The following is a 57237-nucleotide window of genomic DNA, read 5'->3' as shown; positions in this document are numbered from 1 at the left end:
CGTTTGTGGGGGTGGATCGGCAAATCATGTTGCTGGATGGCGATGGCGTACATCTGCAAAGCGCAGAAGGGCATTGGCAGCACGCGCTGACGAACCGCTGGGAGCCGTTTGCGTTCTCCGGCGAAGAGCCGGTGGACTGCCGCATGCTGGGCGGTGTTTCCACCGACTTCAACCTGATGCTGCGCCGGGGTGAGTGGACCGGGAACCTGAAGGTGCTGCGCGATGTCCCGCCGCCCGCTGAAGGGGCTGCAGCGGGCCTGTGCATGGTGCTGCAGGGCGCCTGGCGATGCGAGGACTGCGATACCCACCAAGTGCGGATGCTGGCAGCGGGGCAGGGCCTGTGGTGGGTGAACGAAGGGGGCGAAGCAGCGCCGTCGATCACCCCTGTGCGCCGCACCGAAAGCGGTGGGTCTGCCGATGATGCACCCGTGCTGGCCTGGGTGGCCTTGCGCAGGGGCTCTGCACCATAATTTGGGTCAAATGGGCTGCAAGTGCTAGTGGAATATGCTCCATTAGCTATATAAAAAATAGCAAATCAATCCATGAATACAGCAGCAGGTAGCAACAAGCAGGGCGTTGTCCCGCCAGCATCTTCCGCACCCAGTGCCGATGGCGTGTGGACCAACCTGCGGCCCGTGGCCGCGTTGTGGGCGACGGATGTGCCGGTGCCTGAGGGCACGCTGGCGTGTGTGGTGGTGCAGGGCGGCGCCGTCCAGTGGGTGGGCCCGCAGGCCCAGGTGCCAGCAGCCTTTGCGGCCTTGCCTCGCATTGACGGCAGGGGCGCCGTCACCACCCCCGGCCTGGTCGATTGCCACACCCACCTGGTGTACGGAGGGCAGCGCGCCAACGAGTTCGCGATGCGGCTGGCGGGTGCCACGTATGAAGAGGTGGCCAGGGCGGGCGGGGGCATCGTGTCGTCGGTGCGCGCCACGCGCGAGGCCAGCGAAGACGAGCTTTTTGCCCTGGCCGCGCCGCGCCTGCAGGCGCTGCTGGATGAGGGCGTGTGTGCCATCGAGATCAAGTCCGGCTACGGACTGGCGCTGGAGCACGAACGCAAGCAGCTGCGCGTGGCCCGCCGCTTGGGCGAGGCCTTTGGCGTCACGGTGCGCACCACCTTCCTCGGCGCGCATGCGCTGCCGCCCGAATACGCCGGGCGCAGCCAGGACTACACCGACCTCGTCTGCAACGACATGCTGCCCGCACTGGCCGCCGAAGGCCTGGTGGATGCTGTGGATGTGTTCTGCGAACGCATCGCCTTCACGCTGGCCGAGACCGAGCAGGTCTTCCAGGCCGCGCGCAAGCTCGGCATCCCCGTCAAGCTGCATGCGGAGCAACTGTCAGACATGGGCGGCTCGGCACTCGCTGCGCGCTACGGTGCGCTGTCGTGTGACCACATCGAGCACCTGTCGGCCGACGGCATCGCTGCGATGAAAGCCGCAGGCACCGTGGCCGTGCTGCTGCCTGGCGCCTACTACACACTGCGCGACACGCACCTGCCGCCCATCGCGGCATTGCGCGCAGCGGGTGTGCCCATGGCTGTCTCCACCGACCACAACCCGGGTACCTCGCCCGCGCTCAGCCTGCTGCTCATGGCCAACATGGCCTGCACGCTGTTCCGCCTGACGGTGCCCGAGGCGCTGGCCGGCATCACCACCCACGCCGCGCGCGCGCTGGGACTGCAAGACACGCACGGTCTCATCGCATCTGGCAGACCGGCCAACTTTGTGCTGTGGCCCGTGGGCGAGGCGGCCGAACTGGCCTACTGGCTGGGCCAAAAGCCTGCCTGCACCATCGTGCGGCAAGGGCGCATTCACGGAGTCATGCCATGACGCAACAACTGTTCGCCGCCGATGCACTGCTGCCCACGGGCTGGGCGCGCAACGTGCTGATCACATGGGATGGGGCAGGGCGCATCACTGCCGTCACGCCCAACGCCCAGTCAAATGGTGCCGCCATGGCCCCGGGCCCCGTGCTGCCCGGCATGCCCAATCTGCACTCGCACGCCTTCCAGCGCGCGTTTGTGGGCCTGACCGAATACCGGGGCGAAAGCCAGGACAGCTTCTGGAGCTGGCGCAACCTGATGTACCGCTTTGCGGCACGCATTACGCCCGAGTCGCTGGAGGCCATTGCAACCTGGCTGTACGTGGAGATGCTGGAGGCGGGCTACACCAGCGTGTGCGAGTTCCACTACGTGCACCACGACCAGGACGGCACGCCCTATGCCGATGACGCCACGCTCTCGCTGGCCCTGCTGCGTGCGGCGCAGAATGCGGGCATCGGCATCACGCTGCTGCCGGTGCTGTACCAGACGAGTGGTTTTGGTGCCAAGCCACCGCGTGCGGACCAGGCCCGCTTCATTCGCAGCACGGACAACATGCTCTCATTGCTGGAGCGCCTTGCACCCGCTGCAAAAGCGCAAGCGGCCGTTTTGGGGCTGGCGCCGCACTCGCTGCGCGCGGTGCCGCCTAGCAGTCTGGAGGTTGCGGTGCAGGGCCTCACGGCGCTCAACGCGCAGGCGCCCATTCACATCCACATTGCCGAGCAGACGCAGGAAGTGGATGACTGCGTGGCCTGGAGCGGCCAGCGCCCGGTGCAGTGGCTGCTGGAGAACGCCCCCGTGGACGAGCGCTGGTGTCTGGTGCACGCCACGCACATGACACCGCAGGAGTACCAGGACGCAGCGCGCACGGGCGCCGTGGCGGGCATCTGCCCCACCACCGAAGCCAACCTGGGCGATGGCATCTTCGACATGCCGCTGTGGCTGCAGCACGGCGGGCGCTGGGGCGTGGGCTCGGACAGCCATGCCTGCGTGAATGCGGCAGAGGAATTGCTGATGCTGGAATACGGCCAGCGCCTGTCGCTGCGCCAGCGCAATGTGCTGGCCACCGCTGCGCAACCCGAGGTGGCCACGGCCATGGCCTTGCAGGCCGTGCAGGGCGGGGCGCAGGCCGCAGGCCGCGCCATTGGTGGCCTCGCCGTGGGCCAGCAGGCCGACCTGGTGGCGCTGGATGCGCAGCACGTGGCGCTGCACGATTTGCCTGCGCACAGCATGTTGTCGGCCCATGTGTTTGGCAGCCACCGCACCTCGGCCATCGACAGCGTGTGGGTGGCGGGGCAGCGGCGCATCGCCAGCGGCCGGCACACGCTGCATGACGCCGCGGCCCATGCGTTCGTGGCCGCGCGCTCGGCCACCATTGCACCCGATTGACGCGTCCGATTGAATTCCTACCCCTGAGCTTGTGATGACAGATACCTCTCCACCTCCTTTTGTCCTTTACCCCGGCACCGCGCCGCTGCTGGTGTCGATGCCCCATGCGGGCACCTACGTGCCGCCAGCGCTGGCTGCGCGCTTCACCGATGAGGCCCGCCAGGTGCCCGACACCGACTGGCACATGGAGCGCCTCTATGCGTTCGCCAAGGACCTGGGCGCGTCCATCCTCGTGGCCACGCACTCGCGCTATGTGGTCGATCTGAACCGCCCGCCCGATGGGACCAGCCTCTACCCTGGCCAAAGCGTCACCGGCCTGTGCCCGGTCGATACGTTTGACGACACGCCCATCTATGCCCGGGGCGACGTGCCCGATGATGCCGAGGTGGCCGCGCGCCGCGACGCCGTCTGGGTGCCGTACCACGCGCAACTGCGTGCCGAGCTGGACCGCATCCGTGCGCAGCATGGTGTGGCGGTGCTGTGGGACGCCCACTCCATCCGCTCGGTGCTGCCGCGCTTCTTTGAAGGCAAGCTGACCGACCTGAACCTGGGGACGGCCAATGGCGAAAGCTGCGATCCGGCGCTGGCGCAGGAGCTGTTGTCCATCGCCAAAGAGGCCCAGGGCTACACCGCAGTGCTCAACGGTCGCTTCAAGGGCGGGCACATCACGCGCCACTATGGGCAGCCCGCGCAGAACATCCACGCGGTGCAGCTGGAGATGACGCAGTGCAGCTACATGCAAGAAGCCTTGCCGTTTGACTATCTGCCCGATGTGGCTGCAGGCGTGCAGCCGCACCTGCGCCGCATGCTGCAGGCCACGCTGGCCTTTGCGGCAGCGCAATCAGTTTGAAATGGGCACCCCGCGGCGGGAGGGATCGGTGCTAGTATGAACTGGTCGGTCCACCATGGACCGCCGTCAGGGCCCGCATTTACGCAAGGGCCCGTTGTAGCGGGAGGAGCCGCGCCCCATGGACCCCACCGCTTACTACTACATGCCCCTGTTCAAGCCCGGCGCGTTTGTGCAATGGAACCACCAGCGCGAAACCGTGAGCCATGTGGTGGTGCGCCGAAACTCTCTCATGGTGTATCTGGTGGGGCATGAATCCCCCGTGCACCCTGAAGCGCTGCACCTGGCACCCACCGCCTTCCGGCTCACGCGCGCGCCAGACCGTTTGTGAGCGCGGCGCCCCGGCCGAAGGGCTACTGGGCTGACGGGCTGAAGGTCAGCCGCCAGTGCACTGCGCCATCGCCTCGCCCAGCTGGATGGGGCGCGTGGGCGACCACTGCGGGTTGAACTGCAGCGGCCCCTGTGGGAACAGCATCACCACGGTGGAGCCGAGCAAGAAGCGGCCCATTTCCTCACCTTGCTGCAGGCTCACCTGGCCCTTGGCGTAGTCCCACTGCCGCAGCGTGCCAGTGCGCGGCGGGTTCACCTGCCCATGCCACACGGTGGCCATGCTGCCCACGATGGTGGCGCCCACGAGTACCAGCACGAACGGACCCTGGGCCGATTCAAAGAAGCACACCACGCGCTCATTGCGCGCGAACAGGCCGGGCACGCCGCGTGCCGTGGTGGGATTGACCGAAAACAGGTCGCCCGGCACATGCACCATGCGCGTGAGCTCGCCCGCGCAAGGCATGTGGATGCGGTGGTAGTCGCGCGGGCTCAGGTACAGCGTGGCGAAGTGGCCGTTGTCAAAACGGGCTGCGGCGGCCGCATCGCCACCCACCAGGGCGGTGGTGGAGTAGGTGTGCCCCTTGGCCTGGAAAACCTGGTCCTTGGCGATGGGGCCAAACTGGCTGATCGCACCGTCCACAGGGCAGATCAAATCGGCCTGGGCCAGCGGGCGGGCGCCGGGCTTCAGCGCCCGCGTGAAGAAGTCATTGAACGACGTGTAGCTGGCAATGTCGGGGTTGGCCGCCTCGGCCATGTTGACGTTGTAGCGGCCCACAAACCAGCGGATCACCGAGGTCGTGAGGCCGCCAAGGCGGGCCGATGCGAACTTGCCAGCCAGGGTGGTCAGTGCCTGCTTAGGCAGGAGGTATTGCGGCAGAACTGCCAGGCGATCAGACACGGGCGAACCCCTCAAAGACGAAAGCGGACGATTCTATCGGCGGGGCGCCATCGCCCGCACAGGGTCATACCCCGAGGTACTGCTCCAGCAGCAGGGGCTGCGCATGCAGTGCGTCCGAGCTGCCGTCAAACACCACCTGGCCCTTGACCAGGATGACGTTGCGGTCGGTGATCTGCGTGACGTGCTTCCAGTTCTTGTCCACGATCACGCTGCTGATGCCGCTGTCCTTGATCAGGCTGCAGATGCGCCAGATCTCGCGTGCGATCAGCGGCGCCAGGCCCTCGGTGGCTTCATCGAGGATGAGCACGTCGGGGTTGGTCATCAGCGCGCGGCCAATGGTGAGCATTTGCTGCTCGCCACCGCTGAGCTGCTGGCCGCCGTGGCCCAGGCGCTCCTTCAGGCGCGGGAAGGTCTCCAGCACGCGCTCGTAGGTCCAGTCGCGCTGGCCGCGTGTACCGGCGCGGGCGGCCATCTGCAGGTTCTCGACCACGCTCAGGTTGCCGAAGATCCCACGGCCCTCGGGCACGTAGGCAATGCCCAGCCGGGCCACTTCGTAGGGAGGCTTGCCAGTCATGTCGCGGCCCGCCACGGCCACACTGCCTGAGCGGGGCTTGACCAGGCCCATCAGCGACTTGAGCAGGGTGCTCTTGCCCATGCCGTTGCGGCCCATGAGGCCGATGGTCTCGCCCCGGCCCACGGTGAAATCAATGCCGTGCAGGATGTGGCTGCTGCCGTAGAAGGTGTGGATGCCCTTGGCATCGATCCATGGAGTGGTCATCTCAGTGGTCCTCCCCCAGGTAGGCGGCCTGCACGGTGGCATCGGCACGCACCTCGGGCGGTGTGCCATGCGCAATCACCTCGCCGTTGACCATCACCGTCAGGCGGTCGGCCAGCGCAAACACGGCATCCATGTCGTGCTCGACCAGCATCATGGCGTGCGCAGGCTTGAGTCGCTGCAGCAGCTCCACCATGCGTTCGGCCTCGGCCACGCCCATGCCGGCCAGGGGCTCGTCGAGCAGCAGCACCTGCGGCTCGGTGGCCAGGGTCATGGCAATTTCGAGCTGGCGCTGCTCGCCGTGGCTCATGGCTCCCGCGATGGCCGTGCGCCGGTCTTTGAGGCCTGACAGCTCGATAGCGCTTTCAAGACGTGCGCTGGTTGCTCTGTTTTTGATAGTGTCCGAGCGGGTGTCCTGGCACCAGCGCAACGGGTTCCAGGGCTGCTGTGCATCGCGCGACTGGGCCGCCAGGCGCACGTTTTCGTGCACAGTGAGCGGCAGGAAGATGTTGGTCTTCTGGTAGCTGCGGCCCAGGCCCTGGCGCGAGATGCGTTCGGGTGCCCAGCCGGTCACATTGGTGCCGCCCAGCAGCACCTGGCCCGAGGTGGGGGTCAGGTCGCCCGAGAGCAGGTTGGTCAGGGTGGACTTGCCAGCGCCATTGGGACCGATCACCGCATGGATCTTGCCCCGCCAAAGGTCTACCGAGACACCATTGACGGCAGCCAGGCCGCCGAAGCGTTTGGTGACCTTCTGTGCAGACAACAGGACTTCAGCCATGGTGCGATCCCTCCGAAGCCTTGGCTGCGCTCCGCTGCGCAAACATGCCCAGCAGCCCGCGCGGCGCGGCTACCACCACCAGCACGATGAAGCCTCCCATCAGAAGCTGCCAGTGTTTGCTGATGTCCTTGAACACGTGCAGCAGGTACTCGAAGGCAAACGCACCCACGATGGCGCCTGCAAAGTTACCCATGCCGCCCAGAATGACCATCATGATGGCGTGCGCGCTCATGTGAAATCCCATGAGCTCAGGATTCACATAGCCGGTCTGCGCGCCCCACAGGTAACCCGCCAGGCCTGCTAGCGCCCCGGCGATGGTGAAGGCGGTGAGTTTGTAGCCCCGTGTGCCAAAGCCCATGGCGCGCATGCGGTGCTCGTTGATTCGGATGCCCGCCAGCGCGCGGCCCAGCGGGCTCCACAGCAGGCGGCGCAGCAGCACGTACACCAGCACCACCAGCGCCAGCGTGAAGTAGTAGAAGGTCTTGCGTCCCTCCAGATCGAACGGCAGCCAGCCGAAGAGCGACGCATCGGGCCGGAAGTTGATGTACAGCCCGTCCGAGCCACCCAGCACCTTGTTGTCGAAGAACAGGTAGAAGACCATCTGCGCAAAAGCCATGGTGACCATGATGAAGTAGATGCCGTGGGTGCGCACCACAAAGAACCCGATCACCAGTGCCACCAGGCCGGACACAGCCACGGCCAGCGGCAGCGACCACCACAGGCTGACCGGCATGTCTGCAGGGGTGAGAAAGGCCAGGGCGTAGCCCGCCACGCCAAAGTACGCAGCATGGCCCAGTGATACCAGTCCGGTCACGCCCTGCAGCAGATCCAGGCTCATTGCAAAGATGGCCATGATCATCATGCGGGTGACCATCTGTACGTAAAAGTCGCTGCCCACCACAGGGAACAGCAGCAACGCAGCCAGCCCCAGTGCCAGGGCGAACTGCACGCTGCGCGGCAGCACTTCGATATTGGCGCGCGGGGTGCTCATGAGCGGCCGCCGGGCCGCCCCAAGGCAGCGAAGGCCCCCTCGGGGGGCAGCGAGATACACGAAGTGACGAGCGTGGGGGGAGTCATTGTTTAAACAGGCCTTCGGGTTTCCACAGCAGCACCGCCGCCATCAGCATATAGACCAGCATGCCCGCTGCCTGTGGCAGCAACACCTTGCCAAACGTATCGACAAAGCCCACCAGCAGCGCCGCAATCAGCGCACCCCGTACCGAGCCGATGCCGCCGATCACCACCACCACAAAACACATGATGAGCACCGATGAGCCCATGTTGGGATACACGCTGGATACGGGTGCAGCCACCATGCCCGCGACCGCCGCCAAGCCCACACCGAGCGCAAACACGATGGCATGGATCAGCTTGATGTTCACGCCCAGCGACTCGGCCATGTCGCGGTTGAAGGCTCCGGCGCGGATCTTCATGCCCAGGCGGGTCTTGGAGATCAGCAGGTACAGCGCCACCGCCAGTGCAATGCACACGCCCGAGATGAACAGCCGATAGACCGGGTAGGAGAGGGTGTCGGTGAGCGGAATCGACCAGTCCAGCACCTTGGGGATGGGCACGCCATGCACATCGTCGCCCCACAGGATGGAGCGCAGTTCCTCGAAGATGTAGATGAGGCCAAAAGTCAGCAGCACCTGGTCCAGGTGGTCGCGGTGGTAGAAGTGGCGGAACAGCAGCCATTCGAGCGTTAGCCCGAAGACCACCGACAGCAGCGCGCCGCCTACGATGGCGAGTGTCAGGCTGCCGAAATGCCCCGACAGCGAATACGCGAGGTAAGCCCCCAGCATGTAAAAGCTGCCGTGCGCCAGGTTCACCACGCCCATGATCCCGAAGATCAGCGTGAGCCCGGCCGCCAGCATGAACAGCAGCAGGCCGTATTGCACGCTGTTGAGCAACTGGATCAGGAAGGTGGCGAAGTCCATGAATGTGGTGATGTTGGCGGCCTGCCGATGTGGCTGGCAGCCACTGGTGAAAGGGACTTTGTGCGGGCGATGTACCCGTGGAGTTGGTAACTGGCGCGGCCCCATGGAGGGCAGCCGAGCAAGGGCTGCCCTGCAGCGAGGGCTGCATCCCCCTGCCCGCTGCGCGCAGCGCTGCGAGAACGGGGGGAAGGCGCGCGGCTCAGGGGGTTATCCCATCCTGCAACCGGCGCCGCTGTCGGCCAGCGCCTTGGCGGCTACGCCGATCACCTTGTTTTCCTTGTTCTCGACACGGCGCAGGTAGATGTCCTGCACGGGGTTGTGCGACTTGCTCATCGTCCACTTGCCGCGTGGGCTGTCGATGACTGCGCTTTCCATCGCCTTGATGACGGCCGGTTTGGCAGAAAGGTCGCCCTTGACCGCGTTGGCGCCCTGCACCAGCAGCAGGCCGGTGTCGTAGCCTTGCACGGCATACACGTCGGGTTGGCTGCGAAAGGCCTTGGCGTATTCCAAGCGGAACTGCTTGTTGCGCGGCGTGTCCAGCGAATCGCTGTAGTGCATGGTGGTGATGATGCCGTCGGCCGCGGGGCCTGCAGCGTCCAGCACACCCTCGGTGAGGAAGCCCGAGCCGTACAGCGGAATCTTGTCCTTGAGGCCGGCCGCCGCATAGTCCTTGATGAACTTGGCCGCGCCGCCACCGGCGAAGAAGCAGGCCACGGCATCAGGCTTGAGGGCCGCGATCTCGGTCAGAAGCGCCTGGAATTCGACGTTGGGGAAGGGCAGGCCCAGCTCCTTGACGATGGTGCCGCCGGCCTTGGTGTAGCTTTCCTTGAAGCCCTCAAACGCCTCGTCACCAGCAGCGTACTTCCAGGTGATCCATACGGCCTTCTTGTGGCCCTTTTCGACCATGGCCTTGCCCAGCGCCAGGGTGGGTTGGGAGTTGCTGAATGAAGTGCGGAATACATTGGGCGCGCACAGCGCGCGGGTGGCGGCGTGCACGCCCGCATTGGGGATGAGGTTGAGCACACCGGTGTCGCGCGCCACCTTCTGGATGCCCATCTGCACGCCCGAGTGCACAGTGCCAATCAGCACATCCACCTTGTCACGCTGGACCAGCTTGCTGGCGTTTTCCACGCCCTTGCTGGGCTCGGACTCGTCATCGACCTTGAACCATTCGATCTCGCGGCCGCCGAGCTTGCCGCCTTGCTGGTCGATGGCCAGGCGCACGCCGTTTTCGATGGCCACGCCCAGCTGGGCAAAGGTGCCGGTGTAGGGCAACATGAACCCCACGCGCACCTTGCCGCTTTGAGCACGCACGATGGAGGGCAGCAGCAGGCCCGTGGATGCTGCGCCAACGAGGGCGGCACTGCGGCTGATGACGAGGCGGCGGGTGGTCATGGGGCTTGTCTCCTTTGTTTAGGCTTAAAGTAATTTACTGCAAGCGTTCGGTGGTGAATACCTATGGGTTACCCGTACCGGTGCTGGCGTGCGGTTCCGCGTGCATCGGGCGTGGCTTCCGTGGGTTCCCTGTCTTCGCTGCTAGAGGCCTGACGAATCCGCGTGACGTGGCTGCGAACGTTGATGGCTGCCGCTGCCAGAGGGTAACTTTGAAACATGAATTAAAATGCATGTATTGAATTTTTGTGCAGTATAGATCGTGTTTTTTGGGTTCGGGTGGCCGATTTGAGCCTGCGTTCTAGGTAGTTTCCAGCAGGGAGGCGGTAGCGGCACCGACCGGTGCCCGGAGTTGTTCCGACGGACCGATGACCTCTCGCGCTCCTGCAGCATGGCCCTGCCTGCACAATCGTGGACTGATCATCAGACCCGTCGCATATGGCGAGATGGCCCGGCGGAGTGATAGTGTTGTTGACTGCACGGAGCCGGCCACCATCCAGTCTGCGCCGAGTTGATGCGGCTTGCGGTTGCATCCGCATTTTTATTCTGTATGCCTCCTTCTTCCCCCTCCGACCTTTCTCCTTCTGTACCGTCCCGGCCGCCATTGGTGGCGCGCCTGGCCGAATGGCTGCGGCATTTCTGGCCCGCCCCGCTGGGTATTGATGGCAAAGAACGCCTTCGCTTTGTGGTGGGCGCGGTGATCGGTGTGCTGCTCACGGCATGGCTCAGCCGCTGGTGGGCCCAGGGGAATGGCACTGGGCCGTGGATGGTGGCTTCTCTGGGAGCCAGTGCCGTACTGGTGTTTGGCATGCCCTCCAGCCCGCTGGCGCAGCCCTGGCCTGTGTTAGGTGGCAGCACCTTGTCAGCGCTGGTGGGGGCGGTCTGCTCTGCGTTGATTCCGGACAAGGCCCTGGCGGGTGCGGTGGCAGTGGGGCTGGCCATCGCGCTCATGGTGCCATTGCGTTGTCTGCATCCTCCGGGTGGGGCCATGGCGTTGTACGTGGTGTTGACCTCTGGCGATGGGTGGCACCTTGCGGCATTCCCGGTGTTGTTCAACGTCGTACTCCTGTTGATCGCCGCCGTGGTCTACAACGGTTTGACAGGCCGTCGCTACCCGCATCCTCAGCGTGTCACGCCGCGGGTGGCAACAAGCCAGGGCGCTTTCACTGCGTCGGATGTCGATGCGGCGCTGGCCCATTACAACCAGGTGCTCGACGTGAGCCGGGCAGATTTAGAGGGGTTGTTGCACCTGGCGGGCCGTGCTGCTTTCCAGAGAACCCTGGGAGAGTTGCGCTGCGCGGACATCATGTCCAGTCCGCCTCACGCTGTGGAGGCCGGCGTGTCGCTGAAGGAGGCGTGGGCTCTGATGCGTTTGCAGCAAATCAAGGCGCTGCCGGTGGTGGATGCGCAGCGCCAGGTGATTGGTATCGTGACGGTGGCCGACTTCATGCGGCTGGCCAACCTGGACACCCATGAAGGGCTTGGGCAGCGGTTGCGCACACTGGTCATGGGGCGTGGTGGGCAACCCCAGGCAGTGGGCGAGATCATGTCCCACCCTGTCCAGGTGGCGCGCTCGGCCCAGCATGCGATGGACCTCGTGCCGCTCTTCTCGCAGGGCGGACACCATCACATTCCCATCGTGGATGATGTAGATCACCTCGTTGGCATCATCACCCAGACCGACCTCGTGCGCACCCTGGCCTCGGCGGTGCAAGGCCGATAGCGGATGGTTTTCGAGGATCTGGCTGGGAGCGCTGCGCCCGCGCCACAGGGCAGACCGGGTGTCCCATAGGCAAAACACGGCTTGTCGCGGTACAATTGACAGGCTCTGCACAGCGCTGACGCCTGTTCATTGAAGCCGTCTCCCGGCCCTCTGCCTGATCTGCGCCCTGGGTGCAGCGACTCCCACCGCCCGCCATGCACCGTGTGTCGAGTTTCGACAACGCTGCAGCTGCCGTGGTGAATGCAATAAAACCGCTCAGGCGCCGACCACAGAACATTTGCTTTGAAGAGATAGAGAAACACATGGCCAAAGAAGAACTCATTGAAATGCAGGGCTCCGTCACGGAAGTCTTGCCCGACTCGCGATTTCGCGTCACGCTGGACAACGGCCACCAACTGATTGCCTACACCGGCGGCAAGATGCGCAAGCACCACATCCGTATCCTGGCTGGTGACAAAGTGTCCCTGGAGATGTCGCCTTACGACCTGACCAAGGGCCGCATCACGTTCCGCCACCTCGCCGGTCGCGGTCCTGGCCCTTCCTCCGGCCGCTGATCTTTCCGTTTTCGGTCCGTGGCAGACCGAGGCGGTTTTATAGTTTTTTCTGGTTCGTCTCTTGCCACGTCGCGTTCGCGCGACCGCTCCCTCCTGCGATCTCTTCGCCCTGCTACTTTCTAAAAAAAGTCAAAAAAGCAGGCGATGAGCCAAAAACAGGGGAATTGGCGGGTTAGAATACGAGCTGTCGGAGCGTAGCGCAGCCTGGTAGCGCATCTGCTTTGGGAGCAGAGGGTCGCGAGTTCGAATCCCGCCGCTCCGACCAATGTTTGAAGGCCTTGCAGCAAATGCTGCAGGGCCTTTTTTCTTGCCCCGCCTGGTGCCTTTCAACGCAGAGGCGATCGGGGTCTCGGGGGCGAGCGGAAATGGGCTATTCACGCCTTCGTTTCCAGCAGGCTCGCGGAATCTACGTACCATTGTGGCCATCGCCGGTTGGCTCCCATTCGCACCGCCCCTGCCGTTTACCGCGCACGGTGCTTGCTGGTATCTCCATGACCTTCTCTGTGCTCTCTAAAGCCGCTGCCGTACCGTTGCCCCAGTCCGAAGCGCTTGCCCTGCCTGCAGTGCAGCGATACGACGCGGTCGATGCTCTGAGGGGAGTCGCCATGGTGTGGATGACGGTGTTCCACTTCTGTTTTGATCTGAGCCACTTCGGCTTGTGGTCACAGAACTTTCGTGTGGATCCGTTCTGGACCACGCAGCGCACCTTCATCGTGAGTCTTTTCCTGTTTTGCGCGGGACTGGGCCAGGCCATTGCGTTGCATCAGGGACAGGGCTGGCACCGGTTTGGGCGCCGCTGGGTGCAGATCGCCGGGTGTGCGCTGCTGGTGTCCGCGGGGTCGTTTGTGATGTTTCCGGCCAGCTTCATCTATTTCGGTGTGCTGCATGGCATGGCGGTGATGTTGCTCATTGCGCGCTGTACGGCAGGGTGGGGGCGCTGGCTGTGGCTGGCTGGACTGGTGGCGGTGGCCTTGCCGTGGGCTGCGCAGCAGCTTCTGGCGGGGGTATGGGCCGATGCCGCACCCTGGTTCAATGGGCGAGCCCTGAATTGGCTGGGGTTGGTGTCCCGCAAGCCGTTCACGGAGGACTATGTGCCCGTGTTGCCATGGTTGGGTGTGCTCTGGTGGGGGCTCGCTGCAGGTCAATGGGCCATGCGCGCGCGCAGGGGCTGGTTGCAATGGCAGCTACCCGTGGTGGTGCGGCCTCTGGCGACACTGGGGCGATGGAGCCTGAGCTACTACATGCTCCACCAACCGGTGATGATCGGCCTGCTGACGGCTGTGGTGTGGCTGATGGGGCGTACCTGAGCCTCGTCGATCTGTCGGGTCTTGCTAAACAGGCCGAGCCATAAAAAAACGCGACCGAGGTCGCGTTTTTTTATAGCCATGACGGCTGGGGGGCGGGTGGCTTATTCCACCTTGGCCTTGGCGCGCAGGTCTTCCTGGAACTTGGCCAGCTTTTGCTGCTGCAGTTGCTGCGCCACTTGGGGCTTGACTTCTTCGAGCTTGGGCAGCTCTGCCTGGCGCACATCGTCCAGGCGGATGATGTGCCAGCCAAACTGGCTCTTCACGGGCGTTTCGGTCATCTTGCCCTTTTCGAGCTTGACCAGCGCTTCGGTGAACTCGCTCACGTAGCTCGATGGGTTGGCCCAGTCGAGGTCGCCGCCCTTGGCGCCGGAGCCTGGGTCCTTGGATTGCTTCTTGGCGATGTCTTCAAACTTGGCGCCCTTCTTGATGGACGCGATGATGGCCTTGGCGTCGGCTTCCTTTTCCACCAGGATGTGGCGGGCCTTGTATTCCTTGCCGCTGTTGGCTGCCACGAACTTGTCGTATTCGGCCTGGATTTCAGCGTCGGTGACGGGGTTCGTCTTCTGGAAGTCGGCGAACAGTTCGCGGATCAGGATGGCCTGGCGTGCCAGGTCCAGCTGGGCCTTGTAGTCTGCCGAGGTTTCCAGGCCGCGCTTCTGAGCTTCCTGCATGAAGATTTCACGGGCAATGACTTCTTCCTTGATCTGGCCTTCGATGTCGGGCGTCACGGGGCGGCCCGAGCGTTCGACCTGCTGCTTGAGCGCCTCGACGCGCTCCTTGGGAACTGCCTTGCCGTTAACAATGGCGACATTCTGGGCGGAAACGGGCAGGGCCAACGTGCCCAGCACGGCAGCGGCGACGAGGCCGGACAGGAGCTGTTTCTTCATGCGGAATCCAAAAAATGAGGGGTTGTTTGCCGACTGAAATCCGGCAGATGTTGACTTGAGGCCGGCTCAGAGAACTTCAATGGCGAGGGCGTGAACGCCTTGGTCAATAAATTCTTGCAGCGCATCATACACAAGGCGGTGTTGGGCCACGCGGGAGCGTCCTGTAAAGAAAGGTGACGAAATTCGCACCCGAAAATGGGTGCCGAATCCCGTGCCGTTGGCGCCCGCATGGCCTGCGTGGGCGGCGCTTTCGTCCAGCACCTCCAGGTGGCTGGGGGTGAGGCGGTCGGCCAGTGTCTGGTGCATCTGGTCTGCGATGGAGTTCATGGGCTTCACACTCGTTCAGGTGGTGGGCTCGTCGCCCTTGAGGTGGGGCGCAATGTAGATGCCCTGGGCCACCAGGAAGACCAGCGGAAACGCATAGCCCCACACCTTGAAGTCCACCCAGGCTTCGGTGCTGAAGTTCATCACCACGTACGCGTTGATGGCGGACATGAAGGCGCAGTAGATGATCCAGGCCACGTTCAGCCGCTGCCAGACGGCGTCGGGCAAGTCCAGCTGGCTGCCCAGCAGCATCTTGAGGAAATTCTTTTTGAGCGCCCAGAGCGCCACCGCCAGGGCCACCGACATAGCGCCATAGAGCACTGTGGGTTTCCATTTGATGAACCGGTCGTCCTGCAGGACCAGCGTGAGCGTGCCAAACAGCAGGATCAGCACCAGGGTGACCTTGTGCATGGTCTGCAGGCGCCGGTCGATGGCGTAGATGATGGCCATCTGCAAGGCCGTGGCCGCCATGAGCACGGCGGTGCCTACGTAGATGCCGTAGAACTTGTAGGCCCCGAAGAACAGCAGGATGGGGAAAAAGTCGATCAGAATTTTCATGGAGTCAGCAAGGAGTCCCGGGCTTCAGCGGTCGCCGGACTCGAAGTCCAGCGAGGCCGAGTTCATGCAATACCGCAACCCGGTGGGTGCCGGGCCATCTTCAAACACATGGCCCAGGTGCGCCCCGCATTGTGCACACACCGTTTCGGTGCGGACCATGCCATGGCTGCGGTCCACGATTTCGGTGATGGCGCCGGGGATGGCTTCGGAAAAGCTGGGCCAGCCGCAGCCCGCGTCAAACTTGGTGACCGAGTCAAACAGCTTGGCGCCGCAGCAGACGCAGTGGTAGCTGCCGTCGGCCCAGTGGGCTTCGTACTTGCCGGTGAAAGGGCGCTCGGTGGCGGCATGGCGCGTGACCTGGAAGGCCACGGGTTCTGCGCCTTTTTCGCGCAGTACGGCTTGCCATTCGGCGTCAGTCTTCTGGATGGGATGGGTCATGATGAACAGCTGATCTCGATGGAAGACGCCCAGTCGGGCGGGAAGGCGGCGTAGGCGTCGTGCCCGGGGTGCTCGTCAAACGGGCGCTCCAGCAGCCGCTGCAGGGTTTGGAGTTCGCCAAAGTCGCCAAGTTTCGCCGCACGGATGGCCTGTTCTCCCAGGTGGTTGCGCAGCACGAACTTGGGATTGGTTTTGAGCATCAAATCGGCTTGATGCGCTACATCCATATGCCTCGAATGCTCTGAATATAGTAGCAACCATTGGTCAAGGCCTGCGCGGTCCGCAAACAGGTCGCGCACGGGCTCCATGTCTTGGGTGCCCACGGCCTGCGACAGGCGGCGCCAGAAGATGGGGTAGTCCACCCGGTTCTGGGCCAGCAGCAGCAAGATGCTGTCGATGAGCGCGCCATCGCCGTCGCTGGCCTCCCGCAGCCCCAGCTTGGCGCGCATGCGGGCCATGAAGGCCTCGGGGAAAACCGTCTTGTAAGACTCCAGGGCCTGCTTGGCCAGTTCCTGGTCGCCGATCAGGGGCAGCAGCGCCTGCGCCAGGCAAAACAGGTTCCAGTACGCCACATTGGGCTGGCGGTTGTAGGCGTAACGGCCTTGCGAGTCGCTGTGGTTGCACACGTGGCCGGGCACAAACGCGTCGAGAAACTGGAACGGCCCGTAGTCAATCGTCAGGCCCAGGATGCTCATGTTGTCGGTGTTCATCACGCCATGGCAAAAGCCGACCGCCTGCCATTGCGCCATGAGGCGTGCGGTGCGCTCGCTCACGGCCTGCAGCAGGGCGGCGTACGGGTTGCCAGCCAGGTCGGTGCTGTCCCGGCATTCGGGGTAGTAGCGGCCAATGACGTAGTCGGCCAGCGTTTGCAGCGCGGCCTCCTGGCCGTTGGCAGCAAAGTGCTCGAAATGACCAAAACGCACAAAGCTGCGTGCCACGCGGGTGACGACGGCAGCGGTCTCGATTTCTTCGCGGCGGACGTGCGCGGGAGAGCCGGTGATGCACAGCGCGCGCGATGTCGGCACACCCAGTCCGTGCATGGCTTCGCTGCACAAAAACTCCCGGATGCTGGAGCGCAATACCGCACGGCCATCGCCCATGCGAGAGTAGGGCGTGCGGCCTGCACCCTTGAGCTGGACCTCCCACCCCGTAGCCGTCTCTCCGAGCAAGATGGCGCGCCCATCGCCCAGCTGACCGGCCCAGACGCCAAACTGGTGTCCGCTGTACACGCTGGCCAGGGGGCGCGAGCCTGCCAGCAGGCGGTTGCCGGTGAAGGCCTGCAGGGCCTCATCGCTGCGCAAGGCGGTTTCATCCAGCCCGAGCAGTTGCGCCACGGCGGGGCTGGTGCCTACCCAATGGGGCGTGGGCAGAGGGGTGGGGCGCAGTTCGGTGAAAAAGTCGGTGCCCAGCGCGGCAAAGCGGTGGTCCCAGGCGAGGCCGAGGTCGGTGTGGGCGTCGCTGTCGGCAGTCAGGGTCATGGGCTGGATTGTCTCGCAGGCCGGATGCCCCGGCGCCCACAGGGCCATGGCAGGGCGGGGATAGCCTGCACCGCGACCGCTACAACAACGCTGCCGCCGTCAGGCAGGCCGGGCCTGACGCAGGCTGCAGCAGCTGCTGGCGGTATTGGCCTGGGGGCATGCCAAACCAGCGCTTGCAGGCCCGAAACAGGTTGCTCTGGTCGCTGAACCCCAGCTGGTCCGCCACCTCGGCCAGGCTGCGGCGCGGGTCGGCCAGGTATTGGCGGGCCAGCTCGCTGCGGGTGTCGTCCAGCAGTTGCTGAAAACTCACCGACTCTGCCTGCAGCCGGCGCTGCAAGGTGCGATCGGTGAGGTGCAGGCGCGCAGCCACGTCCTCGCGCCGGGGTTCGCCCAGGTGCAGCATGCGCGATATCTCCGTGCGCACCTTGGCGCTGACCAGCGATTGGCCCAACGGGCCCAGTTGTCCCAGCTCGGCCTCCACCAGTTGTTCGTGCAGCGCCCAAAGGTTCGGGTTGTGGGTGGGAATGGGTTGCAGCAGGTCAGCTTCGGCCATCAGAAAGCGGTTCACCGGCTGGCCAAAGCGGGGTGGCACGCCGAACGCTGCGCGATGCCGCGTGTCGTCGGCCGGCGCTGGGGTGACCAGCTCCACGGCCAGGGGCGTGAGGTCGCGCCGGGTGAGCCAATCGCACAGCGTCAGCAGGGTCAGCACCGCAAACTCCACCCGCTGTCGCGGTATGGGGCGCGAGGCGCCGATGTGGTTGAGCACCATCCAGTAACCGCGTGGGTCTCGCTCCATCGAGAACGTGGTGGCGTCCGAGATCAGCGCCATGTGCCGGTCCAGGTGCCTGAAGCCTTCGAGAAGGTTGGGCCCCGAGGCCAGTGCGTGACCGACCAGATCCAGCTTGCCGTAGCGCGCGGCCAGCTGGCGGTCCAGGCCCAGCCCCGGGCGGTCGTAGTGCTGGGCTGCGGCCTCCCACAAGCGGCTGACGCGGTCCACATCCACGCGGGTGTGGGGGTGTTGCAGGCTCTCCAGGTCGATGTCGGCCTGCGCGCACAGGGCTTGCACCGGCAGTCCCTCGGCTGCAAACAGCTCCGCAATGCCGCGCACCCAGGCGGCAGAGCTGGTGCGCTGCGGCAATGGGTTCATGGGCAAGCCCCAGTCTCAGGGTTTACGCGCGGGTGGTGTTCTGAAGTCACTGTTTTGGTGTGGTTGCGATAGTGGGTTGTGGGCCGGGCGTTTCCACAATCGGCGCCGAGGTCGGTCCCAGGCGCGAGTGTGATGCGTTCTGCAGGCCCGCCCCATTCCTGAAAACCCCGAAGGAGACAAACAACATGGCCTATTTTGCAAAGAGCCTGCGCTGGGGCGCAGCATGCCTCGCCGCTGTGATGACCACGGCGTGTGGTGGTTCTGGCGGTACGCCGCCCGAACTGCGCGAAACCCGCTATGGCATGGTGCGCGGCACGGATGACAGCGCCACCAGCGGCACTTATGCCTGGAAGGGCGTTCCCTACGCACAACCCCCTGTCGGGGCCCTGCGCTGGCAGCCTCCCGCGGAGCCCGCCGCCTGGACGGGCGAGCGCAGCGCCACCCGGTTTGGTAGTGCGTGCCTGCAGATGGGCCGCATTTACGGCCAGGGCGCCAACAACCGCTTTGACGACACGATTGGCCAGACGCTGAACACCCCGCTGGGCAGCGAAGACTGCCTGACCCTCAACATCTGGCGGCCGGCCACCGCGCAGGACAACCTGCCAGTGCTGGTCTTTATCCACGGTGGCAGTGCCATCTCGGGCTACACCGCCGACCCGGTGTACGACGGCGCCGCGCTGGCCAAGTCGGCCAATGCCATCGTGGTCACAGCCAACTACCGGCTGGATGTGCTGGGGTATCTGCAGTTGCCCGCCCTGCATGCTGGCAACAACGGCAGTGGAAGCAGCGCAGGCGGCAGCACCTACACCGGCAACTACGCGCTGCTGGACGTCGTGCAGGCGCTGCGGTTCGTCCAGGGCAACATCGCCCGGTTTGGCGGCAATGCGGGCAACGTCACGTTGATGGGGCAGTCGGCGGGGGCCATCAATGCCTTGGCGCTGCTGACCGCTCCGCAGGCCACCGGGCTGTTCCACAAATTGGCACCGATCAGTGGCGGGATCTCCTTGGCGTCGAACCTGCCCGCCGGGTCCATTCCGACACTCAACCCGGTCTCCCGCTACGCCGCACAGGCCAGCCAGTTGCTGGCGCATCTGGCCGTGGCTGATGGCCTGGCACCTGGCCTGCCCGAAGCCCAGGCCCTGGTGGCCAGCTGGCCCCCCACGCAGGTGGCCAGTTACCTGCGTGGCAAGGATGCGCGGGTCGTTTTGCAGACGGTGCTGGCAAAGGGGCTGACAGGTTCTGGCCCGATCCCGGACGGTGTGGTGGTTCCGGTCGATCCGATCACGGAGATTTCTGCGGGCCGCTATCAGAAAGTGCCTGTGTTGTCCGGCTACACGGCCGAGGAGGGCAAGCTGTTTGCCCCGTTCCTGGTGCTGCTGGGCGGCAAGCCCGGCATGAAGATCGGCGATGCAGAGCGCTTTGCGATGATGCAGCGCTTCGACCCTGATGCCCCCACCACCCTCACTGCGGCGGACATTCTGGATGCGTCCTACCTGCCGGTGACAGCCCCGGGCACGGGCTACAACGCACGCACCCAGCTGCTGGGCAATGTGTTCATTGGCGCCAGCCGCGACAACCTGCTGAACGCCCTGCGCAGCCAGCAGAGCAATGTGTGGAACTACCAGTTCAACTGGGCCCAGCAGCCCGCACCGTGGAACGATGTGTACGGCGCGGCCCATGCGTTCGACCTGCCCTTTGTGTTTGGCAACTTCGGTCCCTCGGTGTTTGCGAAGGCGACCAACAGCACCGCCAACCAGCCGGGGCGCCTGGCCCTGTCGCGGGCCATGATGGACGGCCTGCGCGCCTTTGTGCACACCGGCGATCCCAACAACGCCACGCTGGGCCAGACCTGGCAGCCGTGGCCCCGCAAGTTCATCTTTGACGCAGACCAGAAGGCCGCACGCCTGAGCGTGCAATGACCCGCGTGCTGCAGATGTCGAACAGACCTCGGCCGAATGCGGGTGGTCAGTGCGCGGCCGTGGCGGCGAGGTATGCGTTCAGCGCCTCGTCGTCCACGATGGCCACGCGCCCGAAGTCCAGCGACACAATGCCCATGCCCTCCAGCGACTGCAGCACCTTGTTCACGGTCTGCCGCGACAGGCCCACCAACTGGCCCAGCTCTTCCTGCGTGAGGTTGAGCCGCCGGGTGCTGCGCCAGAACAGGCGGCTGAGGTACAGCGCCACGCGGTGCTCGGTGGACTGGGTGCGCCCGGCTTCGATGATGGTCATGGCCTGGCCCAGCCGCATGTTCAGATGCAGCACCAGGAACTGGTTGAACGCCAGGCTGGTCTCGCGCAGCGTGGCAAACAGCGGCAGGGGCAGGCACAGCAGGGTGGTGGGGCGCAGTGCCACCACGTGGTACCGGCGGGGCTCGGGCTTCATGGCCGAGCCTTCGCCAAACCATTCACCGTCAGGCACGCCGATGAAGGCGGACGACCGGCCCTTGCTGGTGGGGCTCTGCAGCATCACCAGACCCGACAGCACGGCATGCCAGCCCCGAACGGCGCTGCCGGCGGGCATCATCACCGCGCCCTTGTCGGCCTGCTCGGCAAACACCTCTTCGCGCAGCCGCTCCTGCATGGCAGCAGGCAGGCCCGCGAACCAGGGCTGGGCGGCAATGAATCGTTGGGCAGAAGGGGCAGCGCAAAGCATGGGCCCGATTGTCGCTGCAGCGGTGCCGGCGGTTCAGGGTATTCCCTTGCCCTTTGTCAGTGGGACGACAAGTGTTGGCAGCCATGCCCGCCGGGCGCACACTCCGCTGCGGTTCACGGAGGCCAGCGACAGCGCAACCATGCCGCCGCCGATGCCATGCCATGCCAGTGTGGTGGTGCGGCGTGTGTGGGTTCATCCCAGCGGCGTGCGGGGGCACGACGCGGGCGACACCCGGACGCCGATACGCGCGCTACGATGACCGTTCCATTCACTACAACATCCAAGGAGTATTCATGCTGGGCTTGATGCAGAGTCAACCGTTGCTGATTTCGTCGCTGATCGAATTCGCAGAGCGCCACCACGGCGACGCCGAAATCGTGTCCCGACGGGTGGAGGGGGACATCCATCGCTACACGTACCGCGACCTCGCAGCACGTGCCCGCCGCCTGGCCAACGCGCTGGATGACCTGAAGCTCCAGTTCAGCGACCGGGTGGCTACGCTGGCCTGGAACGGCTACCGCCACATGGAGATGTATTTCGGCGTGAGCGGATCGGGCCGCGTGCTGCACACCGTCAATCCACGCCTGCACCCCGACCAGATCGCCTGGATCATCAACCACGCAGAAGACCAGGTGATGTGCTTTGACACCACCTTCCTGCCCCTGGTGCAGGCGGTGCACGCCAAATGCCCCACCGTCAAGAAATGGGTCGCCCTGTGCGATGCCGACAAGCTGCCGGCCGACACCGGCATCCCCGGCCTGACCAGCTACGAAGCCTGGATTGGTGCGCAGTCTTCGGACTACGCATGGCCTGAGTTCGATGAGAACTCTGCATCGAGCATGTGCTACACCAGCGGCACCACAGGCAACCCCAAGGCCGCGCTGTACAGCCACCGCTCCACCACGCTGCACGCCTACGCTGCGGCGCTGCCTGATGTCATGTGCCTCTCGGCCCGCGACTCGGTGCTGCCCGTGGTGCCCATGTTCCACGTCAATGCCTGGGGCATTCCGTACTCGGCCGCGCTCACCGGCTGCAAGCTGGTGTTCCCCGGCCCGGCGATGGATGGCAAGTCGATCTACGAATTGATCGAAGCGGAGAAGGTCAGCTACGCGGCGGGCGTGCCCACCGTGTGGCAGATGATGCTGGGCCACATGAAGCCTGCGGGCCTCAAGTTCTCCACACTGCGCCGCACGGTGATCGGCGGATCGGCTTGCCCGCCCGCCATGATCCACGCCTTCAAGGAAGACTACGGTGTGGAGGTGCTGCACGCCTGGGGCATGACCGAGATGAGCCCGCTGGGCACGCTGTGCACACTCAAGAACAAACACCTCGTCATGTCCAAGGACGAGCAGATGAAGATCCTGCAAAAGCAGGGCCGTGCGATCTATGGCGTGGACATGAAGATCGTGGGTGGCGACGGCAACGAGCTGCCCTGGGACGGCAAGACCTATGGCGACCTGCTGGTCAAGGGCCCCTGGATCGTGGGCAGCTACTTCAAGGGCGAGGGCGGTGACCCGCTGGTGCGCGACGCGCAGGGCAGGGGCTGGTTCCCCACCGGTGACGTGGCCACCATCGACGCCGACGGCTTCATGCAGATCACCGACCGCAGCAAGGACGTGATCAAGTCCGGTGGCGAATGGATCAGCTCCATCGACATCGAGAACATTGCGATGGCCCATCCCGCCATTGCCATGGCAGCTTGTGTGGGTATGCCGCATCCCAAGTGGGACGAGCGTCCCATCGTGGCCGTGGTCAAGCGGCCTGGCGCAGAGGTGACGCGCGAAGCGCTGCTGGCCTTCTACGAAGGCAAGACGGCCAAGTGGCAGATCCCTGACGACGTGGTGTTTGTCGATGCCATTCCGCTCGGTGCCACCGGCAAGATGCTCAAGACCAAGCTGCGTGAACAGCTCAAGGATTACAAACTTCCCGGCCTGTGATCAGGGTGGGGCAATGCATGTGCGCGCATCGCTTGCGAGCGCCATTTTTTGCACTGCCCCAGGCTGGTGCGCGCTCGGGGGAGCGCAGCGCCAGTCACGTGTGCGACGCTGGTAGGGGCAATCCCTGAGCATCGCTTTGTTGCAACGCGGTACGCTGCGTTGTGTCGATTTACAAGGAGACAAAAGCATGAAGTTCGCTATTAAGGCTGTAGCAGCCTCGGTAATCTTGGCAAGCGCTGGCGGGGCCTTCGCTCAAAAGGGCGAGACGGTCAAAATCGCCTGGCTCGACCCCCTGTCTGGCCTGATGGCGGCCGTGGGAACGAACCAGCTCAAGAGCTTCCAGTTCATCGCTGAAGAGTTCAACAAGAAGAACCCTGCCGGCGTCAAATTTGAAATCATCGGCATCGACAACAAACTCAGCCCTCAGGAAACCACCAGCGCCCTGCGCTCGGCCATGGACCAGGGTGCGCGCTACGTGGTACAGGGCAATGGCTCTGGCCCCGCACTGGCCATCATGGACGCGCTCGAAAAGCACAACGCACGCAATCCCGGCAAGGAAGTCCTGTTCCTGAACTACGCTGCCGTGGACCCAGATCTCACCAACAGCAAGTGCAGCTACTGGCACTTCCGTCTGGATGCAGACACCTCCATGAAGATGGAAGCGCTGACGACCTACATGAAGGACCTGCCAGAGGTCAAGAAGGTCTACCTGATCAACCAGAACTACTCGCACGGCCACCAGGTCTCCAAGTTCGCCAAGGAGATGATGCAGCGCAAGCGCCCCGACGTGCAGTTTGTGGGTGACGACCTGCACCCCCTGGCCCAGGTGCGGGACTTCTCGCCCTACATCGCCAAGATCAAGGCATCGGGCGCTGACAGCGTGATCACCGGCAACTGGGGTTCTGACCTGGCACTGCTGATCAAGGCCGCCAACGATGCGGGCCTGAACAACGTTAACTTCTACACCTACTACGGCTCCGTCACCGGCAGCCCCACTGCCATGGGCTCTGCCGCTGCAGGCCGCGTTTACATGGTGGCTTACGCCCACATGAACCTGCCGGGCGAGCTCAACAAGATCGTGGTGGACTACAAGAAGAAGTTCAACGACGACATGTACACGGGCGCCGTGTACCACGCCTTCACCATGCTGTCCGAAGGTTTCGTGAAAGCCAAGTCCACCGACCCCGTCAAGGTCGCCGCAGCCTTTGAAGGTATGAAGTTCAAGAGCTTCAACGGGGAAGTCGAGATGCGCAAGACCGACCACCAGTTGCAGCAGGGCCTGTTCATTTCCAAGTGGGAAAAGGCCGGCGGCAAGTACCCCATCGACTCGGAAAACACCGGCTACACCTTCGTGCCGCTGAAGTACTACGAGCCCTACGTGGCCAGCACGCCCACGTCGTGCCAGATGAAGCGCCCCTAAATCCGGCGCTGGCGTTTCGGCGCCAGAACTTCGAGGCCCGACGTACTCGGGCCTTTTTTTTCCCTCCGTGATGAAAAATTCCAATGAATCCTGAGTTTTTCGTGATCTCTTTGCTGAACGGCGTGAGCTACGGGCTCCTGCTGTTCATGCTGAGTTCCGGCCTCACGCTGATCTTCAGCATGATGGGCGTGCTCAACTTCGCACACACCAGCTTCTACATGCTGGGTGCCTATTTCGCGTTCACCATCTCCGGGGTGGTGGGCTTTTGGCCTGCGCTGGTGCTGGCACCTCTTGTGGTGTTTGTGCTCGGGGCTGCGTTCGAGCGCTACGCCCTGCGCCGGGTGCACAAGTTCGGCCATGTGCCCGAGCTGCTGGTCACGTTCGGGCTGTCGTACCTGATTCTGGAGGTCGTGCAGCTGGTCTGGGGGCGCTCCACGGTGCCGTATGGCCTGCCAGAGCAATTGCAGGGTCCGCTCTTCTCGCTGTACGGCACGCAGTTTCCCAAGTCGCGTTCGTTTGTGATGCTGGTGGCGCTGCTGATGCTGCTGTCGGTGTGGCTGCTGCTCACACGCACCCGCATCGGGCTGGTGATCCAGGCGGCTCTCAAGTACCCCGAAATGGTGGAAGCGCTGGGCCACAACGTACCGCGTGTCTTCATGCTGGTGTTTGGTGGCGGCGCCGCGCTGGCGGGCCTGGCGGGCGTGATCGGTGGCAATACCTATGTGACCGAGCCTGCGATGGCGGCGTCCGTGGGCTCCATCATCTTCGTGGTGGTGGTGGTGGGCGGCATGGGCTCGTTGGCCGGTGCTTTCATCGCTTCGCTGCTGATTGGCGTGGTGCAGACCTTTGCCGTGGCGCTGGACTACTCGCTGATCCACGTCTTCAAGGCCGTGGGTGTGGCGGTGACCGACCAGACCTTTGGCTATCCCTTGCTCAAGCTCACGATTTCCCAGGTGGCGCCCATCCTGCCGTACCTGTTCCTCGTGCTGATCCTGATCTTCCGCCCCAAGGGCCTTTTGGGCACGCGGGAGGACTGATGCCATGAATTCAACCACTCATCCTGTCTCCAGTGCCACGTCGCACTACCGGTTCAAGCCCTGGAACGTCGGGCGCTTTGTGATCTGGACGCTGTTTGCCGCAGCACTGATCGTGGCGCCCATGCTGTTTCGCAGCAGCCTGGCGCTGACCATGCTCTCGCAGATCGGCTACCTCATCATCATCTGCCTGTCCTACAACATGTTGTTGGGGCAGGGCGGCATGCTGAGCTTCGGCCATGCCGTGTACACCGGTCTGGGTTCGTTCATAGCCATCCACGCCATGAACATGGCAAGCAAAGGCAGCTTCAGCATTCCGCTGGTGCTGATCCCCATCGTGGGCGGGCTGGCCGGGGCCTTCTTTGCCATCTTGCTGGGCTTTGTCACGACCAAGAAGTCGGGCACCACATTCGCCATGATCACGCTGGGTATTGGCGAGCTGGTGGCTTCGATGGCGCTGATGTTCCCCGAGTTCTTCGGGGGCGAAGGCGGCATCACCACTGACCGCGTGTATGGCCAGTCGTTCTTCGGCATCACCTTCGGTCCTGCCATTCAGGTGTACTACCTGATCGCCGTGTACTGCTTCGTGTGCACTGCGGCGATGTTTGCCTTCACCGGCACACCTCTGGGCCGCATCCTGAACGCAGTGCGCGACAACCCCGAGCGTGTGGAGTTCATTGGTTACAACACGCAGCGGGTGCGCTACTTCGCCTTCATTATTGCGGGCTTCTTTGCCGGCATTGGTGGTGGTCTGGCCACCATCAACTTCGAGATCGTGACGGGTGCTGACAGCCTGAACGTGGTGCGCTCGGGTGGCTACCTGCTGTTCACCTTCCTGGGCGGTGCCACCTTCTTCTTCGGCCCCATCATTGGTGCCGTGCTGCTGGTGCTGGCGTCTGTGCTGCTGTCCGAGCTGTCCAAGGCCTGGCTGCTGTACCTGGGCCTGGTGTTCCTGTTCATGGTGATGTATGCGCCCGGTGGCGTGGCCAGCCTGATCATGATGAACCTGCGCCTGGCCAAGTTCGGCAAGCTGCGCCAGCTGTGGACCTCTTACCTCGCGCTGGGCGGTACTGCCCTGGTGGGTGTGATGGGCGCAGCCTGCATGATCGAGATGACGTACCACCTGCAGCTCAATGCCGCGCTGGGGCCAGAGTTGACCTTCCTCGGCGCCACGCTCAACGCCAAGGGCTTTACCAGCTGGTTTGGTGCGGTGTTTGTGATGGTGACGGGCTTTGCCCTGTTTGAACTCTGCCGCCGCCAATTTGTGCGCCAGTGGAGCAGGATCCAGGAAGAAATAGAACATGAAATCAAGCGCGGGGAGGCTTTGTAACCATGGCGGCTGACAACGCAACCTATGCGCTCGAACTGCGCGACCTGCGCAAGAGTTTTGGCAAGACCGAGATCATCCGCGGCGCCAACCTGGCCGTCGCGCCCGGTGAGCGCGTGGCCATCATCGGCCCCAACGGTGCGGGCAAGTCCACGCTGTTCAATCTGATCAGCGGGCGCTTTGCGCCCACCAGCGGCGATGTGATCCTGAATGGCCATCGCATCAACGGCATGGCACCGTACGAGATCAACCGGCGCGGGCTCTCGCGCAGCTTCCAGATCACCAACATCTTCCCCAAGCTGTCGGTGTTCGAAAACCTGCGGTGCGGCGTGCTGTGGAGCATGGGCTACAAGTACACGTTCCTGCGCTTCCTGTCGAACCTGCACGATGCCAACGAGCGCGCCAAGCAGCTCATGGAAATGATCAAGCTCGACAAGAAGCGCGACACGCTGGCGATGAACCTGACCTACGCTGAGCAGCGCGCGCTGGAGATTGGCATCACCATCGCGGGCGGTGCCAATGTGATCCTGCTGGACGAACCGACGGCCGGCATGAGCAAGACCGAGACCTCACGCTTCATCCACCTCATCAAGGAAGTGACCGAAGGCCGCACGCTGTTGACGGTGGAGCACGACATGGGCGTGGTGTTCGGCCTGGCCGACAAGATCGCTGTGGTGGTGTATGGCGAAGTGATTGCCTTTGACACGCCCGACAAGGTACGCGCCAACCAGCGCGTGCAAGAGGCCTATCTGGGCTCGGTCGTTGCGGACGAGCAAGGGGCGGGACACTGACATGCTGAAAATCGAAAATCTCCACGCCTATTACGGCAAGAGCCATGTGCTGCATGGCGTGACCTTTGATGTACAACCCGGTGAAATCGTGGCCCTGCTGGGGCGCAACGGGTCGGGCCGCTCCACCACCGCCAAGGCCATCATGGGTCTGGTGGACTGGGAGGGCACACTCAACTGGAAGGGGCAGGACCTCAATGGCAGGAAGGCCTACGAGATCGCCCACCTGGGGGTGGGTTATGTGCCCGAAAGCCGCGATGTGTTCCCCAACCTCACCGTGCACCAGAACCTGATGCTCGGCCAAAAGGGCAGTGGCAAGAACAGCCGCTGGTCGTTTGACGACATGTACGAGATGTTCCCCCGACTCAAGGAGCGCCAGCACACCGAGGCGGGCGTGATGTCGGGCGGCGAGCAGCAGATGCTGACCCTGTGCCGCACGCTCATGGGTGACCCGGACCTCATCATCATCGACGAGCCCACCGAGGGTCTGGCACCCAAGATCGTCGAGCTGGTGGGCCAGTACCTGCAGACCATCAAGTCGCGCGGCATCTCGGTGCTGTTGATCGAGCAGAAGCTGACCATTGCGATGAAGATCTCAGACCGCGCACTGGTGATGGGCCACGGCTCTATCGTGTTCCAGGGCACACCGGACAGCCTGCGGGCCGACAGCTACATCCGCAAAGAGTGGCTTGAAGTTTAGCGGGGCGATCCCCCTGAGGCGCTGCGCGCCTTCCCCCTTCTCTCGAATCGCTGCGCGATTCGGGAAGGGGGACGCAGCCCTCGCTGCGGGGCGGCCCTTGCTCGGCTGCCCTGGTCTCGGGGCGCGCCAGTTTCTAAGGTTCGGGGCAGGGCGGACGCACTGGAAGGCGCTCCGCCAACTGTGATCCATAGAGGCGCCCGGTCTTCGGTGGCGCCTTTTTTTGCCTGCCGGTGTCTGCTCTTCTGGGGATGTCTGATACCCCCTTGTCCCGCCCGGGACAAATTGACACGCCAAATGGTTTTGAAGTCTCTACAATAAAAACGCACGATCGTTCTTTTTCACTTTCCAAGGAACAACAGCACCATGACCGCTGAATACAAAGTCCACGGCTCCGTTGCCGTGATCACCATGGCCAACCCTCCCGTCAACGGACTCGGTCTGGCGACCCGCCAGGGCATCGTGGACGGCCTTGGCCGTGCCAATGCCGATGCAGCGGTCACGTCCATCGTGATCACCGGTGCCGGTGGTGCGTTCTCTGGCGGCGCCGACATCAAGGAGTTCGGCACCGACAAGTCGCTGCAAGAACCCAACCTGCTGTCGGTGATTGCCGCCATCGAAAATTCGGCAAAGCCCGTCGTGGCCGCCATGCACAGCGTCGCCATGGGCGGCGGGCTGGAGCTGGCCCTGGGCTGCCACTACCGCATTGCAGCGCCTGGCTGCTCGATCGCGTTGCCCGAAGTCAAGCTGGGCCTGATCCCCGGCGCAGGTGGCACGCAGCGCCTGCCACGCGTGATTGGTGTTGAAGCGGCGCTCAACCTCATCGTGAGCGGCGAGCCCGTCAAGAGTGAAATGATTGGCGCCGTGCCCGGCCAGAAGCTGTTTGACAAGATGGCCGCGTCGGCCGAGTCGCTGGCGGCAGAAGCCCTGGCATTCGCGCAAAGCGTGGCCGATGCCCGCCCGCTGCCCCTGGTGCGCAACTTCCCCTGTAAGCATCCCGAAGGCGATGCGTACTTCCAGTTCGCGCGCAACATGGTCAAGGGCATGGCCAAGAACTTCCCCGCACCCGCCAAGTGCGTGGACGCTGTTGAAGCCGCCACCAAGAAGAAGTTTGCCGAAGGCATGCTGGTCGAGCGCGAGATCTTCATCAACCTGATGTGGACGCCCGAGTCGCGCGCACTGCGCCACCTGTTCATGGCCGAGCGTGCGGCGAGCAAGATCCCTGATGTGGCCTCCGACACCCCCAAGCGCGACATCAAGCTGGTGGGCGTGATTGGCGCGGGCACCATGGGCGGCGGCATTTCCATGAACTTCCTGAACGCGGGCATCCCCGTCAAGATCCTGGAAATGAAGCAGGAAGCCCTGGACCGTGGCGTGGCCACGATCAAGAAGAACTACGAAGCCCAGGTCAAGAAAGGCAAGCTCAAGCAGGACAAGTACGAGCAGCGCATGGCCCTGCTGAGCACCACGATGAGCTACGACGATCTCAAGGACTGCGACCTCATCATCGAAGCCGTGTTTGAAGAGATGGGCGTCAAGGAAGCCGTGTTCAAGCAACTCGACGCTGTGGCCAAGCCCGGCGCCATCCTGGCCTCCAACACCTCCACGCTTGACGTGGACAAGATCGCAGCGTTTACCAAGCGCCCGCAGGACGTGGTGGGCATGCACTTCTTCAGCCCTGCCAACGTGATGAAGCTGCTGGAAGTGGTGCGTGGCAAGGAGACCGCCAAGGATGTGCTGGCCACCGTGATGGCCATCGGCAAGAAGATCAAGAAGACTTCCGTGGTCTCGGGCGTATGCGATGGCTTCATCGGCAACCGCATGATCGAGCAGTACAGCCGCCAGGCCGGCTTCCTGCTGGACGAAGGCTGCACGCCGCAGCAGGTGGACAAGGCCATCGAAAAGTTTGGCTTTGCCATGGGCCCGTTCCGCATGGGCGACCTGGCCGGCAACGACATCGGTTGGGCCATCCGCAAGCGCCGCGCCGTCGAGCGCGCCGACATGAAGTACAGCCGCACCGCCGACAAGCTGTGTGAACTGGGCCGCTTCGGCCAGAAGACCGGCGCAGGCTGGTACGACTACCAGGCCGGCAAGCGCGATGCGATCCCGAGCGACCTGGTCAACAAGATGATCGAAGACCACCGCAAGGAACTCGGCATCACGCCGCGCAAGATTTCTGACGAAGAAATCGTGCAGCGCCTGGTGTTCGCCCTGGTCAACGAAGGTGCGCACATCCTGGAAGACGGCATTGCCAGCAAGTCCGGCGACATCGACATGGTGTACCTGACCGGCTACGGCTTCCCCATCCACCGTGGCGGCCCCATGCACTACGCCAGCGAAGTGGGTCTGTTCAACGTGGTGCAGGCCATGGACCGTTTTGCCAAGAACCCGCTGGACGACGCAGCGTTCTGGAAGCCCGCTCCGCTGCTGGCCAAGCTGGCCGCCGAAGGCAAGGCCTTCCAGTAAGCCGCCCGCGTGCACCCATCTACAGATTCAAAGGAATTCACATGACCTCCGCAGTGATTGTTTCCACCGCCCGCACGCCACTCGCCAAGAGCTGGAAGGGTTCGTTCAACATGACGCACGGCGCCACCCTGGGCGGCCATGCCGTGCAGCACGCCGTGTTGCGCGCTGGCATCGACGGCGCTGACGTGGACGACGTCATCATGGGTTGCGCCACGCCCGAAGGCGCCACGGGCAGCAACATCGCACGCCAGATCGCGCTGAAGGCCGGCCTGCCCATCACGGCATCGGGCGTGACCGTCAACCGTTTCTGCTCGTCGGGCCTGCAGACCATCGCCATGGCTGCCCAGCGCATCATCGCGGGCGAGGCCGATGTGTTTGTGGCCGGGGGCGTCGAAAGCATCTCCTGCGTGCAGCAAGAGATGAACCTGCACATGATCCAGGACCTGGCCCTGGCCAAGCAAAAGCCAGAGATCTACTGGAGCATGCTGCAGACCGCCGAGCAAGTGGCCAAGCGCTACAACATCGGCCGCGAAGCCATGGACGAATACGGCGCTGCCAGCCAGCAAAAGGCTTGCGCTGCCCAGGCCGCCGGCCTGTTCGACGCCGAAATCGCCCCCATCACCGTGACGGCCGGTGTGGCTGACAAGACGCTGGGCCTGATCACCAAGCAAGTGACGGTGAGCCGCGACGAAGGCACGCGCGAAGGCACGACGGTGGAGGCCATCAGTGGCCTGCGGTCGGCACTGCCCGGTGGCCTGATCTCGGCCGGCAATGCCAGCCAGTTCTCTGACGGCGCCGGTGCCTGCGTGATCACCAGCGAAGAGTACGCCAGCAAGAAGGGCCTCAAGCCCCTGGGCCGTTTCCTCGGTTTTGCAGTGGCCGGTTGCGAGCCTGATGAAATGGGCATCGGCCCTGTGTTTGCCGTGCCCAAGGTGCTGAAGAAGCTGGGCCTCACGGTGCAGGACATCGACCTGTGGGAGCTGAACGAAGCCTTCGCCGTGCAGGTGCTGTACTGCCGCGACAAGCTGGGCATCCCGGCGGACCGTCTGAACGTGAACGGCGGCGCCATCGCCCTGGGCCACCCCTACGGTGTGTCGGGCCAGCGCCTCACAGGCCACGCCCTCATCGAAGGCAAGCGCCGTGGCGCCAAGAAGGTGTGCGTGACGATGTGCATCGGCGGCGGCATGGGCGCTGCGGGCATTTTCGAGGTGCTGTAAGCCATGTCCGGGCAGGCCTCGTCGCCACCGCGCACCGACATCCCCGATGTCGTGGTGTCGCCCGAGGTCTTCCTGGCCATGGGGCGTGAGGTACTGGCATCGCAGCCGTTCAGCATCCTGGTGGGGGCGCGGCTGCATGCCTTGTCCCCAGGGCACTGCGAGCTGCACCTGCCCGTCACGCCCCAGCTGCTGCAACAGCATGGTTTTGTACACGGGGGCGTGCTGAGCTATGTGGCCGACAACGCCCTGACCTACGCGGGAGGCACCGCGATGCGGGTGCCCGTGGTGACCTCCGAGTTCAAGATCAACTACCTGCGCCCTGCGGTGGGCGAACTGCTCATCGCCCGTGCGCAGGCGGTGCACCATGGCCGCGCGCAGGCGGTGTGCCGCTGCGATGTGTTGGTGGTGCAGGCAGGCACCGAAAAGCTGTGCGCCGTGGCGCAAGGCACCATTGCCGCACTGCCACCGCGCGAAGACGCGGCACCGTCGCCCGCTGGCGCCTGATGGTGGCAAGGGATGGGAGCATGTTCCTCCTCACTCCTGCGCCGTTTACTCCTTATTTGATAGCTGCTGGCGCATGATTTATCTGCGCCTGGGGCCGTTTTAACCCTGAAATGCCATGAGCCTACGTCCCACCGTCGATTTCCTGCTCTACCAGTGGCTGAACGCCGAGAAGCTGCAAACCCGCGAGCGCTTTGCAGACCACTCCCGCGAGACCTTCGATGCCGTGCTCGACACCTCGGAGCGCATCGCGCGCGAGAAGTACGCGCCCTTCAACCGCGTGGTGGACACCGAAGAACCCCGCACCGAGACCGAGCCCGACGGCACGCTGCGCGTGGTGCTGCCGCAGGCCACCTACGAAGCACGGCGCGCCTACGCCGAGTCGGGCCTGCTGAGCGCAGCGCAGGACTACGACATTGGCGGCATGCAGCTGCCCTACACGGTGGAGGCGGCGGCCAACAGCTTTTTCGCGGCCGCCTCGATCAGCATTGGGTCCAACCTGCTGACCTCGGGCAACGCAAACCTGCTCATGGTGCATGGCACCGATCTGCAAAAGCAGGTGTTTGCGCTCAATGAATTCAACGGCCGATGGTCGGGCACCATGTGCCTGTCGGAGCCACAGGCGGGCTCGTCCCTGTCCGACGTGGCCACACGCGCCGTGCCGGATGGCGAGGGCTTTGAGAGCGACCCGCTCGGCCCCCGCTACCGCCTCAAGGGCAACAAGATGTGGATCAGCTCGGGCGACCATGAGTTGACCGAAAACATCGTGCACCTGGTGCTGGCCAAGATCCCGGGGCCAGACGGCAAGCTGGTGCCCGGCACCAAGGGCATCTCGCTGTTCATCGTGCCCAAGAAGCTGGTGGACACCAACGGCCAGCTGACCGGCGTGCGCAACGACGTGGCGCTGGCGGGCCTGAACCACAAGCTGGGCTGGCGCGGCACCACCAACACGCTGCTGAACTTTGGCGAGGGCAAGTACCCCGTGGATGGCCAGGTAGGCGCTGTGGGCTATCTGGTGGGCCAGCCCGGCAAGGGCCTGCACTGCATGTTCCACATGATGAACGAGGCGCGCATCGGCATCGGCATGGCCGCCACCATGCTGGGCCTGGCGGGCTACTACGCCAGCCTGGACTACGCCAAGAACCGACCCCAAGGCCGCCCCGTGCAGGGCCCCAAGGACGGCGCGGCTGCCGTGGTCAAGGACGCAGCCCAGCCCCAGGTGCGCATCGTGGAGCACGCGGACGTCAAACGCATGCTGCTGGCGCAAAAGTCGTATGGCGAGGGCGCCTTGGCGCTCAACCTGTTCTGCGCGCGGCTGGTGGACGAGCAACACACGGGCGATGCCGCTGCGGCCGACGAAGCCCGCCTGCTGCTGGAGGTGCTGACCCCCATCGCCAAGAGCTGGCCCAGCGAATGGTGCCTGGAGGCCAACAGCCTGGCCATCCAGATCCACGGCGGCTACGGCTACACGCGCGACTTCCCGGTGGAGCAGTACTGGCGCGACAACCGCCTGAACATGATCCACGAAGGCACCCACGGCATCCAGGCCATGGACCTGCTGGGCCGCAAGGTGCTGATGGAAGGCGGTCGTGGCCTGCAACTGCTGGCCGGGCGCATCAACGCCACCATCGAGCGCGCCATCCAGGTGCCCGCGCTGGCTGCCCACGCCAACGCGCTGGGCAAGGCGCTGCAGGACTTGGGCGCGGCCACCAAGGCCGCCTGGGCCACGGGCCAACCCGCTGATGCGCTGTCCAACGCCGTGCCCTACATGCAGGCCTTTGGCCACACGGTGCTGGCCTGGGTGTGGCTGGACGTGGCGCTGGCCACCCTGGCGGCCGATGCAGCCCTGGCGCAGCCCGCCAGCGTGGGCCGCATGGGCGCCATGCGCTTTTTCTTCCATTACGAGCTGCCCAAGATCGGCGCCTGGCTGCAAGTGGTCAGTGCACGCGACGCGACCTGCGCCAGCTTTCCGGAGGAGGCGTTCTGATGGCCGCCGCGCACACCCTGCAGCGCTTGCACAAAATCATCTGGGCGCTGATCTACGGCGGCCTGCTCACGCTGGTGCTGGGCATTGCCACCGCCCGCACCGACCCGGCCACGGGCTGGGTGCTGATGGTGGGCGGGGGCGTGGTGGCTGCTGTGGGCGTGGTGCTGATCGCCGTGCGTGCGCGGCTCAAGGCCGACCCCCAGGGCTGACGCTGCGGCACCGCGACAGCCACCTGGCGGGCCCACTGCGGAGCGGACGCGGCGGCGACACAATGCAGCCTTCTGGCGCCGCACAATGGCTGCCTGTATTCCACCCCCTGGCTGGCGCATTCCAGCGCCGGGCTGTGGTCCGAGAACATCCATCGACTGGCAAAAATCCAAGGAGACATTCACATGACACGCACCATCCAACAACTGTTTGACCTGACGGGCAAGACCGCCCTGGTGACCGGCGGCTCGCGCGGCCTGGGCCTGCAACTGGCCCACGCGCTGGGCGAGGCGGGCGCCAAGATCGTGCTCAGCTCGCGCAAGGCGTCTGACCTGGAAGAAGCCACGGCCGACCTGCAGGCCGCAGGCATCGACGCGCGCTGGATTGCCGCCGACTGCGCCAAGGAAGAGGACATCCGCCGCCTGGCCGACGAGACCTTGCAGCGCCTGGGCCATGTGGACATCCTGGTCAACAACGCAGGCGCGGCCTGGGGCTCTCCGGCTGAAGACCACCCCGTGGAGGCCTGGGACAAGGTGATGAACCTCAACGTGCGTGGGTACTTCATCCTGAGCCAGCACATCGCCAAGCACAGCATGATCGGCCGCCGCAGCGGCAGCATCATCAATGTGGCGTCCATCGCCGGCCTGGGCGGCAACCCCAAGGGCATGAACACCATTGCTTACAACACCTCCAAGGGCGCGGTGATCAACTTCACACGGGCGCTGGCGGCCGAATGGGGGGCCTACAACATCCGCGTCAACGCGATCTGCCCGGGCTTCTTCCCGAGCAAGATGACGGTGGGCACACTCAAGGCCATGGGCGAAGAGGCGCTGGCCGCACACGCCCCGCTGGGCCGCCTGGGCGATGATGAAGACCTGAAGGGCCTGTGCGCGCTGTATGCGTCGGATGCGGGCAAGCACATTACCGGCCAGTGGCTGGCGGTGGATGGCGGGGTGAGTATTGTGACTGGAGGGTGAACATCCCCCTGAGCGGCTGCGCCGCTTCCCCCTTCTCTCGAATCGCTGAGCGATTCGGGAAGGGGGACGACGCAATCGCTGCGGGGCGGCCCTTGCTCTGCGTCCCTCGCCTGTGCTGCGCCAGTTGCGACCTACGTTTCCAAAGGAAAAAACCTTGATCAGTTTTGGTGTCGAAATCCCTTTTGTCAGCCACCTGGGCTTCACGCTGCACCGCATGGAGGACGGCGAGTCCGAGCTGCGTTACGAAGCCAAGCCTGAGCACCTGAACTCGTTTGCTGTGACCCACGGCGGCGCGTCGATGACGCTGCTGGACGTGACCATGGCCACGGCCGCGCGCAGCGTGATGCCGGACATGGGCGTGGTCACCATCGAGATGAAGACCAGCTTCATGCAACCCGCACGCGGGCCGCTGGTGGCCAAAGGGCGGTTGATTCACCGCACGGCCACCATGGCGTTCACCGAGGGCACGGTGTACGACGCCCAAGGCAAGGTGTGCTGCCACGCCACCGGCACGTTCAAGTACGTCAAGCGCCTGCCGGTGGACGGGCGCAATGTGAATGACCTCAAGGTCATCTCCACCGACTGAGCCAGTGATCGAGGTCGCCAGCAGTTTTTAAAGCCTTTTTGCCGGCAAGCGCAATGTATATATGCGCTGGCAGCTATCAAAAACATAGTGTTGAATTTTCTGAAGGAGCTTTCCATGCCACGCAACCAACAAATCGTTCTCGACAACCGTCCCCAGGGCGAAGCGGTGGCCAGCAACTTCAAGCTGGTCGCGACCGACACGCCCGCGCTGCAGGACGGCCAGGTGCTGGTGCGCCACCACTACCTGAGCCTGGACCCCTACATGCGCGGCCGCATGAACGAGAGCAAGAGCTACGCCGGGTCGCAGGCGCTGGGCGAAGTCATGATCGGTGGCACCGTGGGTGAAGTGGCTGAGAGCAAGCATCCCAAGTACGCCGTGGGCGACAAGGTGGTGGGCATGGGCGGCTGGCAGGAATACAGCGTGGTCAATGCCGACCAGCCCGGCGCGCTGCGCAAGGTCGATACGACCCATGTGCCGCTGTCGCACTACCTGGGCGCCGTGGGCATGCCGGGTGTCACGGCCTGGTACGGCCTGGTCAAGATCATTGCGCCCAAGGAAGGCGACACCGTGGTGGTGAGCGCCGCCACGGGCGCCGTGGGCAGCGCTTTTGCGGCCCTCGCCAAGGCCCGTGGCTGCCGCGCGGTGGGCATTGCGGGCGGTGCCGACAAGTGCAAGTACGCAGTGGAAGAACTGGGCTTTGACGCCTGCATCGACTACAAGCAGCACAGTGACGTGAAGGCCATGTCCAAGGCCCTGAAGGAAGCGTGCCCCAACGGCATCGATGGCTACTTCGAGAACGTGGGCGGCTGGATCATGGACGCCGTCATGCTGCGCATGAACGCCTTCAGCCGCATCGCCCTGTGCGGCATGATCGCCGGCTACGACGGCGCACCGCTGCCCATGGCCAACCCCGCGCTCATGCTCATCAACCGCATGAAGGTCGAAGGTTTCATCGTCAGCGAGCACATGGAAGTCTGGCCTGATGCTCTCAAGGAGCTGGGCACGCTGGTCGGCACCGGCAAGCTGCGCCCGCGCGAAACCATTGCCCAAGGCATTGCCGCCGCGCCCGAGGCCTTCCTGGGCCTGCTCAAGGGCAAGAACTTTGGCAAGCAACTGGTCAAGCTGGTATGAAGCCCCCCCTGAGCCGCTTCGCGTCTTCCCCCCCAGGGGGGACGCCGCCAGTGCGGCGGGGCGGCCCTTGCACGGCGGCCCTGGCCTGGTTCACGCCAGTTGCACAGGCCTCGCTAAATGTCCCGCTGCGAGGAATGCGTCCATGATGCTCCGTTGGGTTTGGGCCCGCTTCGACGACCTGGGCGTGCATGCGCTGCATGACGCCCTGGCCTTGCGCTGCAAGGTCTTCATCCTGGAGCAGGGCCCCTACCAGGACCCGGACGAAGCGGACAAGCAGTCCTACCACCTGCTGGGATACGACGAGGCCGGGGTGGCGCAGGCCTGCCTGCGTGTGGTGGACCCGGGCGTGAACTACCCCGAGCCCTCCATCGGCCGCGTGGTCACCGCCAAGGAAGCGCGTGGCAACGGCACGGGCCGGGCGCTGATGCAGGAGGGCATTGCCCGCTGCAGCCAGGCGTGGCCGGGGCGTGACATCCGCATCAGCGCGCAGGCCCATCTGCGGGGCTTTTACGGCAGCCTGGGCTTCGAGGCCGTGTCCGACGAATACCTGGAAGACGACATCCCGCACGTTGAAATGCTGAGAAAGGCGGGCTGACGCCGCCGCAGCCCCCTCGACCATTCACCCCGCCCACCCGTGAAGGAGCCGACATGACCCTGCCCACCGCCACCCTGGCGCGTACCCATGACGTCTTCAACCAGAGCACGCCATGGGCGGATGTGAACCTGTTCACCACCAACCAGCCGCTGCAGGACGCGCTGAGCTTGCATGCACCGGGCCTGCGTGTGGAGGGCCTCACCGCGCTGGGCGCCGAGATGGGCTCGGCCGAGATGCTGACCCACGCGCGCCTGGCCAACACCCACAAGCCCCAGCTGCGCACGCACGACCGCTTTGGCCACCGCACGGATGTGGTGGAGTTCCACCCCAGCTACCACGCTTTGATGGGCGCCGCGCTGCGCCACGGCCTGCATGCCACGCCGTGGTCGCGCCAGGACACGGGCCACGCGCATGTGGAGCGCGCGGCGGGCTTCATGCTGTTCACCGAGGCCGAGCCCTCGGTGCTGTGCCCCGTGTCGATGAGCTACGCCGTGACCCCGGCACTGCGGGGCAATTCAGCGGTATGGGCGGACTGGAGCAAGGGTTTGGCGAGCACGCAGTACGACCCGCGCCTGGCGCTGTTCTCGCAGAAATCCGCGCTCACCATGGGCATGGGCATGACCGAGAAGCAGGGCGGATCGGACGTGCGTGCCAACACCACACAGGCTGTCCACGACGGCGACGATGCCTGGGGCGCGCGCTATCGCATCACCGGCCACAAATGGTTTTTCTCGGCGCCCATGTGCGATGCCTTCCTGATCCTGGCGCAGGCGCCCGGCGGGCTCACCTGCTTCTTCCTGCCGCGCGTGCTGCCCGATGGTGGTGAAGGGGCGGTCAACACGATTCGCATCCAGCGCCTGAAAGACAAGCTGGGCAACCACGCCAATGCCAGCTCCGAGGTCGAGTTCATCGGCGCGATGGCCTGGCGCGTGGGCGAGGAGGGCCGGGGTGTGGCGCAGATCCTGGAGATGGGCACCATGACGCGGCTGGACTGCGCGCTGGGCACCAGCGGCCTCATGCGGCAGGCGCTTAGCATTGCGCTGCACCACACGCGCCAGCGCTCGGCCTTTGGCAAGAAGCTCATCGAGCAGCCGCTGATGCGCAACGTGCTGGCCGATTTGGCGCTGGAGAGCGAAGCCGCCACCGCGCTGTCAATCCGCCTGGCCAGCGCCTTCGACAAGAAGGCCACCAGTGAGCACGAAGCCGTGATGGCCCGCCTGCTCACGCCCGTCGCCAAGTTCTGGGTGTGCAAGCGCGGCAGCGTGTTTGCGCAGGAGGCCATGGAATGCCTGGGCGGCAATGGCTATGTGGAGGAGGGCGGTGAAGGCGTGATGGCTCGCATCTACCGCGAGATGCCGCTCAACTCCATTTGGGAAGGCGCGGGCAACATCATGGCGCTGGATTTGATGCGCGCCGTGCGCCGCGCCGACACCGCTGCCGCGCTGGACGCCGAACTGGCACCTGCACGCGGCGCTCACCCGGCGCTGGACCGTCTGGCCGGCGCACTGCCGCTGCGTGTAGACGCCATGACCACCGAGGCCGAGGCCCGGCGACTCGCCCAGGATGTAGCGTTGGCAGTGCAGGCGGCCCTGTTGTTGCGCAGTGCGCCCGGCGCAGTGTTCCGAGCGTTTTGCGACTCGCGCCTCTCTGGTGACTGGGGCTACAGCTTTGGCACGCTGGGCGCGGGTGTCAACCTTGACGCCATCTTGGACCGCGCACTTCCGGCCTGAGCCATCCCACAGAATTTTGCGGAGAAACCCATGTCCCACCTCATCCTGCACCACTACCCCTCGTCCCCGTTTTCCGAAAAGATCCGTGCGGTGCTCGGCTTCAAGCAGCTGGCCTGGAAGTCCGTCATCATCCCCAGCGTCATGCCCAAGCCCGATGTGGTGGCGCTGACCGGCGGGTATCGCAAGACGCCGTTCTTGCAGATCGGCGCCGACATTTATTGCGACTCGGCCCTGATCTGCGATGTGCTGGAGCATGAGCATCCCGAACCCGTGCTGTATCCGCCGCACCTCAAAGGCGTGTCGCGCGTGTTTGCGCAGTGGGCCGACACCACGCTGTTCTGGGCTGCCATGGCCTACAACCTGCAGCCCAAGGGCGCCGCCGTGTTGTTTGCCAACCTGCCGCCGGCGGCCGCGCAAGTGTTTGGCGAAGACCGCCGCGAGATGAGCGCGGGCATGCAGCGCCTGCGCCCGGCCGATGCCACGGCCGCCTATCGCTCGTACCTGCGGCGTATTGCGCACATGGCCGAGGAACACGACTTCCTGTTCGGCGCCGAGCCTTGCCTGGCCGACTTTGCGGCCTACCACCCGCTGTGGTTCACGCGCCAGTGTGTGCCCGTGATGGCCGACATTTTTGCCGCCACGCCCGCCGTGCTGGAGTGGATGGACCGCATCGCCGCACTGGGCCATGGCCGCATGGAGAAGTTCAGCGCCGCCGACGCCATCACCGTGGCCGCGGGCATGGAGCCGCTGCCGCTGACCGACGACGTGTTCCAGGACGAGCACGGCATCCCGCTGGGTACCCAGGTCACGATTGCCGCCGAGAGCTTTGGCACAGAGCCCACCGAAGGCGAGCTGATTGCCGCCACCCGCACCCGCTACACCTTGCGCCGTACCGACCCGCGTGCGGGCACGGTGCACGTTCACTTTCCCCGTATCGGCTACGTGCTGCGGCCGGTGACGTCGGCGTCCTGAAAAACACCCGCCTTTTTGATCGCATTGCGCCCGATGCGCTCTGCGTGTTCGGGCGGCGTTGGCCGAAGCCGTGTGTCGGCATCAGCGCCCTCCCGTGTTTCACGACCGCACCCCATCATCCATCGATAACCCCTAGGAGACACAAAACATGATCGACAACTTTGCCGGCAAAACCGCCGTCCTCACCGGCGCCGGCTCGGGCTTTGGCCTGGAATGCGCGCGCATTGGCGCCCGCCTGGGCATGAACTTGGTGCTGGTCGATGTGCAGCAGGACGCGCTCGACGCCGCCACGGCCGAGATGCAGGCCGCAGGCGCCCAGGTGCTGGCGCGCAAGGTGGACGTGTCGAACGCCGCCCAGATGGAGCAACTCGCCGCCGACGTGCAGCAACGCTTTGGCGCACCGCACCTGGTGTTCAACAACGCAGGCGTGGGCGCGGGCGGCCTGGTGTGGGAAAACTCGGTCAAGGACTGGGAGTGGGTGCTGGGCGTGAACCTGTGGGGTGTGGTGCACGGCGTGCGCCTGTTCACCCCCATGATGCTGGCAGCGGCCAAGGCCGACCCCACTTGGCGCGGCCACATCATCAACACCGCCAGCATGGCGGGCCTGCTGGCAGCGCCCAACATGGGCATCTACAACGTGAGCAAGCATGCAGTGGTCAGTCTGTCGGAGACGCTGTATCAGGATTTGTCGCTGGTCACTGACCAGATCGGCGCCAGCGTGTTGTGCCCGTTCTTTGTGCCCACCGGCATCAACCAGAGCCACCGCAACCGCCCCGGCGACCTGCCTGCCGAAAAGCCCACCAAGAGCCAGCTCATCGGCCAGGCGATGAGCGACAAGGCCGTGGGCAGTGGCAAGGTGACTGCTTCCGAGGTCGCGCAAAAGGTCTTCGACGCTGCTGCCCAGGGCCAGTTCTACATCTACAGCCACCCCAAGGCCCTGGCCTCGGTGCAGACGCGCATGGAAGACGTGATGATGGGCCGCAACCCCACCGACCCGTTTGCCGCCAAGCCCGAGCTGGGTGCACAGTTGCGGGCAGCGCTGAGGGCTGATTGAGCCAGAGGCGCTTGATTTACATGCCCTGAATGCTATTCAAAAGGTAGCAAATGGCCGCAGAGCTGCACGCCAACGACACGGCGCACCGCCCCACAGGCGGCTATGCGCTGTTCCCCACGGCCATCGACCACTGCGGCATTGCATGGCGGGGGGCGCTGCTGGTGGGGGTGCAGTTGCCGGAAGACGCGGGCGAGGTGGCAACGCGTGCCCGCATGCAGCGCCGGTTTCCGCAGCTCGCCGAAGCTGCGATGCCACCCGATGTGGCAGCCTGGGCAGCACGCGTGGTGGCCCTGCTTGAAGGTGCGCAGGACGACCTGCGTGATGTGCCCTTGGCGCTCGACGCCGTGCCTCCCTTCCACGCCCGCGTGTACGAACTGGCCCGCTGCATTCCACCCGGCAAAACCATGACCTATGGCGAGATGGCCGCCGCATTGGGCGAGCCGGGTGCTGCGCGTGCCGTGGGCCAGGCGTTGGGCCACAACCCGTTTGCGCCTGTGGTGCCGTGCCACCGTATCCTGGCTGCAAACGGCAAGACAGGCGGTTTTTCGGCCGGTGGCGGCGCCACCACCAAGATGCGCATGCTGGAGATCGAGGGCGCGTTTGCGCACGAGACCCTGGCGCTGTTTGCACCCAGGGGCTGAAGGGGTTCAGCCGCGCTTTTTGAGCAGGGGCGACCCCGCGCTGGCCATGGCCAGCTCGTGCGTGGTGTTCAGCAGGGCAGGGCCCAGGGCCTGCATGCGCTCGGGCGTCAGGCGCACAAGTGGGCCCGCAATGGTCACCACCCCGATCACCGGGCCATTGCCTTGCCGGATGGGTGCGGCCATGGCCGTCATGGCCGGAGCAAACACCTCGACGATGGTGCTGAAGCCCTGCTGCCGTGCGGTGCGCAGGTAGGCCAGCAGGGCCTTCACGGTGGTGGGGGCGTTGGGGCCGTAGTCCTCGGGCTTGCCAAAGCCCTGGCGTGCTACCAGGGCCAGGGCCTCTTCATCGCTCATCGTGGACAGCCAGGCATGGCCGGCCGAGCTGCACGAAAGGTTGACCGACAGGCCCATGTCCGGGTCGTAGCGCAGGCCGCGCACGGCCCCTTGCGCCTTGGCCACAAAGGTCAGCGCGTCACCATCCACCACGGCCAGACGCACCAGCTCGCCTGATTCGGCCGCCAGCCGGTCCAGCAGGGGTTGGGCAATGTCCACCACGCCCGTGGCGCTCAGATAGCCCAGGCCCAGCGACACCAGCTTGATGGTGAGCATGTAGTTGCCCTGGCTCTGGTCCTGCCGCACGTAGCCGCAACGGATCAATTCGGCCAGCAGGCGGTGCGTGGCGCTCAGTGGCATGTCCAGTTCCGAGGCCAGGCTCGACAGGGCCTTGCCTTCCGGGTGCGGTGCAAGGTGCTCCAGGACTTTGAAACTGCGTTCAAGGATGCTGCTCATGGCGGGGCTTTTTGTGATCGTGAACTGGTTTTGTCGGGATACCAAAGCGCTGGTTCTTCCGGCGCAATGTATCAAAAACTGTTAAAGGGTTTCTACTGTGGAAACAGTTTCCACTTTATTCATACGATGCAGTCCCAGATGCACCCCGGGCCTGGGGTGCACAACCCTGGTCTCTTTTTGTTGGAGAAGTCCCTGTGAAAAAAACTGCTTGCCTCCTGGCGGCCGCTGGCCTGTCCTTCTTGATGGCGCTACCCGCCGCCGCGCAGCAGGAGCGCGTGATCCGCTTCGGACACCTGAACAATGCCGACCACCCCGTGAGCTTTGGCGTCAAGCGTTTTGGCGAGCTGCTGGCGGCCAAGAGCGGCGGCAAGATGAAGGTGATGGAGTTCCCCGCCTCGCAGCTGGGCAACGAGATGCAGCAGCAGTCGGCGCTGCAGGGCGGTGTGCAGCAGATGTCGGCCCCGGCCACCACCTCGCTGGCCGGCATCGTCAAGGAATTCGGGTTGGTGGACTTTCCCTTTTCTGTGGCCAACTTTGCGCAGGCCGATGCGCTGCTCGACGGCCCCCTGGGCCAGGCGCTGATCGCCCGATTGCCCGAGAAGGGCCTGGTGGCCCTGGGCTACTGGGACCTCGGTTTTCGCAACGTGACCAACAGCAGGCGCCCCATCACCAAGGCCGATGATTTTGATGGCCTCAAGCTGCGCGTGATCCCCAACCCGGTGTTCCTGGAGACCTTCAAGGCCTTCAAGGCCAACCCTGTGCCCATGCCGTTTGCCGAGCTGTACGGCGCGCTGGAAGCCAAGGCCGTGGACGGCCAGGAGAACCCCTATGCCGTGATCCTGTCGAACAAGATGTTCGAGGTGCAGAAGTACGTGAGCGCCACCAACCACGTGTACGCCGCCAACATCGTGCTGGTGAGCAAGAAGTTCTGGGACCAGCTCACCCCCGCTGAGCAGAAGATGATGCACGACGCTGCCAACGAGTCGCGTGGCTACCAGCGTCAGGTGAGCCGCGCTGCAGCGCAGCGTTCGGTGGGTGACCTGCAGGCCAAAGGCATGGCCTACAACGAGATCACGCCCGCCGAGCTGGCGCGCATGCAGCAGATCGCCAAGCCCGTGATCGAGAAGTTCGCGGCCACCTATGACCCGGCGATCGTCAAGCTCTACAACGACGAACTCGCCCGCATCCGCAAGTAAGAGCGCCTGGCAAACCTCTTCTGGCGTCGTTGCTGCGTCTTGTCGTGCTATTCGCACTGCCTGCGACGCAGCGCCTAGCCAGAACCGCTTCGCTGAGCTTTGTCAGCCGCTCCCAACCCTGAACACCCCATGAAAATTCTCATCCTCCACGGCCCCAACCTCAACCTGTTCGGGCGCCGCGAACCTCATATCTACGGCACCACCACGCTGGCCCAGATCAACGAGCGTTTGCTCAAGCTCGCTACAGAGCTGGGTGTGGAACTCGACATCGTGCAGTCCAACCATGAGGGCGCGCTCATCGACTTCCTGCACGCGAACATCGATGCAGCGCAGGGCGCACTCGTGAATCCTGCGGGCCTCACACAGCACGGCGTGCCGCTGCACGACGCCATCAAGGCCATGCCTTTCCCGGTGATCGAAGTGCACATGTCCAACATCGCCGCGCGCGAGGCCTGGCGCGCGCATTCCATCATCTCGCCCGCCGTCAAGGCCACGGTGCAGGGCTTCGGTCCCCACTCCTATCTGGCCGGGCTGCGGGCGCTGGTGGACAGCCTGCGCGAGGCCGCCCAGGTTGCCTGAGCGGTGCGGGCGCACGGTGGTGGGCGTTCAACGTTTCCTCTGAAAAGTCGTAGTCCAGTGATGGACCGGCGCTGGCTTCTGCCGTGCTGGTACCGAGCAGTGTTTGATTCGTTATTTTTGGATCAAATCGACCGCTAGTGCTTTGATGTATTGCGCTGTGCGCTATACAAATAGTAGCGTTGTAGTTGACTTCAACGCTACCCACCTCGCCAGTCGCTTTGCCAGCGAGGCCAGGCATCAGGTGGTGAGGTGCATGGGCAAAAATCAGACTGGCTGGGGTCTGTTCGACAGCGCACAGACGCGCAGCATGTGCCCCTTGTACAAGAGGATCGGAGCGTACCCGCCATGTGGTTGCGCCATTCACTTGTGTACCAGGAGCCGCCCATGTCCCATCCATCCAACCTTGCCTCTGCGTGGGACACGTCTTCCGTGGGGCAGCCGGCAGACATATCGCTGCTGGAACTCTCCCATCTGGGTGAACACCTGGTGCATTGCGGCGCATTGCGGGGGCCGCTGGACCGGTTGCTCGGTGGCGCTGCATGGCTGCAGGCCCAGGCGGCCGAGCATGTGGTGACGGTTGCACTGCTGGTCACCTTGCTGGTGGGGGCTGTATCGCTGGTGCGGTAGGGCGCGCGCGCATGGGCTTACGCACACCATGGCCCTGGGTTCCCTCCGCGATGGACCGCATGCTCGATGCCCGGGCAGGCCCGGTGCTGGAGCCCCTGCGGGCCGAAGTGTTTGGCGTGGCCCGCTTCGAAGAGCATGGCCGGCACCTCGGTTCCTCCCACGACGCAGGCAAGGCGCCCTTTGGCCGCACCACGTTTTACCCGCGTCTGCAGAGCAACATCCGCGCGCTGCGGGGCGCGTACCGCTACCTGTTTGACGCACCGCATGACGAGCATGCGATCAGCCCCGCCGCTGAATGGCTGTTTGACAACTTCCACCTGATCGAAAGCCAGCTCAAGGAGATCCGGGCCGGGCTGCCGCCGCGTTACTACCGCTCGCTGCCCGTGCTCAAAGACGCCCCGCTGGTGGGCCTGCCGCGTGTGTACGGTGTGGCCTGGTCGTTTGTGGCCCATACCGACAGTGCGTTCGATGAATCGCTGCTCGTACAGTACCTGAACGCTTACCAGGAGACCCGCGAGCTGAGCCAGGGCGAGCTGTGGGCGTTGCCCACCACGCTGCGCGTGGTGCTCATCGAAAACCTGCGCCGCCTGGCAGAGCGCCTGGCCAGCCACAAGGCCGCGCAGGAGCTGGCCAGCCTGTGCGCCGCCCGCAGCCAGGACCTGAACGGGCTGACACTGGATGCTGCCTGCGCCGCCATGGAGCGGCGTGGCGTGGCCCCGGTGTTCCTTGCCCACCTGGCGCAGTCGATGATGGGGCGCGGCGTGGTGGGCGGGCATGCCGCTGCAGGCACGCCATCGCCCGTGCAGCAGTGGTTGTTGTCCGCGGTGCCCGACCTGGTGGCGTTGCAGGCCCAGCAGCAGATTAACCAGGCCGCCGACCAGCTGAGCATGGGCAATGCCGTTACCGCACTGCGGCGGGTGGGCGCTGCCGACTGGTCCGACATCATCAGCCAGACCAGCCTGGTGCTGCGCGCCATGCTGCAGTCGCCCGTGTTTGCGGCCGAGGACGAGTCCACCCGCAACACCACCTTGCATGGCATCGAAAACCTGTCAGCCCGCAGCGGGCAGGGCGAGGCCGCGGTGGCGCGGACGCTGCTGTTGCTGATGTCGGGCGCAGACCGTGAGCCTCAGGATGGGACTGGGGCTGAACAGGCGTTGGCAGGCTATTGGCTGCAAGGCGCCGGGCGCGGCCAGCTGGAGCATGCCCTGGGCGTGCGCCGACATACCACCGACGCGGTGGCCCTGTGGCGTTCTGCGGTGGGTCTGTCGCGTGTGCCGTTGTACCTGGGCGCATTGCTGCTGGGCTCGCTCGGTCTGCTGGCCTGGCTGATGGCGCCCCTGTGGGGTGTGCAGGCGGGGCCCGATACCAGCGCAGCCCATCTTGCGGGCCTGGCGCTGGTCGCCGCCTTGTTGCTGCTGCCCGTGTCCGAGATCGTGGTGGCCGTGGTCAACCGGCTCATTGGCGAATCCGTCCGGCCCACCTACATGCCCCGCTACCTGCTGCCAGCGGGCATTCCGGTATCGGCACGTGTGCTGGTGGCGATCCCGGCCCTGCTCAGCAGCACCGGCACCATCGACCGGCTGGTGCACCGCCTGCACCTGCATTACCTGGCCAACCCCGAGCCCTGTGCGCAATTTGCGCTGCTGACCGACGGTGTGGATGCCGATGTGCAAGACCTGCCCGAAGACGGCCCGCTGCTGGCCGATGCCCAGAGCCAGATGCAGGCCCTGAATCAGCAGCACCCCGTCACTCCAGGCAGTGCCCCGCGTTTTGTGCTGCTGCACCGCGCGCGCACCTACAGCCCTACGCAGCAGCAGTGGATCGGCTGGGAGCGCAAGCGCGGCAAGCTCGAACAGCTGGTGGCCGCACTCGCCACCGGGGGGCAGGGCGCCTTCCTGGACCTGGACGAACTCTCGCACCTCGCACCGCAGACCCGCTATGTGCTCACGCTGGACAGCGATACGCAACTGCCCCCTGGCCGCCTGCGCAGCCTGGTGGGCGTGGCCGAGCACCCCGAGAATCAACCTCGGCTGGATGCCACAGGCCAGCGCGTGGTTCAGGGCTACGGCATCCTGCAGCCCCGGGTGCTGGCGCCACTGCCCACCGCTGCCACCACCTCGTTGTGGCAATGGCTGTTTGCGGGCCAGCAGGGGCTGGACCCGTATAGTGCAATGACCTCCGACGTCTACCAGGATTTTTTTGCCGAAGGCAGTTTCACCGGCAAGGGCCTGCTGCATGTGGCCACCGTGCACGCCGTGCTGGGCGGGCGCCTGCCAGCCGACCAGGTGCTGAGCCACGACCTGCTCGAAGGTGCGCTGGCACGCTGCGCCGTGGTGAGCGATGTGACGCTGGTGGAGGCGGAGCCCGAACACAGTGACACCGCAGCCTCCCGCCTGCACCGCTGGACGCGGGGCGACTGGCAGCTGTGGCCCTTTCTGGCCCAGGCCCAGCGCTGGGGCCTTCCGTCCATCAACCGCTGGAAGCTGCTGGACAACCTGCGCCGCTCGCTCGTGGCGCCCGCATCGCTGGTACTGGTGGTGCTGGCCCTGGCGGGGCTGGGCCTGCCTTTGGCCAGCACGCTGGCGCTGGTGGTGGCGGCCTATGTGGCTGCGCCCTTGATGGGGGCACTGGCGGGCTGGGTGCCCAGCCGCTTTGGGCTGGTCGGCATGCGCTTTGTGCACGAAGCATCGGGCGACCTGTTGCGCGCCCTGGCCAGTGGTGTGTGGCACCTGGCCCTGCTGCCGCAGCAAGCGCTGCTGCTGGGCGATGCCGTGGTGCGCACCGTGCACCGGCAGGCCGTGAGCCGCTGGCACCTGCTGGAGTGGACCACGGCCGAGGCCGCGCAGAGCAGCCTGATCACAGGCCTGGCGGCCACGCTGCGCAGACACAAGGCGGCACCCTTGCTGGCGCTGGGCTGTGGCCTGGCACTGTGGGCCGGTGGAACCTTGGCACCTTGGACTTTGGTGGGGCCGCTGCTGACGCTGTGGGCGCTGTCGCCGCTGCTGGTGTGGCTGGCCAACCGCGTTCCGTCTGGCCTGGGCAACCCAACCTTGTCGGTACAAGACCAGGACCTGCTGCACGGGGTGGCGCGAGACACCTGGCGATTGTTCGAGCGCTGTGTGGATGCCTCCAACCATCACCTGCCGCCCGACAACCTGCAGACCGCCCCGTATGAAATGGTGGCGCACCGTACCTCGCCCACCAACATCGGGCTGTACCTTTTGAGCGCCAGTTGTGCGCGCCAGTTCGGCTGGATCGGCACGCTGGAGCTGCTCGACCGGCTCGAAGCCACCCTCGTGACCCTGCAGGCCATGGAGCGGCACCAAGGCCACTTTCTGAACTGGTACGACACCGAAACCCTGCAGCCTCTGCACCCGCGTTATGTGTCCACGGTGGACAGCGGCAACCTCTGCGCCCACCTGGTGGCCGTGGCGCAGGCCTGCCATGCGCTGGCGGCGCAGCCGCTGTCGCCGCACGCGGGCGAGGAGGCCATCCGCGCATCGCTGGCGCGGCTGCAGCCCCGGCTGGGCATCCACCACCCAGGCATGCGCGGGTTGCACCACCCTTCTGCGCTGAGCCGCCTGCTTGGCATGCGCCCGCCAGACGCAGCGCATCTGCCCGAGGCCACGGCGTTTCGCGCGCTGCTGGCGCAGGCGCAGGACGAACTGCGCAGCATGGCCCAGCCACGCCACCCGGCCATCGTGCACAGCCCGCCGACGGAACAGGACGAACTGCTGTGGCTGCTGGCCGACCACCTGGCCACACTGCAGTCGGTGGACCGTGACCAGCAAGCAGCACACCACGGCGGCGCACCCGAGACCACGCGCCGCCTCATGGCCCTGGCCGAGGGGCTGGACGCCCTGGCCTGGCAGGCCGACTTCCGGTTTCTGTACCACCCCCGGCGGCACCTGCTGCACATTGGCTACCGGGTGGACGAGCAACAGTTGGACACCTCGTTTTATGACCTGCTCGCGTCCGAGTCGCGCACCACCAGCCTGCTGGCCGTGGCCAAGGGCGACCTGCCGGTGAAACACTGGGCGGCCCTGGGGCGGCCGTTTTTTGCGAGCGGCCACCATGCGGTGCTGCGCTCGTGGTCGGGCTCGATGTTCGAGTACCTGATGCCCACGCTGGTCATGGCTGAGCCGTATCACAGCGCACTGGGCGAAGCCGGACGGTCGGCCCTGCGCGAGCAGGTGGCGCTGGTGCAGGGGTTGGGCAAAGATATGCCCTGGGGCATTTCTGAATGCGCCTATGCTGGGCGCGACCACACCCTGGCGTACCAGTACGCGCCGCAGGGCGTGCCGCGCCTGGCCTTGCGCCGCACGCCGGTGGGCGAGATGGTGATTGCGCCCTATGCCACGGCGCTGGCCACGCAGGTGGATGCCCGCGCAGCCTGCGCCAACTTCCGCACCCTGGAAGCACTGTCGGCGCGTGGGCGCTACGGCTTCTACGAGGCATTGGACTTCACGCCCGAACGGCAGACCCACGGCGAGCGGTTTACCCTGGTCAGCACCTACATGGCCCACCACCAGGGCATGACCATCGTGGCGCTGGCCAATGTGCTGCTCAGCGGCGTGGCCCAGTGCTGGGGCAGGGCGCATGCCCGCATCGAGGCCGTACTGCCGTTGCTGCAGGAGCGCGCCCCGCGCGAACTGCCCACCTTGCAGGCGACACCGCCGCGTCTGCCGCTGCATGCGCGCCAGCAAAAGACGCCCGACCATGTGCGCAACGTCACCCCTGGCGCCCACGCGCTGGAGCCCACACACTTACTGGGCAACGGGCGCTACAGCGTCACACTGCGCGCCAACGGGGCAGGGTGGAGCCGCTGGCACCAGACGGGTATCACCCGCTGGCGCGATGATGCGCTGCGGGATGCACATGGCAGCTTTCTGTATGTGCGGCAGATGGGCTCCAGCGTGCCCGTGTCCGTCACCAGCCACCCCGCTCCCGACGCGCGAGCGGTGTACGGCAGCATCTTCCACACCGACCGCGTGTGTTTTGATGCGCTGTGGCCGGGGCTGCGCGTGCACACCACCGTGTGGTTGAGCCCGGAAGACGACATTGAACTGCGCAAGGTGGTGGTGAGCAACCTGGGCGATGAAGTGATCGAACTGGAGCTGATCTCGGCCCTGGACATCACCCTGGCCACCCACGCGGCCTACGAGGCGCACCCGGCGTTCTCCAACCTTTTCATTGCCGCCGATTGGCTGCCTGCACAGCAGGCCCTGCGGTTTATGCGCACCCCCCGCCTGCAGACCGAGGCCACGCTGCAGGCTGCACACTTTGTGGCCGATACCCAAGGTCATGTGCTGGGCCTGCGTTGCCAGACTGACCGGCAGCTCTGGCTGGGGCGCAACCACACGCCAGGCCAGCCGTTGGCGATGCTGGACTGTGTGCCGGAGGTGCCCGCCACGCTGGACACGGGCTTGGACCCCGTAGCCGCCACGGGCGTGATGCTGCGCATTGCGCCCGGCGCGCAGGCCTGTGTCACGTTTGCCACGGCGGCATCGCCAGACCCGGCCACGCTGCTGGCCATCATCGACAAATACCGCCAGCCCAGCTATCTGGAGCGGGCATCGGCCATGTCGGCCACGCTCGCCAGCATCCAGTGGGCATCGCACCGCCCGCACCGCGATTACCTACCCGCGCTGCAGGCACTGACCACGGCGCTGGTGTTCACGCTGCCCAAGGTCCACAGCACCCACCTGGGTGTGCTGACCGAGGCCCAGGCCGCCCGTCCCGTGTGTGACCGGCGCACGCTGTGGCAACTGGGCCTGTCGGGTGACCGGCCCATTGTGCTGGTGATGGCCGGATCGCCCCAGGGCATGGGCCTGCTGCGCACGCTGGCGCAGGCACTGCGCGAATGGTCGCATGGCGGCGTGGCCTGCGACCTGGTGGTGCTCAGCAGTGAATCCCACTCGTACCACATGCCCTTGCAGCGCGAGCTGACGCTGCTGCGTGAGCACCACGATGCCGACCTGGCCACACACAACGGCCCGGCGGTGACCAGCCTGCGGGTGCTACGGCTCGATGAGCTGTCGGCTGCGCAGCTGGGCACCTTGGTGAGCCTGGCCCGCATCACCCTGCAGGCCGACGGCCATGCGCTCATGCACCAGGTAAGGGCCTGGGTGGCGGCCCATGGCGTCTCGATGGCCAGCCCTTGGCGCGGTGGCGCCACGGACGAAGTGCCCACGCACCAGGGCAGCGCCCAGGTGCCCGCGCCGGTGGGCGGTTTTGCACCGGTGACCGGCACCTTTGGGTTTGATGTGTCGGCAGCGCTGCGGCCTGCCAAACCTTGGGTCAATGTGCTGGCCAATGCCCAGCTGGGGGCCATGGTGTCGGAAACTGGCGCGGGCAACACCTGGGCGCTCAACAGCCGCTTGAACCAGCTCACCGCGTGGTCGAACGACCCGGTGGCCGACCCGCCTGCCGAATGGCTGCTGCTGCAGGACCGCCGCACGCGCGGGGTGTGGAGCCTGACCCCCTCGGCCTGGGGCGCTGCCGATGTGGTGTACGGCGTGGAGCACGCCCAGGGCAGCACCACCATCCGCCACCGCAGAGGCGCGCTGGAGGTGGAGGTGCGCTGGTGCGTGGACCCCATCACGGCCATCAAACAGGTGTTTGTGCAGGTGCGCAATCTGGGCAACCGGCGCGAGCACTTGCGCCTGGTGGGCATGGTGGAGTGGATGATGGGTGAAAAGCGCAGCGACCGCGCCACGCTGGCCACCGCACCGTGTTTTGCACCGCTGCCCGACGGCCGCTTGCTGGGCCTGTTGTGCACGCAGACCGAGGCGGCTGCGGGCTTGGGCGGGGGCACGGCCTTTTTCTGCGAGGCCTCGGCTGGGCCGGGCACGGACGACCGTGCCAACGACAGCCTGGACTGGACGTGCGACCGCCGCGAGTTCTTCGATGCCCAGGGCGATCTGGTGGTACCCCTGCAGCTGGGGCAGCGCAGCGGGTTTGGGCTGGACCCCTGTGCAGCCCTGTCGCGATTGGTGACCTTGCGGGCAGGGGCGGTGTTCGAGCGCGTGTACCTGATGGGCTACGCCCCCACCGAGGCTGCGGCACGCACGCTGGGTGCCCAGGCAATGGCCGTTGCGGCCCGCACGCGAGAGAAGGCCACCCTCGACCAGTGGAATCTGCTGCTGGGCGCGACGCAGGTGGCCACGCCCGATCCACTGTTTGATGTGCTGGTCAACCGCTGGCTGCTGTACCAGACGGTGTCTTCACGCCTGTTTGCCAAAGCGGGCTTTTACCAGGCGGGCGGTGCCACGGGCTACCGCGACCAGTTGCAGGATGCCATGGCGCTGGCCTGGGCGCAGCCGGGCACCTTGCGCGCGCAGATCGTGCTGTGCGCATCGCGCCAGTTTGAAGCGGGCGATGTGCAGCATTGGTGGCACACGCCGGGCGGGGCCGGGGTGCGCACCCATTTCTCGGATGACCTGTTGTGGTTGCCCTTTGCCTGCGCGCATTACCTGGAACGCACTGCAGACCACGGTTTGCTGCAGGAGCAGGTGGCGTTCCTTGAAGGTTCTGCGATCCCCGACGGGGCGGAAGACATCTACGAATCGCCCAGCGCCAGCACCACCACGGCCAGCGTGTACGAGCATGCCGCCCGCACCATAGACCGCAGCCTGCGCACCGGCGCACACGGCCTGCCGCTGATGGGCGGCGGCGACTGGAACGACGGCATGAACCGCGTGGGCGACGGTGGGCGCGGCGAATCGGTGTGGTTGGCGTGGTTCCTGTGCGCCATCGTCACCGACTGGATTCCGATCTCCCGCGATCGGGGCGATCTGGATCGGGTGCAGCGCTGGGACGCTGCCCTGACCGGCTGGCGCGTGGCACTGGAAAACCAGGCGTGGGACGGTGACTGGTACCAGCGCGCCTTTTTTGACGATGGCACGGCCCTGGGCAGCCACACGCGGGACGAAGGTCGCATTGACCTCATCGCGCAGGCCTGGGCGGTGCTCTCGGGCGCAGCAAAGCCTGCGCGGCAGCGCCAGGCCATGGACGCGGTCGAGGCGCATCTGGTCAACCCCGCAGCAGGCTTGATCCAGCTGCTGGCGCCCCCGCTGCGCCATGCATCACCCAGCGCGGGCTACATCCAGGCCTACCCGCCCGGCGTGCGCGAGAACGGCGGGCAGTATGCCCATGGCGGCGTATGGGCGCTGATGGCCGCTGCAGAACTGGCGCTGCAGAAGCCTGAGCACCCCGGTGCGTTCGATGTGCCTTACCGTTACTTCACCTACCTGAGTCCGGCGCACCGGGCCCAGCACCCGGTGTGGGGGGCGGTGTACGCCGTGGAGCCCTATGTGATGGCGGCTGACATCTACAGCCAGCCGCCCTATGTGGGGCGCGGCGGCTGGAGCTGGTACACCGGAGCAGCAGGCTGGCTGCACCGCGCAGCGGTGGAGTCCATCGTGGGGCTGCAGATGCGGGCGCAAGAGCTGTTCTTCACGCCTTGTCTGCCGTCACACTGGCCGGGTTCAGAGCTGACGCTGGTGCGTTCAGGGCGCACGCTGCGGTTTGTGCTGGTGCGCGTTGCCGCAGGAGCCTCAGCGGTCTTGCCGTCGAACGTCCCACCGGATGCCCGATGGTTGCAGGTGGGCGAGCGGCTACGCTGGGGTGACGGGCCCGATGGCCAGTGTTTTGTGATTCCGTTCCCTGGGTAGGGCATGCGCAGAGTGCATCTTTTGTGGGGCCTTGGTGCACCTTGACATCCAGCATTTGGTAATTGTGTGTATGTACGATACCGTACAGACCTTGTTCGGCGCGCTGCAACAAACTTGCGGCATGCCCAGGCGGCAGGCAGGGCCGCAGGGGCCCAGCACCGCGATACACCAAGGTGCCACCATCAAACGCTCCAATATCCCCCTTCAAAACCAGCTGCTGGCAGCCTTGCCTGAGCCAGACCTGCAGCGCTGGCTGCCATTGCTGGAACCTGTGGAGCTGGCGCTGGGACAGGTGCTGTACGAATCGGGCGCGGCCATGCCGCACGTGTATTTCCCCACCAGTGCCATCGTGTCGCTGCTGTATGTGCTGGAGGATGGCGCGTCGGCGGAGATCGCGGTGGTGGGCTACGAGGGCTTGGTGGGCATATCGATCTTCATGGGCGGTGGAACCACGCCCAGCCGGGCAGTGGTGCAAAGTGCTGGGGCGGGATTTCGGCTGCGTGCGGACGTCATCAAATCCGAGTTTGAACATGCAGGACCGGTCATGCACCTGTTGCTGCGCTACACGCAGGCACTCATCACCCAGATGGCACAAACCGCCGTGTGCAACCGCCACCACTCGCTGGACCAGCAGCTGTGCCGCTGGCTGCTGCTGAGCCTGGACCGCTTGCCCAGCAACCAATTGATCATGACGCAAGAGTTGATCGCCAACATGCTGGGCGTGCGGCGCGAAGGGGTGACCGAGGCCGCACTCAAGCTGCAGCGGTCGGGCCTCATCAGCTATGCGCGCGGGCACATCAACGTGCTGGACCGCCCGGGGCTGGAGCGCCGCACTTGCGAGTGCTATGAGGTGGTCAAAAAGGAATACGACCGACTGCTGCCATTGGTCGTAGCGAGCTAGGGGCGCCGACCTGGCAGACAATGTGAAGTGGTCCCCCTCTGATCCTGCGGGATGAAGACGTCGCACAGGGCCTGCACCCTGTGTGCGCTGGCAGACAGTCGCACCGCGCAAAGCCACCCACACTGGGCTCCACCTTGCGCAAGGCAAGGCATTGCGCAGGGGTCCTGGCGCTGCACTCCCGTGCAGTGCGGACAGCAGCCCAAGGCCCCGCAATGCAAAGCAAAGACAACACCCTTCTTCAGCAACTGCCGACTGCGGCGCGCGAGCGTTTGCTGCAGCATTGCGAGCCCTTTGAGCTGGTACTGTCAGCCGAACTGAGCACCCGCGGCCGACCATTGGCGCATGCCCATTTCCCGACCGAAGGTTTTTTGTCGCTGGTCATTGATGTGGACAGCCACCCCCCGCTGGAAGTGGGGATGGTGGGGTCAGAGGCCATGCTGGGCTCGGAGCTGATTCTGGGGCTCGCGGCCACGCCGTGGCGGGCCTTGGTGCAGGGCGCTGGGTCTAGCTGGCGCATTGGCGCCAAACAGTTGCGTGCGCAAATCGACGCGATTCCCGAATTGGAGGCCTTGATTCAGGCCTGCCTGCTGGCGCGACTGCACCAGCAGACGCTGGCTGCAGCGTGCCAGCGCTATCACCTCATTGCCCCCCGCCTGGCGCGCTGGCTGTTGATGAGCCAGGACCGATCGTTGTCGGACTCCTTTCACCTCACGCAAGAGTTCATGGCACTGATGCTGGGCGTGCGCCGCGTGGGAGTGACGGAGGCGGCGGGGCACTTTCAGGATGCGGGCCTGATCACCTACCAGCGGGGTGAACTCACCGTGCTCAACCGCAAAGCGTTGGAGGCCGAGGCCTGCAGTTGCTACGCAGCGGACAAGGCCATCTATCGTCGGTTGATGAAATACAGCAGCCCGTAGCTCGCCGGAGTTCTGGCTAAGGACTGCGGGTACTGGGGTGACTTCTCATTCACGGTTTGATCTGCAGATCGTCTTGAATGCTGCGAATGCCCAGCACGCTGTGGGCAATCGTCACCCAGCGGTTGGCGCGGGGCATGCCCTGTGGTTGCATGACATTGGGAGATTCAGGCGCCGGAATGGGTGGGGGCAGAGTGGAATCGGCATGCACTGCACTGGCGGGGGCGGAGTGCTCGTCGGCACCCGTTGGGGCGTGGCGTTCCTGGTAGAGCTGGCTGGGTACGGGAGCCAGCAACCGCTTGGCGCGCAGCGCCTGCAGGTCCGGCGTGTGGCCTTGGCGTACTGCCAGAGCCGGCGCGGTGCCATTGGAGAACATGAAACTGTCCACCGATTTCACACCGGACACGGTTTGCGCCACAAACACAGCCAGGTCGATCTGCGTGGGGTCTGCGGCCATGCCGCTGAGCAGCACCACGCCCTGGTGCGATTCCACACGGATGTTGTAGCTATTGACTACGGGTGACAGGATGAGTGCGGCCCGCACCCGCGAAGTGATCACGCCGTCTTCCAGGTAGGCCACCGGCGACGGGCTGGCGGGTGCCCACTCGGTCACCATATCGCTGCGCTTGCAGCCCTGCAGCGGCAGCAGTGCAAGCGCCATCATCAGCGCAGAAAGGGCGGCGGGCAGCGGCTGTCGGTGACGCTGAAGTGTCGGGTGGCGCATGGTGAAAGATTCCCTGGAAGAGCCCGGTCGCCCAAGCGGGGTTGGCCGTGTCTTCACTGTGTGCCCCCGTGGCGTGTTTGTCTGTTCGTAACCGTACCCACCCAGGTGTGAGCAGCCGTTGCGGGCTGCGACGACAGGCTGAGGCCTGCCGCAAGCCAGGGCCTCCAGCTCAAGGGTGCTGGTCCGGGCGGTCTGCGATGTCGGTACCTTCCGTTTTTCCAAACGCATACCCGCATCGTTCGCGCTTGGCGGCATACATCGCTGCGTCGGCACAGGCCAGCAGGGCGTCTGCCTGAGTGCCATGCTGGGGGCAGATGGCCACCCCGATGCTG

At 65.1% G+C, this 57237-nt stretch carries 50 protein-coding genes and 1 tRNA gene (2 of these 51 running past the window's edge); 35 read left to right on the top strand and 16 right to left on the bottom strand.

The window, feature by feature from the left end; translation table 11 throughout:
* The 5 genes from C8C95_RS22420 to C8C95_RS22400 form a co-directional block, all read left to right on the top strand.
* Positions 1–470: the 3' portion of a HutD family protein gene (locus C8C95_RS22420; RefSeq protein WP_116750042.1), read on the top strand. The gene continues 160 nt to the left of window position 1, outside the view; only the last 470 of its 630 coding nucleotides appear in the window; its start codon lies off the left edge, out of view; the stop codon is at positions 468–470.
* A gap of 72 nt (positions 471–542) precedes the next feature.
* Complete coding sequence (hutI, locus tag C8C95_RS22415) at positions 543–1829, top strand: imidazolonepropionase (RefSeq protein ID WP_116750041.1); 1287 nt, start codon at positions 543–545, stop codon at positions 1827–1829.
* Positions 1826–3208, top strand: a complete 1383-nt coding sequence (locus C8C95_RS22410) for a formimidoylglutamate deiminase (RefSeq protein ID WP_116750040.1) — start codon at positions 1826–1828, stop codon at positions 3206–3208. Before hutI ends, C8C95_RS22410 begins: the two co-directional genes overlap by 4 nt.
* Before the next feature lie 34 nt (positions 3209–3242).
* On the top strand, positions 3243–4058 hold the full coding sequence (hutG, locus tag C8C95_RS22405) for an N-formylglutamate deformylase (protein ID WP_116750039.1): 816 nt from the start codon (positions 3243–3245) through the stop codon (positions 4056–4058).
* A gap of 118 nt (positions 4059–4176) precedes the next feature.
* The gene (locus C8C95_RS22400; RefSeq protein ID WP_056063577.1) at positions 4177–4386 is read left to right on the top strand and encodes a hypothetical protein; all 210 of its coding nucleotides are present in this window, start codon (positions 4177–4179) and stop codon (positions 4384–4386) included.
* A gap of 45 nt (positions 4387–4431) precedes the next feature.
* On the opposite strand, the gene asd is transcribed toward C8C95_RS22400, so the two are convergent.
* The 6 genes from asd to C8C95_RS22370 all read right to left on the bottom strand — a co-directional run bounded on the left by asd (position 4432) and on the right by C8C95_RS22370 (position 10168).
* Positions 4432–5283, bottom strand: coding sequence for an archaetidylserine decarboxylase (gene asd / locus C8C95_RS22395; RefSeq protein ID WP_099730452.1), 852 nt, complete (start codon positions 5281–5283; stop codon positions 4432–4434).
* Between the two features lie 64 nt (positions 5284–5347).
* Positions 5348–6061: an ABC transporter ATP-binding protein gene (locus C8C95_RS22390; RefSeq protein WP_116750038.1), complete on the bottom strand. Its 714-nt coding sequence runs from the start codon at positions 6059–6061 to the stop codon at positions 5348–5350.
* A 1-nt stretch (position 6062) separates the two neighbouring features.
* Positions 6063–6836, bottom strand: a complete 774-nt coding sequence (locus C8C95_RS22385) for an ABC transporter ATP-binding protein (RefSeq protein ID WP_116750037.1) — start codon at positions 6834–6836, stop codon at positions 6063–6065.
* Positions 6829–7827 (bottom strand): branched-chain amino acid ABC transporter permease, encoded by a 999-nt coding sequence (locus C8C95_RS22380; protein ID WP_056063564.1) that lies wholly within the window; start codon positions 7825–7827, stop codon positions 6829–6831. Before C8C95_RS22380 ends, C8C95_RS22385 begins: the two co-directional genes overlap by 8 nt.
* 82 nt (positions 7828–7909) lie before the next feature.
* Positions 7910–8773, bottom strand: coding sequence for a branched-chain amino acid ABC transporter permease (locus C8C95_RS22375; protein WP_116750036.1), 864 nt, complete (start codon positions 8771–8773; stop codon positions 7910–7912).
* Positions 8774–8980: 207 nt separating this feature from the next.
* Positions 8981–10168 carry an ABC transporter substrate-binding protein gene (locus C8C95_RS22370; protein ID WP_015014404.1) on the bottom strand — a complete coding sequence of 396 codons (1188 nt, stop codon included), beginning with the start codon at positions 10166–10168 and terminating at the stop codon, positions 8981–8983.
* A 547-nt stretch (positions 10169–10715) separates the two neighbouring features.
* Between C8C95_RS22370 and C8C95_RS22365 the strand changes: the two genes are divergently transcribed.
* The 4 genes from C8C95_RS22365 (at position 10716) to C8C95_RS22350 (ending at position 13749) form a co-directional block, all read left to right on the top strand.
* Positions 10716–11888 (top strand): HPP family protein, encoded by a 1173-nt coding sequence (locus tag C8C95_RS22365; RefSeq protein ID WP_116750035.1) that lies wholly within the window; start codon positions 10716–10718, stop codon positions 11886–11888.
* Between the two features lie 302 nt (positions 11889–12190).
* A complete protein-coding gene (gene infA, locus C8C95_RS22360; protein WP_116750034.1) occupies positions 12191–12442 on the top strand; it encodes a translation initiation factor IF-1 in 252 nt (83 codons plus the stop codon).
* Positions 12443–12630: 188 nt separating this feature from the next.
* Positions 12631–12707: transfer RNA gene (locus tag C8C95_RS22355), tRNA-Pro, on the top strand.
* A gap of 226 nt (positions 12708–12933) precedes the next feature.
* Positions 12934–13749, top strand: coding sequence for a heparan-alpha-glucosaminide N-acetyltransferase (locus C8C95_RS22350; protein WP_165836562.1), 816 nt, complete (start codon positions 12934–12936; stop codon positions 13747–13749).
* Positions 13750–13850: 101 nt separating this feature from the next.
* On the opposite strand, the gene C8C95_RS22345 is transcribed toward C8C95_RS22350, so the two are convergent.
* From C8C95_RS22345 to C8C95_RS22320, 6 genes are all read right to left on the bottom strand, one after another.
* On the bottom strand, positions 13851–14636 hold the full coding sequence (locus C8C95_RS22345; RefSeq protein WP_056063551.1) for a peptidylprolyl isomerase: 786 nt from the start codon (positions 14634–14636) through the stop codon (positions 13851–13853).
* A gap of 66 nt (positions 14637–14702) precedes the next feature.
* Complete coding sequence (locus tag C8C95_RS22340; protein WP_056746271.1) at positions 14703–14963, bottom strand: BolA family protein; 261 nt, start codon at positions 14961–14963, stop codon at positions 14703–14705.
* Between the two features lie 15 nt (positions 14964–14978).
* Positions 14979–15518: a septation protein A gene (locus C8C95_RS22335; protein WP_116750032.1), complete on the bottom strand. Its 540-nt coding sequence runs from the start codon at positions 15516–15518 to the stop codon at positions 14979–14981.
* A 24-nt stretch (positions 15519–15542) separates the two neighbouring features.
* On the bottom strand, positions 15543–15956 hold the full coding sequence (gene msrB / locus C8C95_RS22330) for a peptide-methionine (R)-S-oxide reductase MsrB (RefSeq protein ID WP_056063540.1): 414 nt from the start codon (positions 15954–15956) through the stop codon (positions 15543–15545).
* On the bottom strand, positions 15953–17434 hold the full coding sequence (locus C8C95_RS22325; protein WP_116750031.1) for a protein adenylyltransferase SelO: 1482 nt from the start codon (positions 17432–17434) through the stop codon (positions 15953–15955). The genes msrB and C8C95_RS22325 overlap by 4 nt, the downstream gene beginning before the upstream one ends.
* A 79-nt stretch (positions 17435–17513) precedes the next feature.
* Positions 17514–18581 carry an AraC family transcriptional regulator gene (locus C8C95_RS22320; protein ID WP_056063535.1) on the bottom strand — a complete coding sequence of 356 codons (1068 nt, stop codon included), beginning with the start codon at positions 18579–18581 and terminating at the stop codon, positions 17514–17516.
* Positions 18582–18820: 239 nt separating this feature from the next.
* On the opposite strand from C8C95_RS22320, the gene C8C95_RS22315 reads away from it, so the two are divergent.
* A complete protein-coding gene (locus C8C95_RS22315; protein ID WP_243415798.1) occupies positions 18821–20500 on the top strand; it encodes a carboxylesterase family protein in 1680 nt (559 codons plus the stop codon).
* 46 nt (positions 20501–20546) lie between these two features.
* Here C8C95_RS22315 and C8C95_RS22310 read toward each other — a convergent pair whose 3' ends face one another.
* Positions 20547–21233: a Crp/Fnr family transcriptional regulator gene (locus tag C8C95_RS22310; protein ID WP_056063530.1), complete on the bottom strand. Its 687-nt coding sequence runs from the start codon at positions 21231–21233 to the stop codon at positions 20547–20549.
* A gap of 293 nt (positions 21234–21526) precedes the next feature.
* On the opposite strand from C8C95_RS22310, the gene C8C95_RS22305 reads away from it, so the two are divergent.
* The 19 genes from C8C95_RS22305 (at position 21527) to C8C95_RS22215 (ending at position 42500) form a co-directional block, all read left to right on the top strand.
* Complete coding sequence (locus C8C95_RS22305) at positions 21527–23170, top strand: 3-(methylthio)propionyl-CoA ligase (protein WP_099730444.1); 1644 nt, start codon at positions 21527–21529, stop codon at positions 23168–23170.
* 187 nt (positions 23171–23357) lie between these two features.
* Entirely contained in the window at positions 23358–24590 is a 1233-nt protein-coding gene (locus C8C95_RS22300) for a branched-chain amino acid ABC transporter substrate-binding protein (protein WP_056063523.1), read from the top strand.
* A gap of 83 nt (positions 24591–24673) precedes the next feature.
* Positions 24674–25627, top strand: coding sequence for a branched-chain amino acid ABC transporter permease (locus tag C8C95_RS22295; protein WP_056063520.1), 954 nt, complete (start codon positions 24674–24676; stop codon positions 25625–25627).
* Between the two features lie 4 nt (positions 25628–25631).
* Positions 25632–26954 carry a branched-chain amino acid ABC transporter permease gene (locus C8C95_RS22290; protein ID WP_056746259.1) on the top strand — a complete coding sequence of 441 codons (1323 nt, stop codon included), beginning with the start codon at positions 25632–25634 and terminating at the stop codon, positions 26952–26954.
* A gap of 2 nt (positions 26955–26956) precedes the next feature.
* On the top strand, positions 26957–27742 hold the full coding sequence (locus C8C95_RS22285) for an ABC transporter ATP-binding protein (RefSeq protein WP_116750029.1): 786 nt from the start codon (positions 26957–26959) through the stop codon (positions 27740–27742).
* 1 nt (position 27743) lies between these two features.
* Positions 27744–28439 carry an ABC transporter ATP-binding protein gene (locus C8C95_RS22280; protein ID WP_116750028.1) on the top strand — a complete coding sequence of 232 codons (696 nt, stop codon included), beginning with the start codon at positions 27744–27746 and terminating at the stop codon, positions 28437–28439.
* Positions 28440–28802: 363 nt separating this feature from the next.
* The gene (locus C8C95_RS22275) at positions 28803–30902 is read left to right on the top strand and encodes a 3-hydroxyacyl-CoA dehydrogenase NAD-binding domain-containing protein (RefSeq protein ID WP_116750027.1); all 2100 of its coding nucleotides are present in this window, start codon (positions 28803–28805) and stop codon (positions 30900–30902) included.
* A 41-nt stretch (positions 30903–30943) separates the two neighbouring features.
* Positions 30944–32119 (top strand): acetyl-CoA C-acyltransferase, encoded by a 1176-nt coding sequence (locus tag C8C95_RS22270; RefSeq protein ID WP_116750026.1) that lies wholly within the window; start codon positions 30944–30946, stop codon positions 32117–32119.
* Between the two features lie 3 nt (positions 32120–32122).
* Positions 32123–32623 (top strand): PaaI family thioesterase, encoded by a 501-nt coding sequence (locus C8C95_RS22265; protein ID WP_243415755.1) that lies wholly within the window; start codon positions 32123–32125, stop codon positions 32621–32623.
* Between the two features lie 115 nt (positions 32624–32738).
* Positions 32739–34607 carry an acyl-CoA dehydrogenase gene (locus C8C95_RS22260; RefSeq protein ID WP_116750025.1) on the top strand — a complete coding sequence of 623 codons (1869 nt, stop codon included), beginning with the start codon at positions 32739–32741 and terminating at the stop codon, positions 34605–34607.
* Positions 34607–34816, top strand: a complete 210-nt coding sequence (locus C8C95_RS22255) for a hypothetical protein (protein ID WP_116750024.1) — start codon at positions 34607–34609, stop codon at positions 34814–34816. The genes C8C95_RS22260 and C8C95_RS22255 overlap by 1 nt, the downstream gene beginning before the upstream one ends.
* 183 nt (positions 34817–34999) lie before the next feature.
* Positions 35000–35791, top strand: coding sequence for an SDR family oxidoreductase (locus C8C95_RS22250; protein WP_056063500.1), 792 nt, complete (start codon positions 35000–35002; stop codon positions 35789–35791).
* Between the two features lie 154 nt (positions 35792–35945).
* Positions 35946–36377: a PaaI family thioesterase gene (locus C8C95_RS22245; RefSeq protein WP_116750023.1), complete on the top strand. Its 432-nt coding sequence runs from the start codon at positions 35946–35948 to the stop codon at positions 36375–36377.
* A 114-nt stretch (positions 36378–36491) separates the two neighbouring features.
* A complete protein-coding gene (locus C8C95_RS22240) occupies positions 36492–37508 on the top strand; it encodes an NADP-dependent oxidoreductase (RefSeq protein ID WP_116750421.1) in 1017 nt (338 codons plus the stop codon).
* Between the two features lie 142 nt (positions 37509–37650).
* On the top strand, positions 37651–38103 hold the full coding sequence (locus C8C95_RS22235) for a GNAT family N-acetyltransferase (protein WP_116750022.1): 453 nt from the start codon (positions 37651–37653) through the stop codon (positions 38101–38103).
* A gap of 53 nt (positions 38104–38156) precedes the next feature.
* Complete coding sequence (locus C8C95_RS22230) at positions 38157–39833, top strand: isovaleryl-CoA dehydrogenase (protein ID WP_207780631.1); 1677 nt, start codon at positions 38157–38159, stop codon at positions 39831–39833.
* A 30-nt stretch (positions 39834–39863) separates the two neighbouring features.
* Positions 39864–40805 carry a glutathione S-transferase family protein gene (locus tag C8C95_RS22225; RefSeq protein WP_116750021.1) on the top strand — a complete coding sequence of 314 codons (942 nt, stop codon included), beginning with the start codon at positions 39864–39866 and terminating at the stop codon, positions 40803–40805.
* Positions 40806–40953: 148 nt separating this feature from the next.
* On the top strand, positions 40954–41859 hold the full coding sequence (locus tag C8C95_RS22220) for an SDR family oxidoreductase (protein ID WP_116750020.1): 906 nt from the start codon (positions 40954–40956) through the stop codon (positions 41857–41859).
* Between the two features lie 50 nt (positions 41860–41909).
* On the top strand, positions 41910–42500 hold the full coding sequence (locus C8C95_RS22215) for an MGMT family protein (RefSeq protein ID WP_116750019.1): 591 nt from the start codon (positions 41910–41912) through the stop codon (positions 42498–42500).
* 6 nt (positions 42501–42506) lie between these two features.
* Here C8C95_RS22215 and C8C95_RS22210 read toward each other — a convergent pair whose 3' ends face one another.
* Entirely contained in the window at positions 42507–43289 is a 783-nt protein-coding gene (locus C8C95_RS22210; RefSeq protein WP_056746246.1) for an IclR family transcriptional regulator, read from the bottom strand.
* Between the two features lie 242 nt (positions 43290–43531).
* Between C8C95_RS22210 and C8C95_RS22205 the strand changes: the two genes are divergently transcribed.
* The 6 genes from C8C95_RS22205 to C8C95_RS22180 all read left to right on the top strand — a co-directional run bounded on the left by C8C95_RS22205 (position 43532) and on the right by C8C95_RS22180 (position 56184).
* Positions 43532–44485: a TRAP transporter substrate-binding protein gene (locus tag C8C95_RS22205; protein WP_099732131.1), complete on the top strand. Its 954-nt coding sequence runs from the start codon at positions 43532–43534 to the stop codon at positions 44483–44485.
* 129 nt (positions 44486–44614) lie between these two features.
* Positions 44615–45064 (top strand): type II 3-dehydroquinate dehydratase, encoded by a 450-nt coding sequence (locus C8C95_RS22200; RefSeq protein ID WP_010465590.1) that lies wholly within the window; start codon positions 44615–44617, stop codon positions 45062–45064.
* A gap of 384 nt (positions 45065–45448) precedes the next feature.
* The gene (locus C8C95_RS22195; RefSeq protein WP_116750018.1) at positions 45449–45691 is read left to right on the top strand and encodes a hypothetical protein; all 243 of its coding nucleotides are present in this window, start codon (positions 45449–45451) and stop codon (positions 45689–45691) included.
* Positions 45692–45750: 59 nt separating this feature from the next.
* The gene (locus C8C95_RS22190; protein WP_116750419.1) at positions 45751–54366 is read left to right on the top strand and encodes a glucoamylase family protein; all 8616 of its coding nucleotides are present in this window, start codon (positions 45751–45753) and stop codon (positions 54364–54366) included.
* 226 nt (positions 54367–54592) lie between these two features.
* Entirely contained in the window at positions 54593–55267 is a 675-nt protein-coding gene (locus C8C95_RS22185) for a Crp/Fnr family transcriptional regulator (protein WP_116750418.1), read from the top strand.
* Between the two features lie 212 nt (positions 55268–55479).
* A complete protein-coding gene (locus C8C95_RS22180) occupies positions 55480–56184 on the top strand; it encodes a Crp/Fnr family transcriptional regulator (protein WP_056746240.1) in 705 nt (234 codons plus the stop codon).
* A 49-nt stretch (positions 56185–56233) separates the two neighbouring features.
* On the opposite strand, the gene C8C95_RS22175 is transcribed toward C8C95_RS22180, so the two are convergent.
* Positions 56234–56905, bottom strand: coding sequence for a BON domain-containing protein (locus C8C95_RS22175; protein ID WP_116750017.1), 672 nt, complete (start codon positions 56903–56905; stop codon positions 56234–56236).
* A gap of 169 nt (positions 56906–57074) precedes the next feature.
* Positions 57075–57237 carry the end of a GGDEF domain-containing protein gene (locus tag C8C95_RS22170; protein ID WP_243415754.1) on the bottom strand. Its footprint extends 740 nt past the window's final position, so only the last 163 of its 903 coding nucleotides appear in the window; its start codon lies beyond the right edge, outside the window; the stop codon is at positions 57075–57077.

The sequence above is a fragment of the Acidovorax sp. 99 genome (genome assembly GCF_003096455.1).
In the GTDB taxonomy this organism is placed as follows: Bacteria; Pseudomonadota; Gammaproteobacteria; order Burkholderiales; family Burkholderiaceae_C; genus Acidovorax; species Acidovorax delafieldii.
Note: the sequence above shows the minus strand (reverse complement) of the source record. Positions and strands in the feature narration are given on the sequence as shown.

Excerpts from the sequence above, each read along its gene's own strand:
- C8C95_RS22190 (WP_116750419.1), top strand. The coding sequence starts at position 45,751 with ATGCTCGATGCCCGGGCAGGCCCGGTGCTGGAGCCCCTGCGGGCCGAA.
- C8C95_RS22280 (WP_116750028.1), top strand. The coding sequence starts at position 27,744 with ATGCTGAAAATCGAAAATCTCCACGCCTATTACGGCAAGAGCCATGTG.
- C8C95_RS22255 (WP_116750024.1), top strand. The coding sequence starts at position 34,607 with ATGGCCGCCGCGCACACCCTGCAGCGCTTGCACAAAATCATCTGGGCG.
- C8C95_RS22345 (WP_056063551.1), bottom strand. The coding sequence starts at position 14,636 with ATGAAGAAACAGCTCCTGTCCGGCCTCGTCGCCGCTGCCGTGCTGGGC.
- C8C95_RS22310 (WP_056063530.1), bottom strand. The coding sequence starts at position 21,233 with ATGCTTTGCGCTGCCCCTTCTGCCCAACGATTCATTGCCGCCCAGCCC.
- C8C95_RS22215 (WP_116750019.1), top strand. The coding sequence starts at position 41,910 with ATGGCCGCAGAGCTGCACGCCAACGACACGGCGCACCGCCCCACAGGC.
- C8C95_RS22275 (WP_116750027.1), top strand. The coding sequence starts at position 28,803 with ATGACCGCTGAATACAAAGTCCACGGCTCCGTTGCCGTGATCACCATG.
- C8C95_RS22295 (WP_056063520.1), top strand. The coding sequence starts at position 24,674 with ATGAATCCTGAGTTTTTCGTGATCTCTTTGCTGAACGGCGTGAGCTAC.
- C8C95_RS22350 (WP_165836562.1), top strand. The coding sequence starts at position 12,934 with ATGACCTTCTCTGTGCTCTCTAAAGCCGCTGCCGTACCGTTGCCCCAG.
- C8C95_RS22225 (WP_116750021.1), top strand. The coding sequence starts at position 39,864 with ATGTCCCACCTCATCCTGCACCACTACCCCTCGTCCCCGTTTTCCGAA.
- C8C95_RS22260 (WP_116750025.1), top strand. The coding sequence starts at position 32,739 with ATGAGCCTACGTCCCACCGTCGATTTCCTGCTCTACCAGTGGCTGAAC.
- C8C95_RS22390 (WP_116750038.1), bottom strand. The coding sequence starts at position 6,061 with ATGACCACTCCATGGATCGATGCCAAGGGCATCCACACCTTCTACGGC.
- C8C95_RS22240 (WP_116750421.1), top strand. The coding sequence starts at position 36,492 with ATGCCACGCAACCAACAAATCGTTCTCGACAACCGTCCCCAGGGCGAA.
- C8C95_RS22270 (WP_116750026.1), top strand. The coding sequence starts at position 30,944 with ATGACCTCCGCAGTGATTGTTTCCACCGCCCGCACGCCACTCGCCAAG.
- C8C95_RS22205 (WP_099732131.1), top strand. The coding sequence starts at position 43,532 with ATGGCGCTACCCGCCGCCGCGCAGCAGGAGCGCGTGATCCGCTTCGGA.
- C8C95_RS22290 (WP_056746259.1), top strand. The coding sequence starts at position 25,632 with ATGAATTCAACCACTCATCCTGTCTCCAGTGCCACGTCGCACTACCGG.
- C8C95_RS22335 (WP_116750032.1), bottom strand. The coding sequence starts at position 15,518 with ATGAAAATTCTGATCGACTTTTTCCCCATCCTGCTGTTCTTCGGGGCC.
- C8C95_RS22375 (WP_116750036.1), bottom strand. The coding sequence starts at position 8,773 with ATGGACTTCGCCACCTTCCTGATCCAGTTGCTCAACAGCGTGCAATAC.
- C8C95_RS22175 (WP_116750017.1), bottom strand. The coding sequence starts at position 56,905 with ATGCGCCACCCGACACTTCAGCGTCACCGACAGCCGCTGCCCGCCGCC.
- hutI (WP_116750041.1), top strand. The coding sequence starts at position 543 with ATGAATACAGCAGCAGGTAGCAACAAGCAGGGCGTTGTCCCGCCAGCA.
- C8C95_RS22230 (WP_207780631.1), top strand. The coding sequence starts at position 38,157 with ATGACCCTGCCCACCGCCACCCTGGCGCGTACCCATGACGTCTTCAAC.
- infA (WP_116750034.1), top strand. The coding sequence starts at position 12,191 with ATGGCCAAAGAAGAACTCATTGAAATGCAGGGCTCCGTCACGGAAGTC.
- C8C95_RS22200 (WP_010465590.1), top strand. The coding sequence starts at position 44,615 with ATGAAAATTCTCATCCTCCACGGCCCCAACCTCAACCTGTTCGGGCGC.
- C8C95_RS22210 (WP_056746246.1), bottom strand. The coding sequence starts at position 43,289 with ATGAGCAGCATCCTTGAACGCAGTTTCAAAGTCCTGGAGCACCTTGCA.
- C8C95_RS22370 (WP_015014404.1), bottom strand. The coding sequence starts at position 10,168 with ATGACCACCCGCCGCCTCGTCATCAGCCGCAGTGCCGCCCTCGTTGGC.
- C8C95_RS22265 (WP_243415755.1), top strand. The coding sequence starts at position 32,123 with ATGTCCGGGCAGGCCTCGTCGCCACCGCGCACCGACATCCCCGATGTC.
- C8C95_RS22325 (WP_116750031.1), bottom strand. The coding sequence starts at position 17,434 with ATGACCCTGACTGCCGACAGCGACGCCCACACCGACCTCGGCCTCGCC.
- C8C95_RS22340 (WP_056746271.1), bottom strand. The coding sequence starts at position 14,963 with ATGAACTCCATCGCAGACCAGATGCACCAGACACTGGCCGACCGCCTC.
- C8C95_RS22410 (WP_116750040.1), top strand. The coding sequence starts at position 1,826 with ATGACGCAACAACTGTTCGCCGCCGATGCACTGCTGCCCACGGGCTGG.
- C8C95_RS22285 (WP_116750029.1), top strand. The coding sequence starts at position 26,957 with ATGGCGGCTGACAACGCAACCTATGCGCTCGAACTGCGCGACCTGCGC.
- C8C95_RS22380 (WP_056063564.1), bottom strand. The coding sequence starts at position 7,827 with ATGAGCACCCCGCGCGCCAATATCGAAGTGCTGCCGCGCAGCGTGCAG.
- C8C95_RS22300 (WP_056063523.1), top strand. The coding sequence starts at position 23,358 with ATGAAGTTCGCTATTAAGGCTGTAGCAGCCTCGGTAATCTTGGCAAGC.
- C8C95_RS22220 (WP_116750020.1), top strand. The coding sequence starts at position 40,954 with ATGATCGACAACTTTGCCGGCAAAACCGCCGTCCTCACCGGCGCCGGC.
- C8C95_RS22320 (WP_056063535.1), bottom strand. The coding sequence starts at position 18,581 with ATGAACCCATTGCCGCAGCGCACCAGCTCTGCCGCCTGGGTGCGCGGC.
- C8C95_RS22235 (WP_116750022.1), top strand. The coding sequence starts at position 37,651 with ATGATGCTCCGTTGGGTTTGGGCCCGCTTCGACGACCTGGGCGTGCAT.
- C8C95_RS22315 (WP_243415798.1), top strand. The coding sequence starts at position 18,821 with ATGACCACGGCGTGTGGTGGTTCTGGCGGTACGCCGCCCGAACTGCGC.
- C8C95_RS22180 (WP_056746240.1), top strand. The coding sequence starts at position 55,480 with ATGCAAAGCAAAGACAACACCCTTCTTCAGCAACTGCCGACTGCGGCG.
- C8C95_RS22365 (WP_116750035.1), top strand. The coding sequence starts at position 10,716 with ATGCCTCCTTCTTCCCCCTCCGACCTTTCTCCTTCTGTACCGTCCCGG.
- C8C95_RS22400 (WP_056063577.1), top strand. The coding sequence starts at position 4,177 with ATGGACCCCACCGCTTACTACTACATGCCCCTGTTCAAGCCCGGCGCG.
- C8C95_RS22195 (WP_116750018.1), top strand. The coding sequence starts at position 45,449 with ATGTCCCATCCATCCAACCTTGCCTCTGCGTGGGACACGTCTTCCGTG.
- hutG (WP_116750039.1), top strand. The coding sequence starts at position 3,243 with ATGACAGATACCTCTCCACCTCCTTTTGTCCTTTACCCCGGCACCGCG.
- C8C95_RS22385 (WP_116750037.1), bottom strand. The coding sequence starts at position 6,836 with ATGGCTGAAGTCCTGTTGTCTGCACAGAAGGTCACCAAACGCTTCGGC.
- C8C95_RS22305 (WP_099730444.1), top strand. The coding sequence starts at position 21,527 with ATGCTGGGCTTGATGCAGAGTCAACCGTTGCTGATTTCGTCGCTGATC.
- C8C95_RS22250 (WP_056063500.1), top strand. The coding sequence starts at position 35,000 with ATGACACGCACCATCCAACAACTGTTTGACCTGACGGGCAAGACCGCC.
- msrB (WP_056063540.1), bottom strand. The coding sequence starts at position 15,956 with ATGACCCATCCCATCCAGAAGACTGACGCCGAATGGCAAGCCGTACTG.